General features: G+C 69.0%; 54 protein-coding genes and 2 pseudogenes (1 of these 56 only partly in view). 28 read left to right on the top strand and 28 right to left on the bottom strand.

The annotated features are described in order from the left end of the window. A protein-coding gene (locus DIE21_RS28795) for a DUF4382 domain-containing protein (protein WP_124500854.1) crosses the window boundary here: on the bottom strand, positions 1 to 754 show its 5' portion. It extends 407 nt beyond the left edge of the window; only the first 754 of its 1,161 coding nucleotides appear in the window; the start codon lies at positions 752 to 754; the stop codon falls past the left edge of the window. A 358-nt stretch (positions 755 to 1,112) separates the two neighbouring features. Between DIE21_RS28795 and DIE21_RS28790 the strand changes: the two genes are divergently transcribed. Then, positions 1,113 to 1,325 carry a hypothetical protein gene (locus DIE21_RS28790; RefSeq protein ID WP_124500853.1) on the top strand — a complete coding sequence of 71 codons (213 nt, stop codon included), beginning with the start codon at positions 1,113 to 1,115 and terminating at the stop codon, positions 1,323 to 1,325. A gap of 42 nt (positions 1,326 to 1,367) precedes the next feature. Here DIE21_RS28790 and DIE21_RS28785 read toward each other — a convergent pair whose 3' ends face one another. The 3 genes and pseudogenes from DIE21_RS28785 to DIE21_RS28775 form a co-directional block, all read right to left on the bottom strand. After that, a complete protein-coding gene (locus DIE21_RS28785; protein ID WP_124500852.1) occupies positions 1,368 to 1,670 on the bottom strand; it encodes a hydrogenase maturation factor in 303 nt (100 codons plus the stop codon). An 86-nt stretch (positions 1,671 to 1,756) separates the two neighbouring features. Beyond that, a pseudogene (locus tag DIE21_RS28780) lies at positions 1,757 to 2,187 on the bottom strand (NUDIX hydrolase). A 98-nt stretch (positions 2,188 to 2,285) separates the two neighbouring features. Then, positions 2,286 to 3,674 (bottom strand): nucleobase:cation symporter-2 family protein, encoded by a 1,389-nt coding sequence (locus DIE21_RS28775; RefSeq protein ID WP_124500851.1) that lies wholly within the window; start codon positions 3,672 to 3,674, stop codon positions 2,286 to 2,288. Positions 3,675 to 3,989: 315 nt separating this feature from the next. Here DIE21_RS28775 and DIE21_RS28765 point away from each other — a divergent pair, with 315 nt between their 5' ends. The 3 genes from DIE21_RS28765 (at position 3,990) to DIE21_RS28755 (ending at position 6,219) form a co-directional block, all read left to right on the top strand. After that, a complete protein-coding gene (locus tag DIE21_RS28765) occupies positions 3,990 to 4,325 on the top strand; it encodes a putative quinol monooxygenase (RefSeq protein WP_124500849.1) in 336 nt (111 codons plus the stop codon). After that, positions 4,322 to 5,479: an iron-containing alcohol dehydrogenase gene (locus tag DIE21_RS28760; protein WP_124500848.1), complete on the top strand. Its 1,158-nt coding sequence runs from the start codon at positions 4,322 to 4,324 to the stop codon at positions 5,477 to 5,479. Before DIE21_RS28765 ends, DIE21_RS28760 begins: the two co-directional genes overlap by 4 nt. A 155-nt stretch (positions 5,480 to 5,634) precedes the next feature. Beyond that, positions 5,635 to 6,219 (top strand): putative glycolipid-binding domain-containing protein, encoded by a 585-nt coding sequence (locus tag DIE21_RS28755; protein ID WP_124500847.1) that lies wholly within the window; start codon positions 5,635 to 5,637, stop codon positions 6,217 to 6,219. 21 nt (positions 6,220 to 6,240) lie between these two features. On the opposite strand, the gene DIE21_RS28750 is transcribed toward DIE21_RS28755, so the two are convergent. Then, complete coding sequence (locus tag DIE21_RS28750) at positions 6,241 to 7,233, bottom strand: sulfonate ABC transporter substrate-binding protein (protein ID WP_124500846.1); 993 nt, start codon at positions 7,231 to 7,233, stop codon at positions 6,241 to 6,243. Between the two features lie 210 nt (positions 7,234 to 7,443). Continuing rightward, positions 7,444 to 7,851 (bottom strand): DUF427 domain-containing protein, encoded by a 408-nt coding sequence (locus DIE21_RS28745; protein ID WP_124500845.1) that lies wholly within the window; start codon positions 7,849 to 7,851, stop codon positions 7,444 to 7,446. Positions 7,852 to 8,212: 361 nt separating this feature from the next. Between DIE21_RS28745 and DIE21_RS28740 the strand changes: the two genes are divergently transcribed. Beyond that, complete coding sequence (locus DIE21_RS28740; RefSeq protein WP_124500844.1) at positions 8,213 to 9,874, top strand: ABC transporter substrate-binding protein; 1,662 nt, start codon at positions 8,213 to 8,215, stop codon at positions 9,872 to 9,874. 43 nt (positions 9,875 to 9,917) lie between these two features. Here DIE21_RS28740 and DIE21_RS28735 read toward each other — a convergent pair whose 3' ends face one another. From DIE21_RS28735 to DIE21_RS28710, 6 genes are all read right to left on the bottom strand, one after another. After that, on the bottom strand, positions 9,918 to 10,865 hold the full coding sequence (locus DIE21_RS28735; RefSeq protein WP_124500843.1) for a TauD/TfdA family dioxygenase: 948 nt from the start codon (positions 10,863 to 10,865) through the stop codon (positions 9,918 to 9,920). A gap of 165 nt (positions 10,866 to 11,030) precedes the next feature. Continuing rightward, complete coding sequence (locus DIE21_RS28730; RefSeq protein WP_124500842.1) at positions 11,031 to 11,987, bottom strand: TauD/TfdA family dioxygenase; 957 nt, start codon at positions 11,985 to 11,987, stop codon at positions 11,031 to 11,033. Between the two features lie 170 nt (positions 11,988 to 12,157). Then, positions 12,158 to 13,003 carry an ABC transporter ATP-binding protein gene (locus tag DIE21_RS28725; RefSeq protein ID WP_124500841.1) on the bottom strand — a complete coding sequence of 282 codons (846 nt, stop codon included), beginning with the start codon at positions 13,001 to 13,003 and terminating at the stop codon, positions 12,158 to 12,160. A 35-nt stretch (positions 13,004 to 13,038) separates the two neighbouring features. Beyond that, complete coding sequence (locus DIE21_RS28720) at positions 13,039 to 13,863, bottom strand: ABC transporter permease (RefSeq protein ID WP_124500840.1); 825 nt, start codon at positions 13,861 to 13,863, stop codon at positions 13,039 to 13,041. A 22-nt stretch (positions 13,864 to 13,885) separates the two neighbouring features. Next, entirely contained in the window at positions 13,886 to 14,725 is an 840-nt protein-coding gene (locus DIE21_RS28715) for an ABC transporter permease (RefSeq protein ID WP_124500839.1), read from the bottom strand. A gap of 15 nt (positions 14,726 to 14,740) precedes the next feature. After that, a complete protein-coding gene (locus DIE21_RS28710) occupies positions 14,741 to 15,823 on the bottom strand; it encodes an ABC transporter substrate-binding protein (protein WP_124500838.1) in 1,083 nt (360 codons plus the stop codon). An 810-nt stretch (positions 15,824 to 16,633) separates the two neighbouring features. Between DIE21_RS28710 and DIE21_RS28705 the strand changes: the two genes are divergently transcribed. From DIE21_RS28705 to DIE21_RS28650, 12 genes are all read left to right on the top strand, one after another. After that, positions 16,634 to 16,816 (top strand): Flp family type IVb pilin, encoded by a 183-nt coding sequence (locus DIE21_RS28705; protein ID WP_124500837.1) that lies wholly within the window; start codon positions 16,634 to 16,636, stop codon positions 16,814 to 16,816. An 89-nt stretch (positions 16,817 to 16,905) separates the two neighbouring features. Further along, positions 16,906 to 17,385: a prepilin peptidase gene (locus DIE21_RS28700; protein WP_124500836.1), complete on the top strand. Its 480-nt coding sequence runs from the start codon at positions 16,906 to 16,908 to the stop codon at positions 17,383 to 17,385. Positions 17,386 to 17,404: 19 nt separating this feature from the next. Continuing rightward, positions 17,405 to 18,415: a Flp pilus assembly protein CpaB gene (gene cpaB / locus DIE21_RS28695; RefSeq protein WP_124500835.1), complete on the top strand. Its 1,011-nt coding sequence runs from the start codon at positions 17,405 to 17,407 to the stop codon at positions 18,413 to 18,415. A 70-nt stretch (positions 18,416 to 18,485) separates the two neighbouring features. Next, positions 18,486 to 19,865, top strand: a complete 1,380-nt coding sequence (locus tag DIE21_RS28690) for a type II and III secretion system protein family protein (protein ID WP_124500834.1) — start codon at positions 18,486 to 18,488, stop codon at positions 19,863 to 19,865. Positions 19,866 to 19,879: 14 nt separating this feature from the next. Beyond that, positions 19,880 to 20,263: a CpaD family pilus assembly lipoprotein gene (locus tag DIE21_RS28685; protein ID WP_124500833.1), complete on the top strand. Its 384-nt coding sequence runs from the start codon at positions 19,880 to 19,882 to the stop codon at positions 20,261 to 20,263. A 21-nt stretch (positions 20,264 to 20,284) separates the two neighbouring features. Continuing rightward, positions 20,285 to 21,508 carry an AAA family ATPase gene (locus DIE21_RS28680; protein ID WP_124500832.1) on the top strand — a complete coding sequence of 408 codons (1,224 nt, stop codon included), beginning with the start codon at positions 20,285 to 20,287 and terminating at the stop codon, positions 21,506 to 21,508. Beyond that, positions 21,505 to 22,917, top strand: coding sequence for a CpaF family protein (locus tag DIE21_RS28675; protein WP_124500831.1), 1,413 nt, complete (start codon positions 21,505 to 21,507; stop codon positions 22,915 to 22,917). The genes DIE21_RS28680 and DIE21_RS28675 overlap by 4 nt, the downstream gene beginning before the upstream one ends. Continuing rightward, the gene (locus DIE21_RS28670; RefSeq protein ID WP_124500830.1) at positions 22,914 to 23,891 is read left to right on the top strand and encodes a type II secretion system F family protein; all 978 of its coding nucleotides are present in this window, start codon (positions 22,914 to 22,916) and stop codon (positions 23,889 to 23,891) included. The genes DIE21_RS28675 and DIE21_RS28670 overlap by 4 nt, the downstream gene beginning before the upstream one ends. After that, positions 23,888 to 24,832, top strand: coding sequence for a type II secretion system F family protein (locus DIE21_RS28665; RefSeq protein WP_124500829.1), 945 nt, complete (start codon positions 23,888 to 23,890; stop codon positions 24,830 to 24,832). The genes DIE21_RS28670 and DIE21_RS28665 overlap by 4 nt, the downstream gene beginning before the upstream one ends. After that, complete coding sequence (locus DIE21_RS28660; protein WP_124500828.1) at positions 24,829 to 25,686, top strand: lipopolysaccharide assembly protein LapB; 858 nt, start codon at positions 24,829 to 24,831, stop codon at positions 25,684 to 25,686. The genes DIE21_RS28665 and DIE21_RS28660 overlap by 4 nt, the downstream gene beginning before the upstream one ends. Next, the gene (locus DIE21_RS28655) at positions 25,683 to 26,111 is read left to right on the top strand and encodes a TadE/TadG family type IV pilus assembly protein (protein ID WP_124500827.1); all 429 of its coding nucleotides are present in this window, start codon (positions 25,683 to 25,685) and stop codon (positions 26,109 to 26,111) included. The genes DIE21_RS28660 and DIE21_RS28655 overlap by 4 nt, the downstream gene beginning before the upstream one ends. Further along, positions 26,104 to 27,144 (top strand): TadG family pilus assembly protein, encoded by a 1,041-nt coding sequence (locus DIE21_RS28650; protein ID WP_124500826.1) that lies wholly within the window; start codon positions 26,104 to 26,106, stop codon positions 27,142 to 27,144. The genes DIE21_RS28655 and DIE21_RS28650 overlap by 8 nt, the downstream gene beginning before the upstream one ends. Here DIE21_RS28650 and DIE21_RS28645 read toward each other — a convergent pair. Together DIE21_RS28645 and DIE21_RS28640 are read right to left on the bottom strand one after the other, a co-directional pair. Further along, the gene (locus tag DIE21_RS28645; RefSeq protein WP_260426667.1) at positions 27,108 to 28,370 is read right to left on the bottom strand and encodes a glycosyltransferase family 87 protein; all 1,263 of its coding nucleotides are present in this window, start codon (positions 28,368 to 28,370) and stop codon (positions 27,108 to 27,110) included. The genes DIE21_RS28650 and DIE21_RS28645 overlap by 37 nt on opposite strands. Positions 28,371 to 28,386: 16 nt before the next feature. Continuing rightward, entirely contained in the window at positions 28,387 to 29,463 is a 1,077-nt protein-coding gene (locus tag DIE21_RS28640) for a glycosyltransferase family 2 protein (RefSeq protein WP_124500825.1), read from the bottom strand. Positions 29,464 to 29,750: 287 nt separating this feature from the next. Here DIE21_RS28640 and DIE21_RS28635 point away from each other — a divergent pair, with 287 nt between their 5' ends. Continuing rightward, positions 29,751 to 30,125, top strand: coding sequence for a phage protein NinX family protein (locus DIE21_RS28635; protein WP_124500824.1), 375 nt, complete (start codon positions 29,751 to 29,753; stop codon positions 30,123 to 30,125). Between the two features lie 17 nt (positions 30,126 to 30,142). Here the strand turns inward: DIE21_RS28635 and DIE21_RS28630 are convergent, their stop codons facing one another. Continuing rightward, positions 30,143 to 31,132, bottom strand: a complete 990-nt coding sequence (locus DIE21_RS28630; protein WP_124500823.1) for an ABC transporter substrate-binding protein — start codon at positions 31,130 to 31,132, stop codon at positions 30,143 to 30,145. A 172-nt stretch (positions 31,133 to 31,304) separates the two neighbouring features. After that, on the bottom strand, positions 31,305 to 32,183 hold the full coding sequence (locus DIE21_RS28625) for a LysR family transcriptional regulator (protein ID WP_124500822.1): 879 nt from the start codon (positions 32,181 to 32,183) through the stop codon (positions 31,305 to 31,307). A gap of 100 nt (positions 32,184 to 32,283) precedes the next feature. Between DIE21_RS28625 and DIE21_RS28620 the strand changes: the two genes are divergently transcribed. Continuing rightward, complete coding sequence (locus DIE21_RS28620; RefSeq protein ID WP_124500821.1) at positions 32,284 to 33,852, top strand: MFS transporter; 1,569 nt, start codon at positions 32,284 to 32,286, stop codon at positions 33,850 to 33,852. Between the two features lie 77 nt (positions 33,853 to 33,929). Then, the gene (locus tag DIE21_RS28615; protein ID WP_409364656.1) at positions 33,930 to 34,151 is read left to right on the top strand and encodes a hypothetical protein; all 222 of its coding nucleotides are present in this window, start codon (positions 33,930 to 33,932) and stop codon (positions 34,149 to 34,151) included. Positions 34,152 to 34,206: 55 nt separating this feature from the next. On the opposite strand, the gene DIE21_RS28610 is transcribed toward DIE21_RS28615, so the two are convergent. The 4 genes from DIE21_RS28610 to DIE21_RS37365 form a co-directional block, all read right to left on the bottom strand. Continuing rightward, positions 34,207 to 35,373 (bottom strand): LysR family transcriptional regulator, encoded by a 1,167-nt coding sequence (locus DIE21_RS28610; RefSeq protein WP_124500820.1) that lies wholly within the window; start codon positions 35,371 to 35,373, stop codon positions 34,207 to 34,209. 24 nt (positions 35,374 to 35,397) lie between these two features. After that, a complete protein-coding gene (locus DIE21_RS28605) occupies positions 35,398 to 36,126 on the bottom strand; it encodes an aspartate/glutamate racemase family protein (protein WP_124500819.1) in 729 nt (242 codons plus the stop codon). A 22-nt stretch (positions 36,127 to 36,148) separates the two neighbouring features. Beyond that, a complete protein-coding gene (locus DIE21_RS28600; RefSeq protein WP_124500818.1) occupies positions 36,149 to 37,681 on the bottom strand; it encodes an NCS1 family nucleobase:cation symporter-1 in 1,533 nt (510 codons plus the stop codon). A 331-nt stretch (positions 37,682 to 38,012) separates the two neighbouring features. Further along, positions 38,013 to 38,315: a hypothetical protein gene (locus DIE21_RS37365; RefSeq protein ID WP_185642861.1), complete on the bottom strand. Its 303-nt coding sequence runs from the start codon at positions 38,313 to 38,315 to the stop codon at positions 38,013 to 38,015. A 74-nt stretch (positions 38,316 to 38,389) separates the two neighbouring features. On the opposite strand from DIE21_RS37365, the gene DIE21_RS28585 reads away from it, so the two are divergent. Continuing rightward, positions 38,390 to 38,938 carry a DUF3005 domain-containing protein gene (locus tag DIE21_RS28585; RefSeq protein ID WP_124500816.1) on the top strand — a complete coding sequence of 183 codons (549 nt, stop codon included), beginning with the start codon at positions 38,390 to 38,392 and terminating at the stop codon, positions 38,936 to 38,938. 51 nt (positions 38,939 to 38,989) lie between these two features. Here the strand turns inward: DIE21_RS28585 and DIE21_RS28580 are convergent, their stop codons facing one another. Next, the gene (locus DIE21_RS28580) at positions 38,990 to 39,751 is read right to left on the bottom strand and encodes a DUF4397 domain-containing protein (RefSeq protein ID WP_124500878.1); all 762 of its coding nucleotides are present in this window, start codon (positions 39,749 to 39,751) and stop codon (positions 38,990 to 38,992) included. Between the two features lie 389 nt (positions 39,752 to 40,140). On the opposite strand from DIE21_RS28580, the gene DIE21_RS28570 reads away from it, so the two are divergent. Next, positions 40,141 to 40,473, top strand: a complete 333-nt coding sequence (locus DIE21_RS28570; RefSeq protein ID WP_124500815.1) for a hypothetical protein — start codon at positions 40,141 to 40,143, stop codon at positions 40,471 to 40,473. An 86-nt stretch (positions 40,474 to 40,559) separates the two neighbouring features. Here DIE21_RS28570 and mmsB read toward each other — a convergent pair whose 3' ends face one another. The 3 genes from mmsB to DIE21_RS28555 form a co-directional block, all read right to left on the bottom strand. Beyond that, positions 40,560 to 41,450 carry a 3-hydroxyisobutyrate dehydrogenase gene (gene mmsB / locus DIE21_RS28565; protein ID WP_124500814.1) on the bottom strand — a complete coding sequence of 297 codons (891 nt, stop codon included), beginning with the start codon at positions 41,448 to 41,450 and terminating at the stop codon, positions 40,560 to 40,562. A 14-nt stretch (positions 41,451 to 41,464) separates the two neighbouring features. Further along, positions 41,465 to 42,991, bottom strand: coding sequence for a CoA-acylating methylmalonate-semialdehyde dehydrogenase (locus DIE21_RS28560; protein ID WP_124500813.1), 1,527 nt, complete (start codon positions 42,989 to 42,991; stop codon positions 41,465 to 41,467). Between the two features lie 114 nt (positions 42,992 to 43,105). Beyond that, positions 43,106 to 44,434, bottom strand: a complete 1,329-nt coding sequence (locus tag DIE21_RS28555; RefSeq protein ID WP_124500812.1) for an MFS transporter — start codon at positions 44,432 to 44,434, stop codon at positions 43,106 to 43,108. A 155-nt stretch (positions 44,435 to 44,589) separates the two neighbouring features. Here DIE21_RS28555 and DIE21_RS28550 point away from each other — a divergent pair, with 155 nt between their 5' ends. Continuing rightward, a complete protein-coding gene (locus DIE21_RS28550; protein ID WP_124500811.1) occupies positions 44,590 to 45,561 on the top strand; it encodes a LysR family transcriptional regulator in 972 nt (323 codons plus the stop codon). 167 nt (positions 45,562 to 45,728) lie between these two features. On the opposite strand, the gene DIE21_RS28545 is transcribed toward DIE21_RS28550, so the two are convergent. Continuing rightward, positions 45,729 to 46,451 carry a haloacid dehalogenase type II gene (locus tag DIE21_RS28545; RefSeq protein WP_124500810.1) on the bottom strand — a complete coding sequence of 241 codons (723 nt, stop codon included), beginning with the start codon at positions 46,449 to 46,451 and terminating at the stop codon, positions 45,729 to 45,731. A gap of 408 nt (positions 46,452 to 46,859) precedes the next feature. Between DIE21_RS28545 and DIE21_RS28540 the strand changes: the two genes are divergently transcribed. After that, positions 46,860 to 49,109 carry a bifunctional diguanylate cyclase/phosphodiesterase gene (locus DIE21_RS28540; RefSeq protein WP_124500809.1) on the top strand — a complete coding sequence of 750 codons (2,250 nt, stop codon included), beginning with the start codon at positions 46,860 to 46,862 and terminating at the stop codon, positions 49,107 to 49,109. 4 nt (positions 49,110 to 49,113) lie between these two features. On the opposite strand, the gene DIE21_RS28535 is transcribed toward DIE21_RS28540, so the two are convergent. Continuing rightward, on the bottom strand, positions 49,114 to 50,214 hold the full coding sequence (locus DIE21_RS28535) for a diguanylate cyclase (protein WP_124500808.1): 1,101 nt from the start codon (positions 50,212 to 50,214) through the stop codon (positions 49,114 to 49,116). 83 nt (positions 50,215 to 50,297) lie between these two features. Here DIE21_RS28535 and DIE21_RS28530 point away from each other — a divergent pair. Beyond that, positions 50,298 to 50,732, top strand: a pseudogene (locus DIE21_RS28530) (zinc ribbon domain-containing protein); the annotation flags it as partial. Positions 50,733 to 50,747: 15 nt separating this feature from the next. Here the strand turns inward: DIE21_RS28530 and DIE21_RS28525 are convergent. After that, positions 50,748 to 51,752, bottom strand: coding sequence for a chemotaxis response regulator protein-glutamate methylesterase (locus DIE21_RS28525; protein WP_124500807.1), 1,005 nt, complete (start codon positions 51,750 to 51,752; stop codon positions 50,748 to 50,750). A 384-nt stretch (positions 51,753 to 52,136) separates the two neighbouring features. Beyond that, positions 52,137 to 52,361, bottom strand: coding sequence for a hypothetical protein (locus DIE21_RS28520; RefSeq protein WP_124500806.1), 225 nt, complete (start codon positions 52,359 to 52,361; stop codon positions 52,137 to 52,139). Between the two features lie 337 nt (positions 52,362 to 52,698). On the opposite strand from DIE21_RS28520, the gene DIE21_RS28515 reads away from it, so the two are divergent. Genes DIE21_RS28515 through DIE21_RS28505 form a run of 3 tightly spaced genes read left to right on the top strand, consistent with a single transcriptional unit; the run spans position 52,699 to position 55,368 of the window. After that, positions 52,699 to 53,388 (top strand): DUF969 domain-containing protein, encoded by a 690-nt coding sequence (locus DIE21_RS28515; protein WP_124500805.1) that lies wholly within the window; start codon positions 52,699 to 52,701, stop codon positions 53,386 to 53,388. Then, positions 53,385 to 54,335 carry a DUF979 domain-containing protein gene (locus tag DIE21_RS28510; protein WP_124500804.1) on the top strand — a complete coding sequence of 317 codons (951 nt, stop codon included), beginning with the start codon at positions 53,385 to 53,387 and terminating at the stop codon, positions 54,333 to 54,335. Before DIE21_RS28515 ends, DIE21_RS28510 begins: the two co-directional genes overlap by 4 nt. A 10-nt stretch (positions 54,336 to 54,345) precedes the next feature. Next, complete coding sequence (locus DIE21_RS28505) at positions 54,346 to 55,368, top strand: DUF2891 domain-containing protein (RefSeq protein WP_124500803.1); 1,023 nt, start codon at positions 54,346 to 54,348, stop codon at positions 55,366 to 55,368. Positions 55,369 to 55,812 lie beyond the last annotated feature (444 nt).

Genomic DNA, 55,812 nt, shown 5'->3' with positions numbered 1-55,812 from the left:
TGTTCTGCACGATCACGACATCATAGTTGCCTTGCGTCGAGCTCTGGATCAGCGGCGACAGCACGAACTTGCCCGAACTGTCGGCCACCGTGCCGCGAACCACCTTGCCGCCTTGTTCCGCATACACGGTCGCGCCGGCTTCGGCCGATGCGACATAGCCGGAGATCGCGCCGCTCACGACGGTCGGGATCGCGGTGACGACCGGCTTCAGCGCATACGAGCCGTTGCCGCGCTGGACGATCGACTTGCACGCGTTGAAGTCGAGCACGAGGTCGACGAGCGTGTTCGGTTGCACCGTGAACGGCCGGATGATCTTGTAGCCGCTTTGCGTTGCGCTCGGCGTCACGAGCGCCTGTTCCGTGCCGCCGGTCGGGACGACCGAGTTCGCGAGGGTGTTGCCCTGGTTCTGCGCGAGCACGAGACGGATCTGCTGATACTGGCCGGCCGGCAGCGCGGTCTGTCCGATATCGGCGAGCACGCCGTTGGTGAGCGACAGCAGGTCGATCTTCTGCGGTGTCGCCAGCGTGATCGTCGACCAGCCGGCATCGTTATCGGAAGCATTCGCATTCGCATTGACGCGGACCTGCGAGACGGTCACGTAGACATGATCGAATCCGCATGACGGCGCGTCCGTCATCGCGACATGCAAGGTGCCTGTCTGCACGCTGCCGCCATCGTCACCGCCGCCACAGCCGGTCAGCGCAAACGGCACCATGGCCGCACAGAGTGCGGCCTTCCAGAAATTGTTCTTCATTGTTTTATCCCCCTCCGATGTGATTGTGGGTGCAACGAAGCATAGCGGCCGGGAGTGCACATGGTGTGGGCAGCTTTGAAACGAACCGTAAATTGTGCGTCGGAGCGTAAGGGCTGTTGCCGGTCGATTGCGATTGGCGATGCGACGGCCGGGAAAGCTGCTTGCGGCGACCGAATATCCTCCATTCATCTGATGAATCCTGGCGCGCGCGACGCCGCGCGATTGCGGCCGCAAAAAACTTGATCGGTAAAAGCACCGAATCCGTTTCATTTGTTTCCTCGCTATAGTCGAAGCTCGGGCGGTAGATGCGGCGCCATGCGCCGACACCGTTCAGGCAACGACTGTAGACGGGTGCTGTATGAAAAACACAAATGAAAAGACCACCGGACCGGTCTGGGGTGTGGCGGCAGGCTTGCTCCTCGCTGCCGCAGGACTGAGCCTCGGCATCTTCCCGAAAGCGCTGCACGGCGCGGGGACCGCAAACGACTTCATGGCATCGGGTGTCGCGATGCTCGGTATCTTCCTCGTCGTCTATTCCACGCACGAACTACGAAGAAGGCGCGCGCACTGAGCGCCGATGATCCGGGCAGAACGTTCCGGGCCGACCGACGGCTCAGGAATGCGCTCGCCCTTCGGGCGGACCCGCATCGACCAATAGATCGTCGACGATGATTTCGCCGGCCGCCTGGCCTGCGCGCAACGCGTCGAGGGTGTCGTCGAACAGGCGGCCGCCATCGTCCGCGAGACGGACCGGTGCAAGCAGACGCGGCGCGCGGCCGGCCGTGCGCACCTGCACGACCGCGACGAACCCGAACCGCAGCGTGTCGGGTGGCGGCACATGGCCGTGCGGCGGATCGAGCCGGAATTCGCAGCGGACGTCGATGGTGTATCCGCGGTAGGTGTACGCACTGTTCATCTGCAGCTCGCTCGGAAGGGAACGCGGCGACGGACCGTGGGCGCATCATATCGGCCCGTGCGAGCCGGTGGGGGTGGGGTGTCTACCTACTTGAGGCGTTCGTGCCGGTAGACGAGCTCGACGATGCGTTTCGTCGGGATGCTCGCGCGCAGTTCATCGACGCTGTCGATGCGAAACCACGTGCACTTCGCGATCTCGTTGCTCGCTTGCGGCGTCTAGGTGTTTAGTCCGGGCCGACTTCGGCGAAGAACACGTGATGCACCTTTGCAAGCCCGGTGAACTGCATCGAATAGACGAGATGCTGGCCGGTGATGCCGGTCTCTTCCTGCAGTTCCCGGTGCGCGGCCTCGAGCGGCGCTTCGCCGCGCTTGATCGTGCCGCCGGGCAGCGCCCAGCGCGACGATGCGCGCGCAACGAGCGAGACCTGTTCTTCGCGGTGGCAGACGACGGTTGCCCGTTCCTTGATGGGGACGGCATTGGCTTCCGGCGTATTCGTGGAGACGGGGGCTTGAGGCATGACCCGATTCCAGCGAGTGTCGGGTGCCCGGCCAAGTCGGGGGCGTCGAGCGCGACGCGGCCCGCGGGCCGGATCGCGTCGTCATGGAGTCCGTAGCGTTACTTCTGTTCCGGCAAGAACCAGTTCATCACGAGCGCGCAGATGCCGCCCGTCGCGACGCCCGATTCCAGCACGTTCTTCAGTGCATGCGGCAGGCTGTTCAGGATGTCCGGCACCTGCGACACGCCGAGGCCGAGCGCGAGCGACACCGCGATGATCAGCAGCGCGCGGCGATCGAGCTGGATGCCGGACAGGATGTTGATGCCCGATGCGGCCACCGCGCCGAACATCACCATGGCCGCACCGCCGAGCACGGGCTCCGGCACGGCCTGCAGCGCGCCGGCGACCACCGGGAACAGGCCGAGCACCACGAGCATGCCCGCGATCCAGATGCCGACGTAGCGGCTCGCGACGCCGGTGATCTGGATCACGCCGTTGTTCTGCGCGAACACGGAGCTCGGGAACGTGTTGAACACGCCGGCCAGCAGCGAGTTCGCGCCGTTCACGAGCACGCCGCCCTTGATCCGCTGCATCCACACCGGCCCTTCGACCGGCTCCTTCGAGATCTTGCTGGTGGCCGTGACGTCGCCGATCGCTTCGAGCGACGTGACGAGGTAGATGATCAGCATCGGCACGAACAGCGACCACGAGAAGCCGATGCCGAAGTGCAGCGGCGTCGGGACCTGGAACAGCGCGGCCTGGTGCACGCCGGTGAAGTCGAGGCGGCCGAGCACCGCGGCCGCGGCATAGCCGATCACGAGCGCGATCACGAGCGCGGTGCTGCGCACCCACACGATCGGCACGCGGTTCAGCAGGATGATCGTGCCGAGCACGAGGCACGACAGCGTCAGGTTCTGCGCGCTCGCGAACGTGCCGTTGGCCATCGCGCCGTAGCCGCCACCCATGCTGATGAGGCCGACCTTGATCAGCGTGAGGCCGATCAGCAGCACGACGATGCCGGTGACGAGCGGCGTGATCAGGCGCTTCACGAACGGCAGGATGCGCGACACGCCCATCTCGACGAACGAGCCGGCGATCACGACACCGAAGATCGCCGCCATCACGGTCTCGACCGGCGTGCCCTGCTTGACCATCACGCTGCCGCCGGCGATCAGCGGGCCGACGAAGTTGAAGCTGGTGCCCTGCACGATCAGGAGGCCGGCGCCGAGCGGGCCGAAGCGCTTGCACTGCACGAAGGTCGCGATGCCGGAGATCACCAGCGACATCGACACGATCAGCGTCGTGTCCCGGCTCGATACACCGAGCGCCTGGCAGATCAGCAGGCCGGGCGTGACGATCGGCACGATGATCGCCAGCAGGTGCTGCAGCGCGGCGACGAAGGCGACCATCGGCGCGGGCCGGTCATTGGGGCCATAGACGAGGTCGTGCGACGAATCTGCGTCGTGAGCGCCGTGGGAGGCGGATCGGGCGGGGGAGGCGGGTTGCATGGCGAGCGGGCCGGACAAGGTGGAAAGTGCGGCATTTTAGCCGAAGGCCCCGCCGGCGCTGCCCGGGCGCGACGCGATAGGCGGGATTCGGGAAAGCGCTGCCGGATCGGGGCGCCGAACGCGCGGCGCCGCACCGGTTCGTCAGCGCGCGCGGCGCGCTGCGCACGCCGCGCCGATTCAATACAATGCGACGTCGAGGTGTCGGCGCCGTGTCGGGCAGCCAACCGCCACGTTCGATGAGCGGTATCGACAGCGACCGTGCATCATGGAATGACGACCCGCCTGGACGGGCCACCGGCGAATACGGAGCGCAGCATGAACGAACCTTACCTGCAGGTCATCGCGCATTACTTCGCGACACACGGCAACGGCGACCGCGTGATCGAACTGCTCGCGGAACTCGCGCCGGCCACGCGCGCCGAGCCGAAGAACCTCGACTACGCGTACTTCCGGTCGCCGGTCGACCCCGACCACATCGTGATCCTCGAGCGCTACCGCGATGCCGACGGCCTCGACGCGCATCGGGAAACGCCGCATTTCCAGCGGATCGGTGTCGGCGCGATCATTCCGTTGCTCGATCGCCGCGACGTGACGCGCTACATGGTGCAGCCGGACACCGGCACGGCGACGCCACCGGGAGGCACCCGATGAACCCGTTTCAATTCCGTACCGTTCCGACGCAGATCGTCGAATTCGGCGCCGCGCGCCGGCTCGGCGCGATGTTGCGCGAACGCTTTCCGGCGCTCGCGCGGCTGTGTGTCGTCACCGACGCGTTCCTGCATCGCAGCGGCGTGCTCGCGCCCGCGCTGGAGAGCCTCGCCGCGCACGGCTGGCAGGTGACCGTGATCGACGACGTCGTCGCCGATCCACCCGAGCATGTGGTGCTCGACGCGACCGCGCGGGCCGTGGCGGCCGACGCCGAACTCGTGCTCGGCCTCGGCGGCGGTTCGTCGATGGACGTCGCGAAGCTGATCGCGGTGCTCGCGCCGGGGCGCCAGGCGCTGGCCGACATGTACGGCGTCGACAAGGTGACAACGTCGCGGTTGCCGCTCGTGCAGATGCCGACGACGGCCGGCACCGGCTCCGAAGTGACGGCCGTGTCGATCGTCACGGTCGGCGAGGCGCGCAAGATGGGTGTCGTGTCGCCGCATCTGTTCGCGGACGTCGCGATCCTCGACGCCGAACTGACGCTCGGGCTGCCGCGCGCGGCAACGGCCGCGACGGGCATCGACGCGATGGTGCATGCGATCGAGGCCTATACGTCGGCGCGGCTGAAGAATCCGGTGTCCGACATGCTGGCCGTGCAGGCATTGACGCTGCTGTCGCGCAACCTGCTGAAGGCATGCGACGACGGCACCGATCGCCACGCGCGCGAGGCGATGCTGGTCGGCGCGATGTTCGCCGGCCAGGCATTCGCGAATGCGCCGGTCGCGGCCGTGCATGCGCTGGCCTATCCGGTCGGCGGGATTTTCCACGTGCCGCACGGGTTGTCCAATGCGCTCGTGCTGCCGCATGTGTTGCGCTTCAACGCGCCGGCCGCCGCACCGCTATATGCGGAGCTCGCGGCCATCGTCGCGCCGTCGGCGACGGGCAGCGACGAAGCGCGGGCGCAGGCGCTGATCGACGAGATCGATCGCCTGATCGTAGCGACGGGTATTCCACGCACGTTGCGCGAGGTCGGCATCGGCGAGGGCGACCTGCCGAGGATGGCGTCGGATGCGATGTTGCAGACGCGCCTGCTCGTGAACAATCCGCGTGAGGTGACGGAAGGCGACGCGCTGGCGATCTATCGCCGCGCATGGTGACGCGGCGCGCGTGACCGTGCAACGGTCAACGGTGTGCCGTAACCGGCCGCTGCTGTTTCGGATCGCAATCCTTGCAGGTCGATTCGGGTTCGCCGTCGAAGTACCGATACCGGTGCACGAGCAACGAGTTGCCGCCGACCTCGACAGGAGACGACATGACGCAACGGGACGAAGCGGCGCGCGCGCGATGCGTCGCATGGCAGATCGTGCAAACCTGGCAGGCAGCCGAATGGTGCCGGCTCGTCGAGACGCGCGCGGGCATCGACCTGTCGGGGACGGTCGCGGGCGCGATCGACGGCACGCCGTTTCGCGTCGACTATGCGATCGCGTGCGGCACCGACTGGCTGACGCGCTCGGTGCGCGTGACGCACTGGCTCGGCGCGGCGCCGCCCCGGCAACTCGCGATCGAACGCGACGCGGGACGCTGGACGGTCGACGGCGTCGACGCGCCGGCCCTTGCGGGTGCGACCGACATCGATCTCGGCTTCAGTCCGTCGACCAATACGTTGCCGATCCGGCGTCTCGGGCTTGAAGTCGGCGCGTCGGCCGTCATCCACACCGCCTGGCTGCGTTTCCCGGCGTTCGAGCTCGTGCGCGGCGAGCAGCGCTATGCGCGCACGGCGGAGCGCGTGTACCGCTACGAGAGCGGCACGTATGCGGCCGATATCGCGCTCGACGATGCGGGCCTCGTCACCGATTACGACGAGTGGCAGCGGATCGGTGCGACGGGTTCGCCGTAACGGTGCCGCATCGGCGGCATGTCAGCGCGCGTCGGCGACCGTCACCTTGCCGGGAATCAGCTTCAGCGTGCTGAACGCGTCGGCGATGTTCTGCTGATACGCGAGCGTCGCATCGGTGATCGGCTGCACGCCGTAGCCGGTCCGCTTGAGCGCGACTTCGAGCGTCGGCGCGTCGAGGCCGACGAGCGGCGACAGTTGCGCGGCGACTTCCGGAACATGGTCGCGTCCCCAGCGATCGACCGCGTCGACTTCGTCGAGCAGCGCGCGCAGCACCTGCGGCTGCGCGGCCGCATACTTGCGCGCGGCGAGGTAGTACTGCGTGTTGCGCACGAGCCCGTCGCCGTTCGCGACCACGCGCGCGCCGAGTTGCCGTTCGGCGGCCGCCAGGTACGGATCCCAGATCACCCACGCATCGACGCTGCGCTGCACGAACGCGGCGCGCGCATCGGCGGGCGTCAGGTAGATCGGCTGGATGTCGGCATACGTGAGCCCCGCATGTTCGAGCGCCTTCACGAGCAGGTAGTGGACGTTCGAACCCTTGTTGAGCGCGACCTTCTTGCCGCGCAGCTGCGCGACGGTGCGGATCGGTGAATCGGGCAGCACGACGATCGCCTCGCCGTGCGGCGCGGGCGGTTCGTTGCCGATATAGACGAAATCGACGCCCGCGGCCTGCGCGAAGATCGGCGGGGTCTCGCCGACCGTGCCGACGTCGATTGCGCCGGCGTTCAGCCCCTCGAGCAATTGCGGGCCGGCCGGGAACTCGAGCCATTGCACCGTCACGCCCTGGCTCGCGAGCCGCTTCTCGAGCGTGCCGCGCGCCTTGAGCACGACGAAATTGCCGTACTTCTGGAAGCCGATGCGCAGTCGCTTGTCGCTGCCCTGGGCCAGCGCGGGCAGGCCCGCGAGCGGGCCGAGCGCGAGCCCGGCCAGTCCGGCGGCCGCGCCGTGCAGCCACTGGCGGCGGCGCGGGTTTGCCGGGGTCGTTTCAAGGTCTGCGTGCGGTGTGTCGTTCATCGAGGCGTCCTGCTGGCGGGTTCACGGGGCGCGCGGGCTTGCGGCGCGATCGGCGCAGGACGCAGCCGGATGCGGGCGACGCGCGCGGCCGGCCCGCGCCGGATTCACGACGATACGGCCGCGCGGGCCGGCGGCCAACCAACGAATCCGCATATGCAAATCAGCGGCCGGGCGATACGCGAACGACGGGGCGGCAGGGTGCCGCCGCGCTCAATCGGTGCCGAGCGGGCTTTCGTCGATCGAGTCGACGCGGTCCGGATAGAACGCGAGGTGCGCGCGAATCGATTCGACGGCCAGGTTCGGATGCTCGTACGTCCACACCGCGTTGGTCGAGCGTGCGCCGCCGGCGGCGATCGAGTAGTACGCGCAATCGCCCTTGTACGGGCAGTACGTCGCATGGTCGGTGCGTTGCAGCAGCGACATGTCGGCGTCTTCGCGCGGAATGTAGAACACGGCCGGATAGCTGGCCTCGCGCAGCGCCAGCGCGCGGCGCGTATCGGCGACGGTCTTGCCGGCCACCTTCACCACGACGCGCGACGGGTGCGGTTCGATCGTGATCGGATGATCGGGGCCCGGCGACTTCACCGGACGAGAGGGTGTATCGGGGCTGATCGACATCGTGGGTCCTCCAGGAAGGGGCAGCGCGCCGGCAGGCGCGCGGTGCCGGTGCGTGCGCGCCGGGCGGATCCCGCGCACCGGTGCCGGCGTCGGCCAACCGATACGATGCGCCAATTCCGGAGGACCTGCAGGGGGCCGGAAGGCGACGCGCGGCGGTGGGCGTCGATGCGCGATGCAGGGCGGGCCGCCGCGGCGGTGTTCGCCGGCATGTCCCCGCTGCTCGCATGGACATTTCGATGCGACGGCAGCGGGATGCATCGGCCGCGATAAGCAACGCGGAATTAATTGGTAAGCGATCGGCGGGCGGCGCGCGAAGATCGGCGGTCGTCATTCGCATCACAGTCCTTTCCTGACCGCCACCATGAAGATTCCACTTGTCTCATCCGCCGCGCATCGTGCGCGGCGCACTTCCGTCGGCGTCGTGGCGTTGCGCGGCATGGCCGCGTCGCTGCTGCTCGCCGGCGCGCTCACGCACGCGTTCGCCGCGCCGGCCGGCAAGACGCTCGTGTACTGCAGCGAAGGCAGCCCGGCCGGCTTCGATCCGGGCCAGCATACGACCAGCACCGATTTCGATGCGAGCACGTACACGATCTACAACGGGCTCGTGCAGTTCAGGCGCGGCACGCTCGATCTCGTTCCGTCGCTCGCGACGAGCTGGGACGTGTCGTCCGACCAGCGCGTCCATACGTTCCACCTGCGGCGCGGCGTGAAGTTCCAGACGACCGCGTGGTTCAAGCCGACGCGCCCGTTCCAGGCGGACGACGTCGTCTTTACGTTCCGCCGGATGCTCGATCCCGACGACCCGTTCCGCAAGGCCTATCCGGTCAGCTTCCCGTACTTCAGCGATCTCGGTTTCGACCGCAACATCGAGCGTATCGAAAAGGTCGACGACGACACCGTGCGCTTCGTGCTGAAGTCGCCCGACGTCGTGTTCGTGCGCAATCTCGCGATGGCGTTCGCGTCGATCCTGTCGGCCGAATATGCGTCGCAGCTGGCGGCACGCCATCGCGAGGCCGACATCAATCAGCTCCCGGTCGGCACGGGGCCGTTCCAGCTGCGTGCGTACCAGAAGGACGCGGTGATCCGCTATGACGCGAACCCCGACTACTGGAAGCCGGACGACGCGAAGCTCGCGCATCTCGTGTTCGCGATCACGCCCGATCCGGCCGCGCGCCTGCAGAAGCTCACGGCCGGCGAGTGCCAGGTGTCGGTGTTCCCGCGGCCGGCCGATCTCGAGACGGTGCGGCGCGATCCGAAGCTGACGCTGTTTTCGGCGACGGGCTTCAACGTCGGCTTCGTCGCGTACAACACGCAGCATCCGCCGCTCGATCGCGTCGACGTGCGGCGCGCGCTCGATATCGCGATCGACAAGACGGCGATCATCAAGACCGTGTTCAACGGCGACGCGACGCTCGCGACGAACCCGATGCCGCCCGCGCAATGGTCGTACAACCCGCGCCTGAAGGACTCGCCGCGCGATCCGGCCGCCGCGAAGGCGCTGCTGGCGCGCGCGGGATTCCCGAACGGTTTCGACCTGACGCTGTGGGCGATGCCGGTGCAGCGCCCGTACAACCCGAACGCGCAACTGATGGCGCAACTGATCCAGCAGGACTGGGCGAAGATCGGCGTGCGCGCGAAGATCGTCAGCTACGAGTGGGGCGAGTACAACCGCCGCGCGAAGCATGACGGGCAGCACGACGCGATCCTGTACGGCTGGTCGGGCGACAACGGCGACCCCGACAACTGGCTCGGCACGCTGCTCGGCTGCGATGCGGTGCACGGCAGCAATCTCGCGAAGTGGTGCAACGCGGATTTCGAGCGGCTCGTCAGTGCGGCGCGCACGAACGCGGACGTCGCGAAACGCACGTCGCTTTACGAGCAGGCGCAGGTCGTGTTCAAGGATCAGGTGCCGTTCACGCCGATCGCGACCTCGATCGTGTCGCTGCCCGTCTCGAAGCGCGTGCACGGGCTGGCGTTCTCCCCGCTCGGTGGACACCGGTTCGACGGCGTGTGGCTGGACTGAAGCAGGGAAGCCGGCGCGCGCGCGCCGGCTGTCGAGGCCGCGGTCAGTTCAGTGCGGCCGCGGCCGCTGCCTCGACCGGCGAGCCGTCGAGCGCGACGGATGGCCGTCCGTCGGGGCCGACCGGCACGTCGCCGGCGAGCGTCGTGCGGTAGAGCTGGCGATCGAAGTCGAGATCGAAGATATCGACGGGCGCGAGATGCGCGGTTGCGCGATTGTCCCAGAACGCGATGCTGCGCGGCTCCCACTTGAAGCGGATCGTGAATTCCGGCCGCGTCGCGTGCTCCCACAGCAGTTCGAGCAGGGCCTGGCTCTCGCGCGGCGTCAGCCCGACGATCGACTTCAGGAAACTCGGGCTCACGTACAGCGCGCGTTCGCCGGTTTCCGGATGCACGCGCACCAGCGGATGCTCGGTCACGAGCGGGCGGCGCTCGACCGCTTCGTCGAACGCGCCGGTCGCGCGCGCACCGGCCGGCGGCGTGAAGCGATGGACGCCGCGCAAGCCGTCGACGAAGCCGCGCAGCGGCGCGGACAGCGTCTCGTAGGCACGTACGAGGTTGGTCCAGTGCGTGTCGCCGCCGTACGGCGGGATCGTCACGCCGCGCAGGATCGACGCCCACGGCGGATTCACGGCGGCGGTCACGTCGGTGTGCCAGCCCGTCCACGGCCGGCGCACCGGCTCGCCTTCGAAACGCGTCGCCTTGCGATGCTTCGCGATCGAATAGACGGCCGGATGACCGTCGACGTGGCCGAACACCGGATGGCCGACGGTCGGTTCGCCGAACTGCGCGGAGAACGCGACATGCTGCTCGTGCGTGAGGAACTGCTCGCGGAAGAAAATCACGCGCCATTTCAGCAGCGCGGCGCGAATCGCGGCGATCTGCGGCGTGGTCAACGGCTGGGTAAGGTCGATGCCGCGGATCTCCGCGCCGATGTGGGCGGACAGCGGGATCACGTCGACCGGCTGGGCGGCGGGCTCGGGTAGGGCGCTCATGCGACGCTCCTGGCGGAAGTGAACGGGGCGGCCGGCCGGCGACATCGTTGCGCGTGCACGCGTCGGCCCGGTGGCGGGAAGGTCATGGTCGGATCCTCCGGTCGGGAATGCAGGGATGGCGCCGCGCACGGTGGTGGCGTCAACCGCCACCGTGCGTGGCGAACGTCATTGCAGCGTCGCGCCCGGACCTTTCAGTACGACGCTGCGGCGGCCATCGATACCGACCGGCACGTCGCCATGAACGGTCGCGCGACGCACGACGCGGCGCGCATCGCCGTAGTCGTTGATCGCGTAGTGCTGCGTCGCGCGGTTGTCCCAGATCGCGACGTCGCCTTGCTGCCAGCTCCAGCGCACGGTGTTCTCGAGGCGCGTCACGTGCTCGTGGAAGACCTGCAGCAGATGCGCGGAATCCTGCGACGACAACCCCTTCAGCTTCTGCACGAAGTGCCCGAGCACGAGCGTGCGCTCGCCGGTCTCCGGATGCACGCGCACGACCGGGTGTTCGGTCTCGTAGACGGTCGACGTGAACACTTCGCGATAGCGTTTCAGTTGCGTGTCGTCGGCATGCACGTGCGTCGACGCGTAGTCGTAGGCGTTCGTGTGCACCGCCCACAGCGTGTCGGCGAGCGCGCGCAGCGATTCAGGCAGGTGCGTGTAGGCGGCCGCCGTGTTGGCCCACACGGTGTCGCCGCCGACCGGCGGGATCACGACGGCGCGCAGGATCGACACCTTGGGGTACGCATCGACGAACGTCACGTCGGTGTGCCACGAATTGGCGCGCGCGCCGTGCGCGGAATCGAGTTCGAGCAGGTGCGCGCTGCCGTCGACGGACGGCACGGTCGGGTGCGCGACAGTCTCGCCGAAGCGGCGCGCGAATGCTTCCTGCGCGGTGTCGTCGAGATGACCCTGGTTGCGGAAGAACAGCACCTTGTGGCGCAGCAGCGCGGCGTGGATTGCGTCGAACGTCGCGTCGTCGAGCGTGCCCGACAGCCGGACGCCGGCGATCTCGGCACCGATCCGGCCGGCGACCTGGCGAAGCTGAAGCGGGACGGCGGCCGCGCGCGGTGCGGCGGCGTGCGAAGCATGCGATGACGGGTGAGCGGCGTGCTGGACTTCGGACATCGGGAGTCTCCTGGGTCGGATCGGTCGAGTCTCCATTCAAGCAGGGACCGCGCGAAACCGGAACCGATGAATCGTCACAACCTTAGCGCGCGCCGCGATGATCGATATGTGTCGTCATGCTGAACGATTCGTGCGTGGTATCGGGCCATCCGCATTACCGCGTTACCGCATTACCACGCGAGCCGCCATGCGCCGATCCGGTGCGCATCGGAAGCAGCGGTGCGTTTCGTGCCGCCGCCGCCGTCGGCGGGCGGCTCGCGATCGTCGAAATCGGCGAGCACCGTGTCGCGCAGCCGCGCGAATTCAGGCGAGTCGCGCCGGCGCGGCCGCGGCAATGCGACGTCGACGATGCGCGCGATGCGCCCCGGGCGCGGCGCCATCGTGACGACGCGATCGCCGAGATAGACGGCTTCGTCGACATCGTGCGTGACGAGCACCATCGTGATGCCCTCCTGCTCCCAGATGTGCAGCAGTTCGTTCTGCATGCGCGCGCGGGTTTGCGCATCGAGTGCGCCGAACGGTTCGTCGAGCAGCAGCACGCGCGGGCGGTTCACGAGGCCGCGCGCGATCGCGACGCGCTGCGCCATCCCGCCCGACAACTGGTTCGGGTAGGCATGCTCGAAGCCGTTCAGCCCGACGAGCGCGATGTGCCCGGCCACCGCGCGCCGCTTGGCGGCCGCGTCGAGCGGCGCGTTGCGCAGCGCGGCCTCGACATTCTGCGCAACCGTCAGCCACGGGAACAGCCGGTGATCCTGGAACACGATCCCGCGCTGCAGCGACGTGTCGCGCACCCGTTCATCTCCGGCGCGGATCTCGCCCGCGTAGTCGGTATCGAGCCCGGCGATCAGCCGCAGCAGCGTCGACTTGCCGCAGCCGCTCGCGCCGACGATCGTGACGAACTCGCCGGCACGCACGTGCAGCGACACGTCGTCGAGCACGGCGAGCGATGTGCCGCGTTGCGCGTAGCGCTTGCTCACGTGAAGGATATCGAGCGAATCGGAAGCGAGGGTCGTCATGACGGAGAAGGAAGCGACAGGAAGGAGGAGGGCGATCAGCGGCGCAGGTCGCCGCGCCGGGCGAGCACCTTGCGTTCGATCGCACGGGCGACCGCGTTCAGTGCCCAGCCGGTCGTGCCGACGACGATGATGCCGAACAGCACGAGATCCATCCGGAACTGCTCGCTGCCGTCGATCAGCGTGTTGCCGATCCCGCTGCCCGCGACGAGCAGGTATTCGGCGCCGAGCGTCGCGAGCCACGAGTAGATGAGGCCGAGATACAGCCCGGTGAAGATCGACGGCAGCGCGGCGGGCAGGATCACGTAGCGCACGAGCTGAAGCCGCGAATAGCGCAGCGCGCGGGCCACGTCGACATACGCGCGCGGCACCGCATGGATGCCGTCGCACGTATGCGCGGCGACCGGCAGCAGCGCGGCGAGCGACAGGAACACGACCTTGGCGACGTCGCCGAGGCCGAACCATACGGAAATCAGCGGAATCCACGCGAACAGCGAGATCTGCTTGAACGTGTCGAAGCTCGGGCCGACCACGCGCGCGGCGATGCGCGACAGCCCGAGCGCGGCGCCGAGCAGCAGGCCGCCGGTCGCGCCGATCGCGAAGCCGCACGCTTCGCGTGCGAGCGATGCCGACAGCGCACGCGCCAGCGCGCCGCTGGCCGCCTGGGTCCACGCGGTGTGCAGCACGTCGGCGGGGCCGACCAGCAGTCCGCTTTTGACGAGGTGTGCGGACGAGACGGCCCACCAGAGCGCGAACGCGGAGAGCGGCAGGACGAATCCGCGCCAGTCGGGCACGGGAATGCGACGGGCGATCGCGGCGGCGGGCGCCGCGGTGTCCGGCGTCGACGTGGAGGCAGGTGGCACGGAAGGGATCCTTGAGTCGGACTCAGCCGCGAAACGCGGACGGCACGCCGCGGCGCAGCCGTGCTTCGAGCGCGTCGAGCAGCCGGTTGATCACGAGGCCGACCACGCCGACGACGATCACCGCCGCCATTACGAGATCGAGCTGGAACAGCTGGCGGCCGTACACGATCAGGTAGCCGAGCCCTTCCGACGACGCGACGAGTTCGACGACGACCAGTGCGAGCCACGATTTCGTGAACGCGAGCCGCACGCCGGTCGCGAGCGTCGGGATCGCGGCCGGCAGTACGACGCGGACGATGCGCTGGCGGCGCGTATAGCCGAACACGCGCGCGACTTCATCGAGCGCGGGCGGCGTCTGGCGGAACCCCTGGAGCGTGCTCATCGTCACGGGGACGAGCGCCGCATGCGCGATCAGCAGGTACTTGAGCGGCTCGCCGACGCCGACGAGCAGCAGCAGGAACGGCAGCCAGCCGAGCACCGGAATCTGCACGAGCGCGTTGAAGCCGGGCAGCACGTAGGCCTCCAGCGTGCGCGACAGGCCGAGCGCGGCGCCGGTCGTGAAACCGAGCAGCGTACCGGCCGCGAAGCCGACCAGCACGCGCTGCAAGCTGATCAGCGTGTGGCGCGCGAGATCGCCGCTGGCCGCGAGTTCCGCGAGCGAGTCCGCCACCTGTCCGGGCGGCGGCAGGATCTGCGGTGCGATCCAGCCGCGCGCGCTGCCGACGGTCCACAGTGCGAACAGCAGCGCGGGCAGCGCCCACGGCGCGAGCCGCCACGCCACGCGCTTCACGCTCGCCGCGCGGGACGGCGCTGCGAGCGCATGCGGGTCGGACGACGGAATCGGGATCGCGGTGTCGCTCATCGGGGCGGGTCCGGGTCAGGAAAGGGGCTGGCCGGCCGCGTCGTAACGCGGCCAGTAGTGTTCGAGCTTTTGCGTGCGCAACGCGTTGTCGAGATACTTCGGCTCGAACCAGCCGTCGACGTCGACCGCCTGGCGGATCAGTTTCAGCTTCAGCGCATCCTGCGCGACGGCCTTGTAGCGCGCGATCACGAACGGATCGATCAGCGGCGACAGGCGGTCCTTCAGGCGCTGGTTCGCATAATCGGCCTGCCATGACGCATACGGCACGCCGCTTTTTGCCCACAGCTTGAACAACGCGTCGCGGTTCGCCTCGTCGGACGACCATTGCGCCCCCTTCACGAATGCGTTGACGACGCGCTGCACGAGGTCCGGATGCGCGCGCTCGAAGTCGTCGAGCACGAGCAGGTGGGTCTGGCGCGTGAGCTGCGGGCCGTCGTTCTGCGATTCGTAGATGATCTTCGCGAGGCCCGCGTCGCGCAGCTTGTACAGCTGATAGTCGCCGACCGATGCGTCGATGCCCTTCGACGCGAGCGCGGCGAGCGCACTCGCGGCGTCGAGGTTGATCACGCGCAGGTCGCGTTCGCTCAGGCTGTTCTTCGCGAGCGCGTTGTCGGCGACGAGCTGCAGGTTGGTGCCGCGGAAGATCGACACGCGGCGGCCCTTCAGGTCCGTGATCGAGCGGATATCGGAGTCGGGCGGCACCGCGATCTTGACGCCCGAGCGCACGCTGGCGGCGAGCAGCAGATGCGTCTTGATCCCGTTCGCGCGCGCGAGCACCGCCGGCAGGTCGCCCTGGTACGCGAAGTCGAGCGCCTTGTCGGCGATCGCCTCGTTGACGGCCGGGCCCGCGCCCTTGAAGAACAGCCACTGCACCTTGATGCCGTCGGCCGCGAATTCCTTTTCGACGAGCTGCTGGAGCTGCACGGTCGCCGCGCTCGATCCGCCGAAGGTCGGCGGATCGCCGGCGCCCTGCTGGGCGACGCCGATGCGGATCGTCGCGGGCTTGTCGGCGTGCGCGGCGGCGGCGGGCAACGCGACGAGGGACGCGATCAGCAGCGATCGCAGCAGGCGCAGTGGAGACGGGAATCGGTCGATCATGGAGCGTCGGATGGCGAGGAGTGGAAATCGGGCCGGAGGGTGTCGAACCATTCTGGAGGACGCGTCGGGCGCGGGACAAGCAACGATTTGAACTATGCTTATCGCCGCGTTTCGGGTTGGCAAATCACGCGTGTCGCCGATTGGAAATGGTGACGCGAGCGAGCGCGGCGTGCGGGTCCCGCATGCCGATCGACGGCGAATCGATCGTCGATGATGGCGGCGCCGATCCGGATCGGGCAATGCGATCGGCGCGCGCAATATTTTCCGGGCCATGCCGGCTCGATCGAAAAAAGTTACCGGCCAACGCGTGTGCGAGTTCGTTTCAAATTGGCAAATGCGAATCACGCGGCATATCGAAAAGCTGAATAAAAATCATCGAGTGGCGCAGCGGCAGAAATGATGCGTCCAGGCGTTAACATTCTTACTGCAAGCCGCGACAAGCCTTCTGAATGACGATGAAAAAGCGGTAAATGATCTGCGTGTATTTCATCGTTGAAGGCCGTTGCCCATAAATGCACTCCGACGCCAAATAATTTGAATTCGCCAAAAAAATTGTCTATACCCTAGACGAATCAGCGTGATCAGCATCGTGCCAATGCGGCTATGCAACAGACGCGCGAACGTAGCGGCAGACGCCATTGCCGTACGCCGCGCGTGGCAGCGATCGAATGGATTCCGGGGGATGCGAACGGCCCGATGCCGGGGCTGCCGCATGAGTCATGAATGGGCTAACGCCGTGCGCGCCACCGAAGCAACACAGCGTCTTTACATTCAACGGTCGATCACCGACCCCGTCACACGGAGGTTGTCATGCTGCAATACGTCAAGACCTTGCTGCGCGATGAACGTGGCGTCAGCTCGCTCGAATACGCGGTCCTGGGCGGCATCGTCGTGGTTGCACTGGCGGCGGTGGGCGTAATCTTGAGCAGCACCTCCGGCGGCTTGCCGGCCGTGTTCACGGCGCTGATCAACAAGGTCACCGCGCTGATCTGATCCCCTGAACCCGCGCGCCGCCGACGAACACACGGATCCGCAGCGGTACGACGTATCCAGCCGGGGCGCGCCGACGGACGGCATCTCCGATGCTCTATCTCGTACAGTCGGCGGCGACGCTCGTGCTGGTGTCGCTCGCGACGCAAGACCTGCGCGCGCGGCGCCTGTCCAATCGCGCGGTGCTGGCGTTCGCGCTGCTGTATTTCGTCGCGGCGGCGCTGGCCCGCGAAGGGCTCGCGCAACTCGCCGGTCACGTTGCGACCGCCGCGGCGATGCTGCTGCTGTTCGGCGGCCTGCGTCACGCCGGCTGGATCGGCGGCGGCGACGTGAAACTGGCGGCGGCCGTATTCCTGTGGGCAGGTCCGACGCTGGCGCTCCCGGTGCTGACGATCATCGGGGCGAGCGGCGCCGCGTACGGCGTCGCCGTGCTGGTGGCCGTTGCGCGGCAGCGTCGCATCGCACCGGCCGGCGCGATCGCGACGCGCGGCGTACCGTACGGTGTCGCGCTGGCGCTCGGCGGTGCCCTTGCCGTCTGGGTGCCGTTTCCCCACGCGGTTTCGCTCACCTAGCCGGGGAACGCACGCTGCCATGCCCAAACCCCTGAGAATGGCCGTGCTGATCATCGCTGCCGGCATCGGCGCGTTCCTCCTGCGGCAACTGTACGTCGCCGCGTCGACGCCGTCGGCACCCGGCGAAGTGGCCGAGGTACGCGTGCGTGTCGCGGCGGCCGACCTGCCCGAAGGGCTGCTGCTGCGCGACAACGATCTTGCGTGGAAGCGCATGCCGCGCGCGCAGGTGCCGGCCGGTGCGTTCGTCGAATCCCAACCGGGCGCGGAGCTCAAAGGCGCGCTGCTGCGCAACCGCGTCGACGCCGGGGCGCCGATCCGCACGGACAACGTGATTCCGGCCGGCGCGCCGGATTTTCTCGCGGCTGCGCTGCAGCCCGGCATGCGCGCGATCTCGGTGCCGGTCGACGACGTGTCGGGCAACGCGGGGCTGATCCAGCCGGGCGACTTCGTCGACGTGGTGCTCACGCAGCAGATCGGCGGTTCCGCGACGACGCCCGGCACGTTCGAAGCGGAGACGGTCGTGCGGCGCGCGCGCGTGCTCGCGGTCGGCTCGGAATTCCAGCGCGCGAAGGCGCCCGCGAGCGCGGTGGACGCGCCGGTCCGCGCGCGCACGGTCACGCTCGAAGTCGCGCCGCGCACCGCGCAGGTCGTGCTGGTCGCGACGCGCCTCGGCTCGCTGTCGCTGGCGCTGCGCAGCTTCGCGACCAGCGATCGCCGTCAGGCGGCAGGCAGTGACGAAGCGGAGCCCGATACGCCGCCGGTGTGGGCCGGCGACGTGTCGCGCGCGGCGCGGGTGCCGTCCGCGCGGACGGACGCCGGCACGCGGCCGGCGTCGCCGGGCAACACGGTCGTGATCTATCGCGGCTCGTCGGTCGACGATGGATCGCACGGCACGGGCACCGGCATGCCGGGCGTGCCGCCGCTACCGGCCGGTTGGCCGGGCATGCCGGTTGCGCCGGCCGGGCCCGCGGGCGGCAACGCAGCCGCGGACGCGACGGCGCAAGCGCCGCGGCCGGCGGCGCCGCAGTGACGCGGCGACACGGCGACACGGTGACGAATGGGGCCGGCCGTTCGGCGGCAGGCATTTGACGGGAAGACGCATGGTGCGCATGGTTCGATGGATCGCTTTCTGGTGCCTGGCCTGCATCGTCGCGCCGGGCGTCGCGCTCGCGCAGCGCGCGCAGGCGGCGGATGCCGGTGCGGCGCTGTCGATCGCGACCGGCAAGGGCGAGATGCTGTCGCTGCCCGAACCCGCGACCGCGATGTTCGTCGCGGACCCGAGCATCGCGGACATCCAGGTGCCGTCGCCGCGCACCGTGTTCGTGTTCGGCAAGAAGGCCGGCACCACCACGCTGATCGCGCTTGGCGCGAACCATCGGCCGATCCTGCGCCGGACGGTGATCGTGCAGGTCGACACCGCGTCGCTGCAGGCGGTGCTCGACAGCCGCTTTCCGCAACTGAAGCTGTCGGTGTCCGGCGCGCCGGGCTCGCTGATGGTGTCGGGCAAGGTGCCGAGCGCGGCCGACGCGGACGCCGTGATGCAGTCGCTCGCGCCGTACCTGCGCGACAAGGAAAAGATCGTCAACCGGCTCACGCTGTCGCGCCCGATCCAGGTGAACCTGCGCGTGCGGGTGACCGAGGTGAGCCGCAACGTCACGCAGCAGCTCGGCATCAACTGGAGCTCGCTTGGCAGCGCCGGCAACTTCGTCGGCGGGCTGTTCAACGGGCGCACGCTGTTCGATCCGACGAACGGCCTGTTCAACCTGTCGCCGACGGGCGCATTCTCGGTGCTCGGCGGGTTCCGCGCGGGGCGCTGGTCGATCGACGTCGTGCTCGATGCGCTCGACCAGGAGGGCCTGATCACGATGCTCGCCGAACCGAACCTCACCGCGATGTCCGGCGAGACCGCGAGCTTCCTCGCGGGCGGCGAGATTCCGGTTCCCGTTGCGCAGGCCGGCAACACGGGGGTGATCACGGTCGATTACAAGCCGTTCGGCGTGTCGCTCGACTTCACGCCGACCGTGCTCGCCGACAACCGCATCAGCCTCAAGGTGCGCCCGGAAGTCAGTGAGGTCGATGCGAGCAACAGCGTGACGACGGGCAGCATCAAGGTGCCGGCACTCACCGTGCGGCGCGTCGAGACGACGGTCGAGCTGTCGAGCGGGCAGAGCTTCGCGATCGGCGGGCTGCTGCAAAGCCAGACTGCCGATACCGTGTCGCAGATCCCGGGGCTCGGCCGGCTGCCGATCATCGGCCGGCTGTTTTCGTCGAAGAACTTCCAGGACAACAAGACCGAGGTCGTCGTGATCGTGACGCCGTACATCGTGCAGCCGACCGGCCCCGGCCAGCTCGAGCAGGCGCTCGACACCGTCGCGCGGCCGAGCAGCGATCTCGAGTTCGCGATACAGCGCAACCTCGGGCTCGACCTGTTGTCGGGCGACACGCCGCGCCTCGTCGGCGCCGCGGGCTTCGTGTACTGAACGGAGGAGCGCGCATGCGAGTTCGAACCATCGTCTCGGCCCTGCTGTCGCCGGCGCTCGCAGGCTGCCTGTCGGCGCCGCCGCCGATCAACCTGCCGGATGCACGCGCGATCGGCTTCGACGGCGTGCACGCGGTGCCGCCCGACTGCGCGAAGCTGATGCAGCCGTCGCATCTCGTCGATGCCGGGTTCGGGCGGCCCGGCGTGCCGTTCGGCTGCGCGACCTACACGAATCTCGCGACCATGCTCGCGCGGCCGGAAGATCTCGTCGCGCCCGTGCCGTACGGCGGCGCGGACGCGCAGGTCGCGGCCGACGCGGTGCGCCGCTACGTCGAGGATCGCGTGAAGCAGCCGACACCCGGGAAGACGCTGACGACGACCGGCTCGCCCGGCCATTGACCCGCTCCCGATGCCATCACGATGCCGCCCATGAACGTCCTCGATCGCCAGAACGCCAAGCGTGCCGCTTCCGCCGGAGCGGCGGATCTCGTCGCGGTCGTGTCGGACGCGGGCAGCGAGGACGTGATTCGCCGCGTCGCGCAGGACCTGTCGATCACGCGTGCCCACGTGCAGCCGGGCGACTGCGACGACGCGATCCGGCTGCTGCAGCACAACGAGCGTTCGCCGCGCCAGCTGATCGTTGACGTGTCGGATTCGGTGCTGCCGGTGTCGGACCTGATGCGGCTCTCGGAGGTGTGCGACCCGTCGGTGCGGGTCGTCGCGGTCGGCACGCAGAACGACGTCGGGCTGTTCCGCAACCTGCTCGGCATCGGCGTGCAGGACTACATCGTGAAGCCGCTGACCGTCGAGTTGATGCGGCGCGCGCTGACCGCGACGGAATCGGTCGTGCAGGCGCGCACCGGCAAGGTCGTCAGCTTCGTCGGCGCGCGCGGCGGCATCGGCGCGACGACGATCGCGGTGAGCCTTGCCCGCTGCCTCGCGGGGGAGAAGCGCCGCCGCGTCGCGTACGTCGACCTGAACCTGCATGGCGGGGGCGCGAACTCGATGCTCGGGCTGTCGAGCAACAACGGGCTGATCGAACTGCTGAACATGGAACAGCGTCCCGACGACGCGTTGTTCGACCGCATGTTCGTCACGAAGGGCGACCGCCTGCATGTGCTGTCGGCCGAACTGGCGTACGGCGAAGACGCGCCGCTGCGCGACGATGCGATCGCGCTGCTCGTCGGCATGCTGCAGGACCGCTTCCATTACGTGCTGTTCGACGTGGGCACCCGCGCCGGCAAGCTGTTCGAGGGTGCACTGGAAGCGTCCGATCTCGTCTATGTCGTCGCCGACCGCTCGGTACATGCCGCGTACGAAGCCGCACGGCTTGCGCGCTTCGTGAGGGAGCTGCCGGGCGAGCGGCTGTTGTCGATGGTGCTGAACAATCCGCTCGAGCCGGTCAAGGGGCGCGTCGCGCAGACCGACTTCGAGGACGCATTCGGCGGCGTGAGGCTGCGCGAGCTGCCGCACGAGCCGCAGTCGCTCGCGACCGCCGAGAACCTCGGCGAGCCGATCGAAGGCGCGAAGCGCCATGGTTTCCTGGACGAGATCCGGCGGCTCGCGAACGGCATCACCGGGGAATCGATGGCCGTCGCCGAGCCGTGGTATGCGCGCTTCGTCAGATGGAGGAAAGGATCGTGACGTTCGGCACCCGCAAAGAGCCGACGCCGGACGCTGCACCGGTGGGCACGCCTGCCGCGCCGCGCGGCGACGCACCGGCGCCGGGGCCGGTCGCGAGCCCGGCTCCCGCGCCTGCCCGCGGGCCCGCGGCGGCCGATACCCAGGAGGCGCTGATCCGCTCCGGCAAGTTCGACGCGATTCGCACCGCGGTGTTCACGTCGATGAACATGTCGGCGGCGCTGATGAAGACGCGCGACGAAGTGCGTGCGGGCATCGAGCAGGTGGCCGCGCACACGGTCGAGCGCGAGCGCCTGAAGATCACGGCGGGCGAGCAGGTGCTGATCGTCGATGCGATCCTGAACGACATGTTCGGCGTCGGGCCGATCGAGCCGCTGCTCGCCGACGACACCGTCTCCGACATCCTCGTGAACGGCCCCGACCAGGTGTACGTCGAGCGCGCGGGCCGGCTCGAACTCACGTCGCTGAAGTTTCGCGACAACGCGCACGTGACGAGCGTCGCGCAGCGGATCGCGGCGGCGGTCGGGCGCCGCGTCGACGAGAGCAGCCCGATGGTCGATGCGCGTCTCGCCGACGGCAGCCGCGTGAACGTCGTGCTGCCGCCGATCGCGATGCGCGGCGCGTCGATCTCGATCCGCAAGTTCGCGAAGCGAGACATCACGCTCGCGCGGATGGCACATCAGGGCAACATCTCGCACGGGATGCTGCAGGTGCTGAAGATCGCCTGCGCGTGCCGGCTGAACATCGTGATCTCGGGCGGTACCGGCTCGGGCAAGACGACCTTGCTCAACGCGCTGTCGCAACACATCGAGGAGCACGAGCGGATCGTCACGATCGAGGATGCGGCCGAGCTGCAACTGCTGCAGCCGCACGTCGTCAGTCTCGAGACGCGGCCGGAGAATACCGAAGGGCTCGGCGGGATTTCGCAGCGCGACCTCGTGCGCAACGCGCTGCGGATGCGGCCGGACCGCATCATCCTCGGCGAAATCCGCGGTGCCGAGGCGTTCGACGTGCTGCAGGCGATGAACACGGGTCACGACGGCTCGATGACGACGATCCATGCGAACTCGCCGCGCGACGCGATCAGCCGGCTCGAAAGCATGGTCATGATGGCGAACGCGAACCTGCAGCTGCTGTCGATCCGGCGCCAGATCGCGAGCGCCGTGCACCTGTTCGTGCAGGTCGAGCGGATGCGCGACGGCGTGCGCCGTGTGACCCGGATCACGGAGATCGTCGGGATGGAAGGCGAGGTGGTGATCACGCAGGACCTGTTCGCGTTCCGCCAGGAGGGCGACACGACGCGCGAGGTGGTGAAGGGCGTGTTCGAGGCATCGTCGCTGCGGCCCGCGTTCGCGCCGCGCGCCGCGTACTACGGTGTCGAGGACGCGCTCTCCGAGGTATTCCGGCAATGAGGGCCGCGGACCTCGTCGCGCTCGGCGCATTCGTCGTGATCCTCGCGCTGGGCCTCGTGCTGTCCGCGCTGCTGGATCGTGCGGGCCGCACGCCGGAGCAGCGCATTCGCGCGCGGATGCAGCACCTTGCACCGTCGCTGGCGGGCCGGAAGGCCGGTGCGGATGCCGTGCCCGGCGTCGCGCTGTTCAACCTGCCGCGCCGGCAAAGCCGCGCGCGCGCGTGGCTGCAGCGCTACGTGACGCGCGTGCGCGCGGTCGGCGGCGAACGCGGGATGCGGATCGTCGTCGCCAGCACGATCGCCGGCGCGATCGCGGCCATCGTCACGATGCAGTTCGTCGCACTCCCGCGCATCCTGCATCCGCTGATCTACGTGGGGCTGCCGCTGGTGGCGATGCGCGCCAGCTACCGTGCACTGGTCGAGCGTTTCCGGCTGCGTTTCCTCGAAGCATTCCCGGACGCGATCGACCTGATCGTGCGTGCGGTGCGCGCAGGCATTCCGGTCACGCAGGCGATCAGCACGGTGGGCGACAGCGCGGCCGAGCCGGTGCGCTCGACGTTCCGCACGATGGGCGACAGCCTGCGCGTCGGCGCCGACCTGAAGGACGTGCTGACGTACGCGGCAGACCGGCTGATGATCGCGGACTTCTCGTTCTTCACCGTCTACCTGCTGCTGCAGCGCGAGACCGGCGGCAGCCTCGGCGAGACGCTCGACGAGTTGTCGAGCATCATCCGCACGCGTCGCGACATTCGCCTGAAGACACGCGCGTTGACCGCCGAGGGGCGGATCACGACGAAGATCATTTCGGCGGTGCCGTTCGTGATGATCGGCGCATTGTTCGTCGTGAACCGCGCATACGTGATGCTGCTGTTCGACACGCACGCCGGACGCGTGCTGCTGACGATCGCCGCCGTGCTGCTGACGATCGGACTGCTGACGATCCACAAGATCTCGAAACTGGATACCGCGCGATGACCCTGTCGATACTGGCCGCCCGCGGCCTCGAACTGTTGCTGTTGCTCGCGTGTGTCGCGGCGGCGCTTGCGACGCCCGGCGGCGGCACGCGCCGGCGGATCGCCGCGCGCGTGCAGCAGGCGGCCGGGCAGCGCCCGCAGTCGCTGGTGCCGGGGCGGCTGCAGCCGGGCGAGGTGCGTCAGGACCTGACGCGGCGGCTCGCACAGCTCGGCGAGCGGCTGCCCGTGCTCGATCCGATGCAGCGTGCGAAGCTCGGGCTGCAGCTGACCCGGGCGGGTTTTCGCGAGCGCCGCGCGGTGTCGTCGATGATCGGCATCAAGCTGAGCTGCGGCGTGCTGTTCGCGGGTATCGCGATCGTGTTCAGCCCGACCATTCCGCGTTTCGGCGAATACTTCGTGATCCGCGCGGTGGCGATGGTCGCCGCGTTCGTGATCGGCGTGATCGTGCCGGAATACGTGCTCGGCGCGATGATCCGGCGGCGCCGGCGGATCATCGCCGCGTGCTTTCCGGATGCGCTCGACCTGCTGGTGATCTGCACGATGGCCGGCAACAGCCTCGCATCGGGCGTGCGGCGCGTCGCGCGCGAACTCGAGCGCATCTGCCCGCCGCTCGCCGACGAACTGACGGTATGCGCGGACGAATTGACGCTGAGCGGCAACGTATCCGAGGTGCTGACGCATTTCGCGCTGCGCGTCGACTTTGCGTCGGCACGCTCGCTTGCCACGACGCTCACGCAATCGCAGCGATTCGGCACACCGGTCACGCAGGCGCTGCGCACGCTGTCGCGCAGCGAGCGCACCGAGCAGATCGTCGCGCTCGAGGAAAAGGCCGCGAAGCTCGCGCCGAAGATCACGCTGCCGATGATGCTGTTCATCCTGCCGACGGTCGGCCTGATCGCGGCGGGCCCGGCGGCGATCCGCCTGCTCGAGGTGTTCAAATGACACGATCCGTCATCTGTGCGCTCGCATTCGCGGCCCTGCTGCCGGTGCTGGCCGGCGGCTGCGCGCCGGGCATCCAGACGAGGCCGGCGTTGTCGCACAAGAGCGACGACCCGCAGGCCGAACTGCGCATTGCCGACAGCGCGCTCGCCGGCGGCAACGTCGATCTCGCGTCGACGCTGTACGAGAAGGTGCTCGCCCGGCATCCCGATTCGCTCACGGCGCGCCTGGGGCTCGGCGACGTCCACTACCGCAGCGGCGATCTGGAGCGTGCGCGGATTCTCTATGAGCAGGCACGGCAGCAGGCACCTGCGGAACTCGGGCCGCAGGTCGGGCTCGCGCGCGTCGCGTTGCGGCAGCGTCGGCTCGATGAGGCCGCCCAGCGCTACCGCGACCTGCTGGCCGCGCAGCCGAACCTTCCGCTCGCGGCCGAAGGGCTCGGCACGGTGCTCGACCTGCAGGGCCGCCACGAGGACGCGCAGGCCGTGTACCGGGATGCGCTGCGCGCGCATCCGGACGCGCAGGGACTGCGCGTCGACCTCGGGCTGTCGCTCGTGCTGAGCAACCGGCCGCGCGAGGGCGTGAACGTGCTGCTCGACGTGGCCGGGCTGCCCGACGCGCCGTGGCAGGCGCGCCAGAACCTCGCGTTCGCGTATGGCGTGCTCGGCAACACCGATTCGGCGAAGAAGCTGCTGTCAGCGGATCTGCCCGCATCGGCGGTGGCCGACAATCTGCGCGTCTACCAGGCAGTGCGTGCGCAGTTGGCGTCGCGCCCGGCGCCCGCCGCCGCGCGACCGTTGAAGGGTGCCGCGCTCGAGCCGCGCGCCGTGCCGCCCGCTGCGGGGGCCGCAAAATGACACGCCGGGCGATGGGCGCCCGCCACGCGCGCGGCGTCGTATCCCTCGAATTCGTGCTGATGCTGCCGTTCCTGCTGATGGTGCTGATCGGCATCATCGACACGAGCCTGCTGCTGTGCGACAAGGCCGTCATCACGAACGCGAGCCGCGAGGCCGCGCGTGCCGGCGTCGTGCTGCGCGTGCCGATGCTGACCCCGACGCAGATCGCCAACGTCGCGCTGAGCTATACGCAGAACAGCCTGATCACCGGCGGCACCGCGACGACGCCGAACGTGACCGTGACGCAGGCGAACGGCACGACGGCGGGCACCGCGCTGACGGTCACGGTGACCTACACGTATTCCGGGCTGGTGCTGGGTTCGGCGTTCAGCGCGCTGACCGGCCCGGTGACGATTTCGGCCAGTTCGGTGATGCTCTATGAATGACGCAGCCGGCACGCGACGCATCGGCCCCGCGCGCGCGCGCGGCTCCGTCGCGCTGTTCTTCCTGATGTTCCTGATTCCGCTGCTGTCGTTCGGCGCGCTGGCGATCGACATCGCGTGGGTGGCCACGGTGCGCAATCAGCTGCAGAACGCCGCCGACGCGGCCGCGCTCGCGGCGGCCGATGCGATGATGTCGCCGACGGGCGGCGCGCTGAACTGGTCGCAGGCCGCGCCGGCCGCGAACGGTGTGATCGCGCAGAATTCGGCGGCCGGCGCACCGCTGGCGACGGGCACGGTGACGACCGGCTACTGGAACGTGACGCGTACCCCCGCATCGATGCAGTCGACCACCATCACGCCCGGCGCGTACGACGTGCCGGCGGTGCAGGTCACGGTATCGCGCGCGCCGGGCGTGAACGGCGGCTCGATTCCGCTGCTGCTCGGCGGTCTGCTGGGCATCCCCGGCGCGTCCGGCAGCGCGACCGCGATCGCGGTGCTCGCCGCGCCGGGCGGGGTGGCGGCGGGCGGCCTCTTTCCGATCGCGATCGACCAGTGCGTGTACAACCAGTACTGGAATGCGCAGACCAACCAGCCGCTGATCAATCCGCTGACGGGCTTGCCGTACGAATTCTCGATCACGAACGGCCAGACCTACGGCGCGCTGTGCATGGGCGGCCAGTGGACGTCGTTCCAGTCGACCGCGACCGACACGACGACGATGGGCGGCCTGATGGTGACCGGCAACCCGACGACGCTCAATATCGGCGACAGCATCTATCTCGCGACCGGCGTCAAGGCGACGCTCTACACGTCGGTGCCGATCGGCACGACGGTCGTGCTGCCGGTCGTCACGCAGACGTCGAGCAGCACCTACGTGCCGATCGTCGCGTTTGCCGCGTTCCACATCGACGTGTCGCTCGGCGGCACCTACAAGTACATCCAGGGGCACTTCGTCGCCGGCGTGAAGATGACCGGTGTCGCGACGGGCGTCGGGCCGTATTACGGCGTGTACGTGCCGCCGCGGCTCGCGTTGTGAGCGTCGTGCCGCGCGCGGCGCAGCAGCACCAGCAGCGCGAAGAGCGTCACGGCGGGGCCGATCTGCGGTAGCTGCAGCCACGGGTTCAGGTATTCGGCGACCGGCAGCGCCCACATCAGCGCGATCGCGCTCTGTTCGCCGCGCAGCCAGCCGTCGCGCCAGCCGATCGCCAGCATGCAGGCGATCGCGATGGCGAGCCACGCGAGTTCGTAGTGCCACACATAAGGGTTCGCCGTGAGCGTCGCGACCGTCAGCACGGCCGCGCGCAAGCGGGTATCGCGCGACTGCGCCCACACGATGCAGGCGGCTGCGATCGCAATCGCGGCGATACACGCATGCGCGGCATACGCGGCGCCGAGCGGCACGCCCGCAAGCCGGAGCGTCGCGAACGGTGTCGGCGATACGAGCCAGAACACCACACCCTGTTCGAGGACGATCGAGCGCGCGAGTCCCGTGCTGGCGACGAACAGGCGCAGCGACTCGAGGCCGCAGATCAGCACGCTCAGCGCGACGAACGTGCCGGTGGCAAGCGCGGCCCACGCGATCGTGCGCCATGCGCGCGCCGCAACCAGCACGAACGGGAACAGCAGCGCCATCTGCGGCTTGACCGACAGCAGGCCGATGCAGAAGCCGGCCCACATCGGCCGCCGGCCGGCCCAATGGACGGCCAGCGCCGCGCACGATGCCGTCAGGAACGCGTTTTGCCCGAGCGTCGCGGTGACGAACACGCAGGGCGCGGCGGCCAGCGCGAGCGTACCGGAGCGCCATGCGCCGGGAATCGTGCCAAGGCCGGATACGCGCCACGCGGCGAGGCCGAGCACGACGACCCCGAACGCGACGAACAGCGGATAACCGAGCGCGAAGGGCAGCAGCGCCAGCGGGGTCACGAGCAGCAGATAGGTGGGCGGGTACAGCCACGGGGCGAAGGCGTCGCGGCGAAGGTTCGCGAACAGCTCGGCCGATAGCCGCGAGAACGCGGAGAAATCGTACGCCTGCGATGGCGAGCCGTGCAGCATGACGTACGATGCCGACCAGAATATCGAGAAGTCGGCGCCGGCGCGCGACAGGAGCGTTCCGTGCGCATGACGAATGACGGTTGCCCAGATCGCGATGAACAGCACGTAGAACACGAGCATCAGCGCGCTGTACAGGGCGAGGCGTCGCGGTGTCAGCCACGCGGCGACCGGCCGCTTCGCCGAGCGCATCGATTGCTGCGGAATGTCCAATTGCCGCGCCCCCGTTCTACTTGAACGATGACTTGCGGGCGGCGATGCCGGCGCCTGCCGGTATCGCGGTGCGGCGGCGGGCCGCGTGCGCGCGCTTCAGGGGGAACTGCAGCAGCTTCGACGCTGGCTGCGCGGCGGCGTCCCGCTCGGCACGGTAGCGGCGCCTGACGAGATAGACGGGGCGCTGCTTGGACTCGTGATAGATCCGGCCGAGGTATTCGCCGATCACACCGATGCCGATCAGCTGGATGCCGCCGACGAACAGCACGACGGAAATCAGCGACGGGTAGCCGTGCACCGGATTGCCGAACAGCAGCGTCCGCACCACGATGAAGGCGCCATACACGAGTGACAGCATCGCGAACGTGAGGCCGACGTAGGTCCACACGCGCAGCGGCACCGTACTGAAGCTCGTGATGCCCTCGAGTGCGAAATTCCAGCGCCGCCATCCGGAAAACTTCGAGCGGCCGCCGCTGCGCGGCGCACGCGTGTATTCGACGATCACGGTGCGAAAGCCGACCCACGCGAACAGCCCTTTCATGAACCGTCGCCGCTCCGGCAGCGCGCGCAGCGCATCGACGACTTCGCGATCCATCAGGCGGAAATCGCCGACGTTTTCCGGCATTTCCACCTCGGACAGCGCATTGTGCACGCGATAGTAGAGCGCCGCCGCCGCGCGCTGCAGGTAGGGATCGCACATCCGGTCGGTGCGTTTCGCGGCGACGACCTCGGCGCCCCCGCGCCAGTGTTCGATCATCGCGGGAATCAGCGCGGGAGGGTCCTGCAGGTCGGCGTCGATCAGGATCACGGCGGCGCCGGCCGCCTCGTCCAGGCCAGCGGTGAGCGCCGCCTCCTTGCCGAAGCGGCGCGTGAGATCCACGACGTGCACGCGCGCGTCGCCGGCGGCGACCGCGAGCAGCCGGTCGAGCGTGCGATCGCGGCTGCCGTCGTTGATGCAGACGATCTCGAAGCGGACGCCGTCGACCGATTCGAGAATGGGCAGCGTTTCGGCAAAGAACGCGTCGATCGCTTCCTCTTCGTCATGAAACGGCACGACGAGCGATATCAGCGGCTTCCTGGCGTGCGTGGACATGCTGCGGCTCCCCGAGAGATCCGGCCTGCGCTGCACCGTATGGTTCCGGTTGTCGTGTGCCGAACGGGCCCGGCCCGGTTCGGCGCGAATTCGGTTCCGGCCTGCGTGTCCACCGCCGGCCGGACGACGGGTGTTGCGTTCATTGTAGGCAGGAATCGGCGATTCGTAACACGTATCGATCGATTTGCACGCCGGACCGCTCACCGGGGAAAACACCGGTCGGCGGTTGTCGGCGTGCCGCGCGCGGCGGCGCTAGGATGGCGTTTTCAATGCCGAAGGAGAGTGCGATGCACGTTCAGGATCTGGCTGGCGCGCCGCTCGATTTCTGGGTGGCGATGGCGGAAGATCTCGGCACGCCGCGCGTCGGCGCCGCGGGGTGCACGGTCATTCGCGAACCGGGCGGCGCGCCGGTGCCGTACGCGCCGTCGTCGGCGTGGGCGGACGGCGGCCCGCTCGTCGAGCGCTTGCCGTTCGGCGCGTTCGAACGCGACGGCGGGCACGGCGCGTGGCGCGCCGTGCTGCACCGGGCGGTGCCGGCGGCGGGCGAGCGCTGCACTTTCAACCAGTCGGGGCCGACGCTGCTGGTCGCCGCGATGCGCACGCTGGTCGCGTCGACGTTCGGCGACGACGTGCCGGATCTCGACATGTCGAAGCCGCGCTGAGCGCTTGCGAACGCCGGTTACGCGGCCGACAGGTTGCGCACCGCGATCGATGCGACGTCGACGCGTCTCGGCAGGATCGCGTCCGCGGCCGCACGATCGGCGACACGCTGCAGCACGTCGATGTCCGCGCCGGTGACGCCGCGCTGCGCGAGTGCCGCGCGGCGGGCGATATCGGCGGCGGCATCGCGCGGCAGGCGCGTGAGCGACGCATAGACGCTCGCGTAGTCGGCCGGATGCGCGAGCGCCCACTGCCCGGCGCGGGTGAGCCGCGCAAGCACGTCCGACAGCGCCGCGCGCTTCGATCGATCGTCGAGCGTGTCGACCGGCGACGTGAGGAAGGCAAGCCCCGAATTGATCCCGCTGCCGTCGCGCACGATGCGCGCGCCGCGCCGCACCACGTTTCCATAATATGGATCGAAGGTCGCCCAGATGCCGATCTGCTTCGCCTCGAACGCGGCGAACGCATCGACCGGCAGCACGAAGCGCACGTCGACGTCGCCCGGTGCGAGGCCGTGTTCGCGCAGCGCGCCGTACAACTGGTATTGCGAGATGCTGCCGCGCGCCGACGACACGACGACGGTGCGCCCCTTCAGGTCGGCGACCGTGCGCACCGGGGAATCGGGCTGCACGACGATGCCGAGCGATGCCGGCGAGCCGACGCGCGTCGCGACGATCCGCAGCGCCGGATCGCCGAGCGCGGCCGTCAGCACGGGCAGGTCGCCGGCCGGCGCGAGATCGATCGCGCCCGCGCGCTGCGCTTCGAACAGCGGCGCGGCGCCCTGGAAATTCGCCCAGCGAAACCGGTACGGCACGCCGTCGAGCACGCGCGCGGCCTCGGCCAGCGCGCGCAGGCCGCCGGCCTGGTCGCCGAGCACCAGCGTGACGTTCGACAGGTCGGTGCCGGCCGCGCGGGCGGGCAGTGCGGCGGCGCCCGCAAGCGGTGCGGCAGCCAGGGCGGCCACACGCAGCAGTGCGCGGCGGCGGGCCGGGGCGGGGGGCGAAGTCATCGGCGGCGGGTCCTCGGTGATCCGCGCGCAGGCCGCGCGGCTGCCGGGCAGATTACGGAATCGGTCGGGCGCCGGCAAACATCGAATCGCGAAATGCTTATTCGCGTACAGGCGGTGCATGGTGGTGGGGAAAGCAACGGCCGGGCGCCCCGGCGAACACCCGGCAGCGGCCCTAGCCTGCCGCGGCGACGGTGCGCAGGAACGCGCGCACCGCGGGCGCCTTCTCGAAGCGCCGGTGCGCGAGCGCGAGTTCGGACATGATCGGCTTGCCGGCGATCGGCCGGTACACGACGCCCGGCAACGACACGCAGCCGGCGAGCGCGTCCGGAATCACGGCGACCCAGCCGTTCACCGACACGCAAGCGAGCACCGCGAGCAACCCGCCCGGCCGCGCAGCGATCACCGGCGCGAAGCGGCCGCGGCGTGCGACTTCAAGCGTGCCGCGTTCCTGTTCGGGCACCGCGAAGCGTGCGTCGGCGAGATCGGCGGCCCGCACGGCAGTCATCGACGCGTAGCGCGAATCGGCCGGCACCGCGGCGACGAACACGTCGCGCTGCAGCGTGACGATCCGCAGCCCGCCCGGCAGCGGCAACGGCGGGCGGACGTAGGCGAGATCCAGCCGGCCTGCGTCGAGCTGCTTCGCGACGTCGTCCATCGGCACTTCCCGCAGGTTCAGCTCGATGCGCGGATGCGCGGCGCGAAACGCGCCGACCGTGCGCTGCAGCGTACCCGAATAGACGGCCGACGACACGTAGCCGATTTCGATGCGGCCGAGTTCGCCGCGCTCGGCCAGCGTCGCGAGTTCGCGACCGCGCTGCAGATGCCCGAGCGCGGCAGTTGCCTCGGCGAGAAACGCTTCGCCCGCCGCCGTCAGCGTGACCGCGCGGCGCGACCGCTGGAACAGCCGCACGCCGAGCAGCCGCTCGGCTTCCTGGATCTGCCGCGTGAGCGCGGGCGGCGCCATCTCGAGCGCGTCGGCCGCGCGGGCGAAATGCAGGTGCTGCGCGACGCTCAGGAACGCGCGTACATGACGGAATTCGAGCGGATTCATGATTGCAATTTTCGTCAATAAAACTGCATGGATATATCAATGACGGGCAATACCGGCCAAGCCTAGCATACGGCTCGTTCCTCTTGCTCCGGAGCCGCCGATGTCCCAGCCTTCCCCCGCCCCGCGCGCAGGCGCGCCTGCCGCCGCGCGCGCGGGCACCCGCCTGCCGGCCGCCGCGACGCTCGCGGTCGCGTCGGCGACGTGCTCGCTGATCGTGCTCGACACGAACGTCGTCGCCGTGTCGCTGCCGAGCATCGCGCGCGGCTTCCATGCGAGCTTCGCCGACATCGAATGGGTCGTGAGCGCCTACATGACCGCGTTCGCCGCCTGCCTGCTGCCGGCCGGCGGGCTCGCGGACCGCTTCGGGCGCAAGCGCATGCTCGGCGCGGGGCTCGCGCTCTTTGCGCTCGCGTCGCTCGGGTGCGGGATCGCGCCGTCGGCCGGCTGGCTGATCGCCGCGCGCGCGGTGAAGGGCGGCGGGGCCGCGCTGCTGCTGACGGCCGCGCTCGCGGTGATCGCAAACCGCTTTCCGGACGGGCGCGAACGGGCCCGCGCGTGGGCGATCTGGGGGATGTGCATGGGGATCGCGACGGCCGTCGCGCCGCTTGTCGGCGGGGCGATCACGCAGTGGATCGGCTGGCGCTGGGTGTTCCTGATGAACCTGCCGGCGTGTGCGCTGCTCGCGGCCGGCGCGCGCGTCGCGATCGACGAGTCGCGCGATCCGCACGCGAAACGGGTGGACGCCGCCGGCAGCGTGCTGTTCGGCGCGGCGCTCGCGTGCGCGATCGCGGCGCTGATCGGCGCGCCGTCGCACGGCTGGCTGTCGGCCGCGACGCTCGGCCGGTTCGCGCTCGCCGCCGCGCTGCTGGCCGCGTTCATCGGCGCGGAGCGCTGGCAGGCGCGCCCGATGATCGATCTCGCGCTGTTCCGCCAGCCGCGCTTCGTCGGCGCCGTGCTCGCGATGTTCGGCTATGCGGCGTGCGCGCAGGTGATGATGACGTTCCTGCCGCTGTACCTGCAGAACGCGTTCGGCATGTCGGCGATCGACGCGGGGCTCGGGATGCTGCCGTTCGCGGTCGCGATGATCGCCGGGCCGTCACTCGGCGGCATGCTCGCCGCGCGCGTGTCGTCCGGCGGCGTGCTGGCGGGCGGGCTCGCACTGATCGGCGCGGGCGATCTCGCGACCGCGGCGCTGACGGCCGCCGGCGACTATCGGCTCGTCGCGCTCGGCATGTTCGTGACGGGCTGCGGCGCCGGCATCATGAACGGCGACACGCAGAAGGCGATCATGGCGTGCGTGCCGCCGAACCGTACCGGGATGGCGTCGGGCATCAGCACGACCACCCGCTTCTCGGCGATCGTGACGGCCGTCGGCGTGCTCGGCGCGGTGCTGGCCGCCAGCACGCACGCGCAACTCGAGCGGCTGCTGTCCGCCGCGCCGGGCGTGCGGGCATTCGCCGATGCGCGGTTCATGTCGAGCCTGCTGGCCGGCGATCTCGCGCAGGCGCTCGCGCACGTGCCGCCGTCGGCCGCACGCACGCTCGCGGATGCGGCGCCCGCGGCTTTTGCGGGCGGATTCGCCGTCGCGCTGACGGTGAGCGGCGTGCTCGCGCTCGCGGCCGCCGTCGTTGCATGCAAGTTGCTTGCGCAACCGATGCGTGACGCGTGATGCGTGCGCCGTCCATTTCGTGCGAAGACACGTGGCCGTTACGCTTGCGCGTTCCGGTTTCGCGCGGCGTGTTCAGGATGCCGTCATCGATCTGGATTCTGTTGCCCGTGTACGCGATGCCGCCGATGCTCGCGCAGATCGCGGTCGTGCTCGCCGCGCTTCCGACCGGCACGGGGCCGTACACGCTGGCCGAGTTCCATGAGCGTGAAGCGCACGTGACGTCGCGCACGATTCTCCTGTCGACGCTCGGGGCGGTCGTGTCGCCACCGGTGCTGTTCGCGATCGCACGGCACGTGTGACGTTGCGCGCGGCGCGGCGCGCGACTCGGCGTGATTCAGGGCGAGTCGGTGCGGTTCAGTGCGGCTTCGTCGCGATGCGATGGCTGCGCGCCGCACGCGCGACGCGCGGCTGCTGCGATGTGCCGCAACGCGTTGCCTGCCGGCGGCGGGTGCGTCGCGCGGGTTCGGGCGGGTCGTTGGCGACCGGCACCGGCGTCCGCGCGTTTGCATTTGCGGCAACCGCCGCGACGGCCGGTTGCGCGGCCTCCGCGTCGAGCCAGCTGCGTGTCGCTTCGGCGATCAGCGCGCGCAGCCAGCGCACGCCGTCGACGCACGAACCCGACTCGTTCCACGTCATCCGGTACACGATGTCGGGCGGCTCGGCCGGCAGCGCGACCGCGCCGAGCGGCAGCAGCTTCGCGTAGTGGCGCGCGAGCCGGTAGGTGGTGGTCAGGATCAGGTCGGAGCGCACGAGCGTATGCGCGGCGAGTTCGAAATGCGGCAGCGTGACGACGATCCGCCGCTGCAGGCCGACGCGTTCGAGCTGCCGGTCGATCGCACCTGATGCTTCGAGCCACGACGGCGTCGGGCACAGTTGCACTGCCTGCGCGAATTCGGCGGCCGTCATCGCGCCGCGCCGCGCGAGCGGATGCGTCGCGCGCATCAGGCACACGACGCGGTCGTCGAACAGGTCGTCCTGCCGGAACCGCGACGAACGGGCGGGGCGATTGTCGATCACGACGTCGAGTTCGCCGTCGGCGAGCGCGCGTTCGTCGTCGAAGCCGTCGCCGAGCGGATGGAACACGAGTTGCGCGTTCGGCGCGCGTTCGCGGAACAGCGCGACGAGCTTCGGCACGAACAGCACGTTCAGGTAGTCGGGGCAGCCGATCCGGTAGGTGCGCACGGAGGTGCGCGCGTCGAAGGTCGGCTGCTGGATGCGGATGAAGTCGATCACGCGCAGCGCATTGCGCAGCGGGTCGATCAGCCGCGCGCCGAACTCGGTCGGCACCATCCCGTAGCGGCTGCGCACCAGCAGCGGGTCGCCGAGCAGCGTGCGCAGGCGCTTGAGCGCGGCGCTCGTCGCCGGCTGCGACATGTTCAGCCGCACGGCCGCGCGCGACACGGTGCGCTCGGTGAGCAGCACGAGCAGGATGCGCATCAGCCGCGCGTCCAGTACGTCGAGCGCGCCCGTTGCGTCGGACGCGTCGAGGGGAAGGCCGTTCGGCTCCGGTGCGTCCCGCATGTCGCTACGCGTTCCCGCGGCCCGTCATTTGACGAAGGTGCCCGGCCAGCCGACGATCCGCTTCGGACGTGGCGGCGCATAGGTGCGGATCTTCGACGTCTTCAGCTTCAGGCGCACCAGCGATTCGGCGAGCGCGACCGCGGCCGAGACGCCGTCGACGACGGGCACGCCCGTGCATTCCTCGATCTGCCGGTCGAGGCCGGCCATCCCGCCGCAGCCGAGGCAGATCACTTCCGCGTGATCGTCCTTCACCGCGCGCTGCGCCTGGCCGACGATCGACTCGATCGCGCGGGCCGGGTCCGCCTCGAGTTCGAGCACCGCGAGGCCGCTCGCGCGCACCGACGCGCAGCGCGCATCGAGCCCGGCGAGCTTCAGGCGATCCTCGATCAGCGGCACCGTGCGGTCCAGCGTCGTGACGACCGAGTAGCGGTGGCCGAGCAGCATCGCGACGCTCGCGGCCGCTTCGGTGATGTCGACGACGGGCACCGTCAGCAGTTCCTGCAGCCCTTCGCGGCCGTGTTCGCCGTAGCCGGCCTGGATCACCGCGTCGTACGGCTCGTCGTAGCTCAGCACGCGGTCCATCACGGCGATCGCCGCGAGGTAGCTCTCGAAGTTGCCTTCGACCGACTCCGCGCCGAAGCGCGGCGTCAGCCCGACGATCTCCGTGCCCGGCGACGCGGCGGCCTGCGCCTGCGCGGCGATGGCGTCGGTGATCGACTCGGTCGTGTTGACGTTGACTACCAGGATTCTCATGGGTGCACTCCGTATGCTGCGTTCAGTGTTCGGCGCAGGCGACCGCGATGTGTTCGCCCGAGCGCGCCTCGTATTGCCGTTTGCGATCGGCCGTCAGCCAGTACACGCTGCCCGCGATGGCCGCGCCGAGCAGCCAGGAGAACGGCGTCATCGCGCTGAAGGCCGGCACGACGGCGAGCGTGATCGAGATCAGCGCGGACGGCACGAGCGCCGCGAGCGCCTTGCGGTTCACGCCGCGCGTATAGAAATAGGCGCCGGTGGGCGCTTCGGTGTAGAGATCCGGCACGTTCACGCGCTGCTTGCGCACGAGCCAGTAGTCGACCGTGATGATCCCGTACAACGGGCCGAGCAGCGCGCCGAGGCCGGACAGGAAGTAGACGATCACGATCGGGCTGTTGTACAGGTTCCATGGCAGGATCAGCACCGCGACCGTCGCGCTGATCAGGCCCGCGCGGCGGAACGTCAGGCGGTGCGGCGCGAGGCTCGTCAGCACGAAGGCCGGCGCGACGAAGTTCGCCATGATGTTCACCGCGACCGTCACGATCAGGAACGCGAGGCAGCCGAGCACGAGGAACAACTTGTTCGGCACCGTCGCGATGATCTCGGTCGGGCTGTGGATGATCTGGCCGTTCAGCTTGAACTGCGCGCCCGCGAGCACGAAGCTGATCGTCGCGAACACGAGGATGTTCACGGGCAGGCCCCAGAAGTTGCCGACCCGCACCGTCTTCGCGCTCGGCGACGAGCGTGCGAAATCGCAGAAGTTGAGCACCAGCGTGCCGTAGATCGCGAGCCACAGCGCGCCGCCCGCGAACACCTCGGTCCACATCTTCAGTCCGGTCATCGGCTTGCCGATCGACATCGCGAGATGGCCGCCGGTGCGGCTGAACATCCACGCGGCGAGCGACAGCGTCGTGACGAGGATGACCGGGCCGGCGAGCCCCTCGTACTTGCGGACCATCTCCATCCCGTAGGTGAGGATGCCGATCTGCACGAGCCAGATCGCGACGAACGTGATCCAGCCGAGCGTCGACAGCCCGAGGATCGCGTTCTGGTCGAACGCGGCGAGGCCCGGCCACACCGCGGTGAGCAGCACGCGCAGCACGACCGACGCGAGATAGGTCTGGATCCCGAACCAGGCGATCGCGATCACCGCGCGGATCATGGCGGGCAGCAGCGCGCCGTAGATGCCGAAGCTCATCCGGCTGATCACCGGGAACGGCACGCCGGTCTTCTGGCCCATGTAGCCGGTGAGGTTCATGCAGCAGTACACGAGCACGGCGCCGATCGCGAGCGATGCGAGCATCTGCCACCCCGACAGGCCGAGCGCGAACAGGCCGATCGCGAACGAATAGTTCGCGATGTTGTGCACGTCGTTGGTCCACAACGCAAAGATGCTGTAGCGGCCCCAGGTCCTGCCCTCGGCCTTGGTCGGCGCGAGGTCGGGATTGTGCAGCCGCGGGCTCGGCGCGGGATCGCGCGCGGCCGTACCGGTTCGATGCAATGCGTCGTCCGCGTCGAGCACGATGCCCGCGCGGTGGGTGGCTTCCAGTTGCACGCCTTGTCTCCTTCCATGTTTGGGGCGCGAACCGGCAGCGTGTGCACGCAGCGCGGGCCCGGCCGCCGTGGACGTTATGTCTCGGATTTGTTCGCGAGTATGGGTGGCCGCCGCGGCGATGGGAAATTAAATATTCGGCTGGGCGTCATTTGAAAAATGAATGGGATGCGATCGCTGGCGGCGACGGCGCGAGGCACGCGAATTGCTGGTCAGAGGGCTCCATCCACGTCGACATCAGCGGAGGTGTCATGCAGCGATATTCCATTCGTCACGTATCGCGAGCCGTCTTCGCCGGCATCCTGATCGCCGGCCTGGCGGCGGGTGCGGGCTGTCAGAAGAAGAGCGAGACCGACACCGGCGGCACCGGTGCGAGTTCGAGCGCCACGGGCGGCATGGCGCCGGCGCCGTCCACCGCGCCGTCGGGCATGCCGGGCAGCGGCACGACAGGCGGCGCGGCGAGCATGCCGGGCGCGGCATCCGCGCCGGCAGGCGCGAGCGGCGGCTGACGGCGGGAGCGGGCGGCGCCCGCCGCGTAGGCGAGCGCGCCGCCCGGTGCTGCCGTGGTGACATGCCGGTGCGGCACGTGCGTCGCAGGGCGCACGTGTGCGATGCCCTGCGCGTGAAAGATGTGCAAGGACCGTTGTAGCGATTCCCGGACCGGCGCCGGCTGCATCACGCCGGCGCATGCCGTCCGGAACAGGAGGTGCGATGCAGAACGCGGAATCGAACCCCACCCCGAAACAGCAGCAGGAACAGATCGGGAAGAGCCCGGTGAAGACGCCGGCGGTCGGCGACATGCCCGATGCGGCGACCCAGGCCGCGGAAGTCGCGAAGCGGCCGCTGACGCCGGAGGCGGTCGCGGCGAAAACGCCGACCGGCCTGCCGCCGATCGACGTCGACGCGTATGCGGTCGACAGCGGCGACCCCGTGCGTCGTGCCGGGAGCCGGATCGTCACGCTCGACAACGCGAACATGGCGATGACCGACAACACGGTCGACGTGGACGGCAAGGGCATGGAGGCGCGCACCGGCGCGACCGAGTGGCACGACAACGTGATCTACTCGAATGCGTCGCTCGACGACGCGGTGGACACGTCCGACGAAGGGCTCGGCGGCATCGAGAGCCGGCCGGGCGGCAATGTACCGCAGATCGCGACGCGGCCGGGCTGGCGTGTCCGGCATGTCGGCGATGTCGATGTCGAGCACGGCGACGGCACGCGGGTCGAGCACGTGATCCGCCTCGAGCGGACCGACTGACGTAGCGAGGGTTGCCGGGCGGACCGCCGGCCGGCGGTCCGCCGACGGCCGTTACTGCGGGCCGAGTTCCAGTGCGGACGTGTCCGTGTCGTTGCCCTGCGCGACGAGCACGTGGATGTCGTTCGGCGTCACGTCGCCGATGCCGCCGGACGGAATCGTCACCAGCAACCAGTCGGCGTTGTTGTTGAGGGCGACCGGCGCGGTCTTCAGGATCGGCGCCTTGCTGCCGGCCGTCGTGACGACCACCTGGTAGCTGCCGCCGTTCAGGTAGACGGAATCCTGGCCCGAGGCCGGTACCGCGTTCTGGTACGCCGTGCCGGCCAGTGTCGGGCTTTGCGTGTTGATGTCGGTGCCGGGAGGCACGACGTATACGTCGACGTTCTGCGCGTTCGGCGACGCGTTGAAGCCGCGCACGCGCGCCTTGTCGGACAGCAGCTGCTTGGCGAACGGATCGTCGATCACCGAAATCGCCGACGACGTGCTCGGCAACGCGATCGTCGTGTAGTGGTGGCCGTTCACCGCGCCGAACGATTGCGACGCGATGGTCGCGGTCGTGCCCGAGACGTTGTAGCTCGCGGTCTGCGTGCCGGAGTCGATGTCGTGATAGCGGGTCACGCCCTTGTACGCGACGCCCGACGCGTCCACCTTCGCATTCAGGTAGTAGTCGAGATTCGGGCCGGCCGGCACTGCGTTGATGAAGCGCGCCTGCGGTTTCGAGATGCCGAGTTCGGTGCCGACGTCGTTGCCACCGCCGCACGCCGCGAGTACGGAAATGACCGAGCACAGGGCCACTATCGTTCGAATGGATTTCATCGTCGTCCTCTCGTTCAGGGAACCTGCTTGCGATGCGGTCTCGCCGCGCGAGGCGTCGCGCGGTGCGCAGCGCCGGTTGAGGGAAGGATGGTCGTCCGCCGGGGCGGCGGGCGCATGGATGTCGCAAGCGATGTGCCCGCGTGGTGTGGAATGCCGTGACACCCGTGTGCCGGCGGGCGCGCCGGCCGGAAGCCGCGCGGTAACCGGGAAAAGCAACCTGCCGGGCGACGTCACGCGCAACGCCGGCCGTAAATCTTGCCGGCATCGCCCCATCGTTTAACCATTCGAAACAATGTGTTCACCGAAAAGGGCATGATCTCCGGCGATCGGGCAGGCATACTGTCGCCTATGTTGCTCAATGCCGTCGACTCGACGTGCGCTTGCCCCCCATGTCCATCCCTGTACCTTTTCGATCCCTGCGATGGTTGACCATCGCGGCGGCTGCATGCTTGCTCGCCGCGTGTTCAACCGCTTCCGACGTGACCGCGACGTCGAACCCGAACGTCTTCACCGTGACGACGCGCACGCTCGGCGTGTCGACGACGTGGGCCGATGCCCATGAGAAGGCCGTCAGCGAAGCGACCAGCTATTGCACGCAGCGCGGCATGCGCGCGAGCCTGAAGCAGGAGTCGGTGACCGGCGGCCGCCGCGTCGACGCGCGCTCCGAACTCGCTTTCGAGTGCCATCCGACCTTCGAGACCGCGTTGCCCGCGCGGTCGTAGCCTCCGCGCCCGCGTTGCTCCGGATGTGAAACGACCCGCGATGCCGTTGACGGGCATCGCGGGTCGGCGCACGTCCGTCGAGCGCGTTACACGGGCTGCGCCTCGTACAGCTTCACGCACGCGGAGAAGTCGAGCGTGCCGAGCCCCTGCTGGCTCATCGACTGATAGAGCTGTTGCGCGAGCGCGCCCATCCACACCGGCTGCCGTGCGCTGCGCGCGGCTTCGGTCGCGAGCCCGAGATCCTTCAGCATCAGGTTCGCGGCGAAACCGCCCGCATAGCCGCGCGCGGCGGGCGCCGCGTCGTTCACGCCCGGGTACGGGTTGTACGTGTCCGAGCTCCAGCAGCGGCCGGTCGACGTGTTGATGATGCCGGCCAGCACGGCCGGATCGATGCCGAGCGCGGCGCCGAGCGCCATCGCTTCGGACACGCCCATCATCGAGATCCCGAGCAGCAGGTTGTTGCAGATCTTCGCGATCTGCCCGGTGCCCGTGCCGCCGCAGTGCGCGACGTTCTTGCCCATGTCGAGCAGCACGGGGCGGATGCGCTCGAACAGCGCGGCGTCCGCGCCGACCATGAAGGTCAGCGTGCCGGCCTGCGCGCCGCCGGTGCCGCCCGACACCGGCGCGTCGGCGAGCGGGAAGTCGCGCTGCGCGGCGGCGTCGGCCACCGCGCGCACGGTGCCCGGATCGATCGTGCTGCAGTCGACGAAGATTGCGCCGGCGCGCGCGCCGGCCAGCACGCCGTCGTCGCCGAGGTAGACGGCGCGCACGTGTTGCGCGGCCGGCAGCATCGTGATCACCAGCGACGCGCGGGCGGCCGCGTCACGCGGCGACGCGGCCGCCGCCGCGCCCGCGCGCACCGCGGCGTCGACCGCGTTCGCGTCGAGGTCGAACACCGTCAGCGCGTGGCCGGCCTCGAGCAGGTTGGCGGCCATGGGACCGCCCATGTTGCCGAGTCCGATGAATGCGATGTCCATGTGCAGGCTCCCCCTCAGCGCAGCGCGATCGTGGTGTTCACGCCGCCGGCCGTCGCGTCGTCGTCGAACCAGCGCGCGGTGACCGTCTTGGTCTGCGTGTAGAACTGCACGACCTGCTTGCCGTACGGGCCGAGATCGCCGAGCTTCGAGCCGCGCGAGCCGGTGAAGCTGAAGTAGGGGACCGGCACGGGAATCGGGATGTTGATGCCGACCTGGCCGACGTCGATCTCGCTCTGGAACTTGCGCGCGGCCGCGCCGCTCTGCGTGAACAGGCCGACGCCGTTGCCCATCGGGTTCGCGTTGACGAGCGCGATCGCGTCGTCGAGCGTGTCGGCCTCGAGCACGACCACCACCGGCCCGAAGATTTCTTCCTTGTAGATCGACATGTCGGTCGTCACGCCCGAGAAGATCGTCGGGCCGACGAAGTTGCCCTGCTCGTAGCCGGGCACCTTCACGTCGCGGCCGTCGAGCAGCAGCGTCGCGCCTTCCTTCACGCCGGCGTCGATCAGCGACAGGATGCGCGCCTTCGCCGCCTGCGACACGACCGGCCCGACGTCGGTGCCGGCTTCGGCGCCGGCGTTGACCTTCAGCGTCTTCGCCTTCTCGACCAGATCGGGCAGCCAGTCGCGCGCACGGCCGACCAGCACGACGACCGAGGTCGCCATGCAGCGCTGGCCCGCCGCGCCGAAGCCCGCGCCGACCAGCGCGTTGATCGACTGCTCGCGGTGCGCATCGGGCAGCACCACCGCGTGGTTCTTCGCGCCCATCATCGACTGCACGCGCTTGCCGTGCTGGCTGCCGAGGTTGTACACGTGCGTGCCGACGCGCGTCGAGCCGACGAACGAGATCGCCTTGATGTCCGGGTGCGTGCAGAGACGGTCGACGACGGTCTTGCCGCCGTGCACGACGTTCAGCACGCCCTGCGGCACGCCCGCCTCGATCGCGAGCTCGACGAGCTGCATCGTCGACAGCGGGTCCTGTTCGGACGGCTTCAGCACGAACGTGTTGCCGCACACGATCGCCATCGGGAACATCCACAGCGGGATCATCCCGGGGAAGTTGAACGGCGTGATGCCCGCGCACACGCCGATCGGCTGGCGCAGCGTGTAGGTGTCGACGCCGCCCGCGACGTTCTCCGCGAATTCGCCCTGCTGCAGCGTGCCGATCGAGCATGCGTGCTCGACCACTTCGAGGCCGCGGAAGATGTCGCCCTGCGCGTCGGGCAGCGTCTTGCCTTGCTCGGCCGTCAGCGTATGCGCGATCCGTTCGAGATTGCGGCGCACCAGGTCCTGGAACTTCAGCATGATGCGCAGCCGCGCGCCGATCGGCGTCGTCTTCCAGGTCTGGAACGCGCGCTGCGCGGATGCGATCGCGGCGTCGACCTCGTCGAGCGTCGCGTATGGCACGCGGCCGATCACTTTCTGCGTCGCGGGGTTGACGATGTCGCCCCATTCGGCGCTTTGCGATTCGACGAACGCGCCGTCGATCAGCAGCTTGGCGGTGGGCAGGGCGAGGGTGGTCTGGGGAACTGCGGCGTTCATTGAACTCTCCGGGAAACGGTGATGCGAAGAAAAAGGGCGGGCTGCCTCCGTCGCGCGTGCAGCCACGGCGGACGGCAGGTCAAACAGGAATCGGGTCAATGCAGGCCGGTGCGCTCAGGTGCGCTCAGTACGCGCCGGACGCATCAGTGCGGTACACGCGAGGGCGAACACGCCGAAGCCGACGAGGTACGCGATCACGTAGTGCGGCTGGCCGCCGCCGGCCTTGAGCAGCGACGTCGCGATCATCGGCGCGAAGCCGCCGCCGATCACGCCGGCGAGCTGCACCGACAGCGAGATGCCGCTGTAGCGGATTTCCGCCGGGAACTGCTGCGCGAACAGCAGCGACTCCGGCGCATAGAGAATCGGGAACACGACGCCGAGGCCGAGCACGATTGCCCACCATGCGGTCGACGTCTGCTGCGTGCCGAGCATCAAGAAGAAGGGCGCGGCGAACGCGCACATCAGCACGAGGCCGATCGCGAACATCCGGCGCTGGCCGATGCGGTCGCTGAGATGCCCGCACAGCGGCATCGTGACGAGCGACAGCGCTGCACCGGCCGTGATCGCGTGCAGCATCTCGGCCTTCGGCAGATGCAGTTGCTGCGTCGCATAGGCGAGCGCGAACGTGACGACCATGTAGAACCAGGTGTTCTCGGCGGCGCGCGCGCCGACGATCGTCAGCACTTCGCGCGGATGGCGGCGCAGCGCGGCCGTCACCGGCGACTTCTCGGCCTTGCCCTGGCGCTGCATCTTCTCGAAGTCCGGCGACTCCGGCACCTTCGCGCGGATGAACCAGCCGAGGCCGACCAGCGCGATGCTCGCGAGGAACGGCACGCGCCAGCCCCACGACAGCATGTCGGCGTCCGGCAGCGCGGCCACCGCGGCCATCGCGACCGACGACAGGATCAGGCCGAGTCCGACGCCCGTCTGCGGCAGGCTGCCGAACAGCCCCTTGCGGCCCTTCGGCGCATGCTCGACGGCCATCAGCACCGCGCCGCCCCATTCGCCGCCGACCGCCATCCCTTGCAGGAAGCGCATCGCGATCAGCAGCGCGGCGGCCCAGTAGCCGATCCGGTCGTACGACGGGATCAGCCCGATGATCATGCTCGGCACGCCCATCAGCAGCAGCGTGATCATCAGCATCGACTTGCGGCCGATGCGGTCGCCGAAGTGGCCGAACACGATGCCGCCCATCGGCCGGCCGATGAAGCCGACCGCGAACGTGCCGAACGCGGCGAGCGTGCCGACGACGGGGTCCAGCGACGGGAAGAAGATGCGGTTGAATACGAGCGCGGCGGCGGTGCCGTAGAGGAAGAAGTCGTACCACTCGATCGTCGTGCCGGCCATGCTGGCCCAGCCGGCCAGCAGGTAGTGCTTCGCGGTGCGCTCGGGCGCTGGCGCCGCGATGGTTGCATGCTCATCGAGGGTGGATCGCGTCTGCATGGTGTCTCCGTATTGATTGCCTGCAGCTCATGGTCCGCAGGTCACGGTCGAGTATAGTTATGCGCGGATCCATGATGTACCGACAAGAAAACCGGTTGGATGTGCATTTATGCATATCGACACCCGGCCCTGAGACGCCTGCCCCTTTTTTGCCGATGCGACACGCCACCGAGCCGGTTTCCGGCAACCTGAACTGGGACGACCTGCGCTTTTTCCTCGAAGTCGCACGCACGCAGCGCGCGAGCGGCGCGGCGAAGCGGCTCGGCGTCGACTACACGACCGTCGCGCGGCGCATTCGCGCGCTCGAGGCCGCGATGGGCACGCTGCTGTTCGACAAGTCGCGCTCAGGCGGCTTCACGCTGACGGCCGAGGGGCAGCGGCTCGTCGCGTATGCGGATGCGATGGAGACGACCGTGCAATCCGCGTGCGACCAGGTCGCGAATACCGGCGAGGCACTGTCGGGCCACGTGCGGATCGGGTCGACCGAAGGGTTCGGCTGCTTTTTCCTCGCGCCGCAACTTGCGCGGTTTCGCGTCGCGCATCCGCACGTGACGGTCGACCTGCTGCCGGTCCCGCATTTCGTCAACCTGCCGAAGCGCGAGGCCGACCTGGCGATCACGCTCGAGCGGCCCGAACGCGGGCCTTACGTGGTCACGAAGCTGTGCGACTACCAGTTGCGGCTCTATGCGACGCGCGACTATCTGGCGAATCATCCGCCGATCACCTGCACGGACGATCTCGCGCGGCATGCGTTCATCAGCTACGTCGACGATCTCGCGTTCAGCAGCGAGCTGCTGTACCTGGAGCGCGCGGTGCCGGGCGCGACGGCCGGGCTGCGCACGACCAGCGTGATCGCGCAGGTATTCGCGGCGCTGCAGGGCGGCGCGCTCGCGATCCTGCCGTGCTTCATGGCGGCCACGCAGCCGGCGCTGGTGCCGGTGCTGCCGGACGACGTGGTGGTCACGCGGTGCTTCTGGCTGACCTGTCGCGAGGATCTGCGCAAGCTGCGGCGCGTGACGGCGCTGTGGGATTACCTACGTGCGGCGGCCGACGCGAATCGGCCGTTGTTGATGGGGGAGTCGGGGACGTTGTGTTTCGTCGAGGAGCGCGCGGGCGGCGCGACGTGAGCGAAGCGGTGCGTCACGGGCGATCCGTCACGTGTCGATCGATGGATTTCGTGCCGCGTACCGGTTTGACATAGTGGCTTCGCGGGGCGGGCGCACAGGTGGCGGCCCGGCCGCGGTGACGACCTGCACGTTCACGTCGTGACCTCCATCCGGGCACGCGGTCGGCGTCAACGCACGCAACCGAGCCGATCCGCGAGTTCGTTCAGGTCCGTGACGTCGAAGTCCCACGCATCGTCGGCTTTCAGGTCCGTCGTCTGGCTGGGCCCGTGTTCGGTCGGCCGCGGCACGAACGCGGTCGCCAGCCCGAGTTGCCGCGCGGCGGCCAGGTCGCCGTTGTGCGCGGCAACCAGACACAGCTCGGCCGGCGCGACGCCGAGAATGTCGACCGCTTCGGTATAGACCTTCGGCGACGGCTTGTACGCGTGCGCGACTTCCGCGCCGAGGATCGCGTCCCACGGCAGGCCGCCGTGCTTCGCGACGTCGACCATCAGCCGGATGTTGCCGTTCGACAGCGGCGCGATCACGTAGCGCTGCTTCAGCCGCTGCAGCGCCGCGACGGAATCGGGCCACGGATCGAGCCGGTGCCACGCGAGGTTGAGCGCGTCGATCTCTTCATCGGGCGTGCCGTCGATCCCGTAGCGATCGAGGGTGCGCACGAGGTTCTCGCGATGCAGCACGTCGAGCCGCACGTAGCGCCTGCGCCCGCTGCGGATTTCCTCCATCGAAGGCGAGTATTCGCGGCGCCACGTATCGGCGAATTCGAACGGATCGAGATCCGGCGCATGGCGTGCCAGGAACGTGGCGGCTTCGCGCGCGACGCCGGTTCTCCAGTCGACGATCGTTCCGAACACGTCGAAAACGAGCGCCTTGATGTCGGCAGGGTTCGTCATGGGATTCCGTGAAGGTCGGTCGAGGGGAACGCGCTGCGCTGCGCTGCGTGGCGGCCAGCGCGCGACGCCGGTTCGAACCACATTGAAGCACGTATCCGCGAACGCGGCTGGCCGCGTCGGCGCGATCGACGCGCTGAAGGCCGTCGCACGCGAGCCGCCTCGGCGCGGTCGGCAGCAATTGTCTGACAAATGGGGATTCGACGTGCATGCCGCGACCGCGCGTAAGCCCTGATGCGTGCGGATGTACGGGGCTGCACGGATTGGTGTTAAATGTATTTTGGTGCGCGTTGCGGCGCGCGCGCATGGGGACGCACCGGGTTCACGTAAACCCGGAGCGATAAACGGCACGACGGACCGCTAACGAATCGGGCGCATCAGAACCCGGTCGAGCTGACGGCAGGATTCATCTTGAATACCGAACCGCAAAGTTCTCGCTACAGCCTCGGCCTTGCAGCGGAAGTCCTCGCGTCCGAGCAAAGCGTGCTGAGGCTGATCACGCGCAACACACCGCTGCCGGAGCTGCTCGTCGAGGTATGCCGGCGCGCCGAGGCGCTGCTCGGCGACGGTGCGTCGTGCACCATCCTGCTGCTCGACGCGGACGGCGTGCATGTGCACGTCGGCGCCGCGCCGTCGCTGCCCGCGCAGTACAGCGTCGCGATCGAAGGCGCATCGATCGGGCCCGCCGCGGGCTCGTGCGGCACGGCGATGTACGAGCGCCGGATGGTCGCCGTCGAAGACATCGAAACCGATCCGCTATGGGCCGACTATCGTGCGTTCGCGCTACCGCTCGGCCTGCGCGCGTGCTGGTCGGTGCCGTTCCTGGACGACGCGGGCACCGTGCTCGGCGCGTTCGCCGTCTATCACCGTGCGTCGCGGCGACCGAGCGACGTGGAAACCGACCTGCTGCGCGATATCGGCAACAGCGTCGGCCTCGCGGTGCACCAGGACTCGATTTCGCGGCAGCTCGCGCGCAGCGAGGCGCATCACCGCCAGGTCGTCAACAGCCTGAACGAGGGGATCGTCGTCGTGTCGCCCGACGGCGTGGTGATCGCGAGCAACCCGAGCGCGAACCGGATGATGCGCGTGAAGGGCGACCTCGTCGGACGCCGGCTGTCGACGGTGATCCTGTACAAGCTGCACGAGGACGGCACGCCGATCGCGCCCGACGATTGGCCGAGCCGGCGCGCGTTCGTCACGGCCGCGCCGCTGCTCGACTACTCGGTCGGCTTCGGGCTCGCGGACGGCGACATCATCTGGGTACGCGGCAACGCGGTGCCGATCGTGAAGCCGGGCGAGACACAGCCCGAGTCGGTGCTCGTGTCGTTTCACGACATCGGCCCCGTGCGCGAAGCGCAGCAGCAACTGCGCTACCTGGCGACGCGCGACGCGCTGACGGGCCTCTACAACCGGCGCTGGCTCTCCGACCGGATGCGCGAGCTGTTCGGCGCGCGCGATGCGGCGGCCGGGCCCGCGCGCGTCGCGATCCTGTTCATCGATCTCGTCGGCTTCAAGAAGGTCAACGACACGGCCGGCCACGACGCCGGCGACGCGCTGCTGCGCAGCGTCGCGGCGCGCCTCGCGGCCTGCGCGGGCGGACGCCACGCGCTCACGCGCGTCGGCGGCGACGAGTTCGTGATCCTCGTCGACCACTGCGACGATCCCGACGAGCTGGCCGTGCTCGCGCGCGAGGTGATCGACACGATCGGCAAGCCGTTCGCGATCGCGGACAACGAGTACTGGCTCGGCGTGTCGATCGGGATCAGCGTCGCGCCGCGCGACGGCGACGATGCGGTCACGCTGATGCGCAACGCCGACTCCGCGATGTACGACGCGAAGCAGCGCGGCCGCAACCACTTCACGTTCTTCACCGCGCAGCTGAACCTGCGGCTGCAGCGCCGCTTCGCGATCGAGCAGTCACTGCGGCGCGCGCTGTCGTCGGACATGCTGCGGCTCGCGTACCAGCCGGTCGTCGACGCGCGCAGCGGCCGCACGGTCGGCGCCGAAGCGCTGCTGCGCTGGACGAGCCCGGAGCTCGGGCCGATGTCGCCGGCGGAATTCATTCCGGTTGCTGAAGATACGGGGCTCATCGTCGCGATCGGCCAGTGGGTGCTCGAAACGGCCTGCCGGCAGGCTGCCGAATGGCGCCGCACGATCGCGCCCGACCTGATGCTGGCGGTCAACCTGTCGCCGCGGCAGTTCCACGAGGGACTCGTCGAGTCGGTCGACCGCTGCCTCGCGCAGACGCAGCTCGATCCGGGCGCGCTCGAACTGGAGATTACCGAGGGCCTGTTGATGAACGACACGGACACCGTGCTGCCGATGCTCGAGGCGCTCACGGACATGAACGTGCGGATCTCGGTCGACGATTTCGGCACCGGCTATTCGTCGCTCGCCTACCTGAAGCGGTTTCCGCTGCACAACCTGAAGGTCGACCGTTCGTTCGTGTCGGGCGTGCCAGATCATCACGACTCGGTCGCGATCACGCAGGCCGTCGTCGCGATGGCGCATTCGCTCGGGATGAAAGTCACCGCGGAAGGCGTCGAGACCCAGGCGCAGTCGTGGTTCCTGCAGCAGATCGGCTGCGACATGCAGCAGGGCTACCTGTTCGGCCGGCCGCTCGATCCGATCGACTACGCGCGCCGGCTCGTCACCGTGTAGGCCCTCAACCGGCATCGCCGGCGCCCGGCGGGACGGGCGGAACCGAGGGTGCGGGCGGCGCATCGATCTCGACGCGATTCTTGCCGTCGTGCTTCGCGCGATACAGCGCGCGGTCGGCCGCCTCGATCAGCGACGTCGTCGGCAGGCCGGGGGCCGGCACGATGCTCGCGCCGCCGATGCTGATCGTCACGTAGCGGCCCGTCGACGAGTGCATGTGCTCGAGCCGCAGCGACTCGATCGCGAGGCGGATCTTCTCGCCGAGCAGCCGCGCGGCGCCCGGCGACGTGGTCGGCATCACGACGGCGAACTCCTCGCCGCCGAACCGCGCGGCGAGATCGCCGGACTGCCCGAGACAGCGCTCGATGGTCGCCGCGACCTGCTTGAGCACGCCGTCGCCCGACACGTGGCCGTACGTGTCGTTGTACAGCTTGAAGTTGTCGACGTCGATCATCAGCAGCGACAGCTCGCTGCGCTCGCGCGTGCCGCGCCGCCACTCGGCGGCCAGGTATTCGTCGAGATAGCGCCGGTTCGACAGCCCGGTCAGGCCGTCCGAATGCGTGAGGCGCCGCAGTTCGAGATTGGCCTCGAGCAGTTGCTGCTGCGATTGCCGCAGCGCGCGATAGGCCTCGTCACGCTGCAGCAGGTTCATGTACGAGCGCGAGTGATAGCGGATCCGCGCGACCAGCTCGATGCGGTCGGGCAGCTTCACGAGGTAGTCGTTCGCGCCGGCCGCGAACGCGGCGCTCTTGACCAACGGCTCTTCCTGCGTCGACAGCACGATGATCGGCACGTCGCGCGTCGCCGGATTCGCGCGATACGCCTTCACGAGGCTGAGCCCGTCGGTGCCGGGCATCACGAGATCCTGCAGGATCACCGTCGGCCGTGTCTCGATCGCGGTGGCCAGCGCGTCGTCCGAGCGCGGGCAGTAGTGGAAGTCGATGCCGTCCTCGTCGACGAGCGCGCGCCGGATGGCTTCCGCGACGATCGTCTGGTCGTCGACCAGCAAAACCATCGCAGGGGCGTCGGCGTGCGGCGCGGGCCGGAGGTGCACGGCGTCGAACGCCGCATGCAGGCCGCCGGGCGGGCGGGTGAGGTCGCTAGTCATGATTGATGCCAGGTTGCGCCATGGCTGCGAGGGGTGTAACGGGGTTTCACCACGAATCTCTCCGAGAAACCCCGCCATTGATGGCGGGAAAGCACAAGCGGCATAGTGCGACGCCGCACGCCAAGGTTGCAAACGCCCGCGCGGATTTCCGGCACACGCTCGCGCTCGATCGGGTGCGGCGCTTCGATTACATCGCGGTCGGCAATGTGTCGCCCGCGAAACGTGCCGGAACCAGGCTGGCGAAGCGCGTCCATGACGCATCCAGGTCGTCCTTCCGGGACAAGCGCCGTTACAAGGCGATGGCGCACGGAGTCACGCGCGAGGAGGGTGACGAAAGCGGTTCCCCCCAGTCCTGTTCGGCGTGCGGGTCGAAGGACAGCATGACGCGGCCGAAAGGTATCGCGGGACTGCGGGAAAGAGAGTGGGATTGCAGTAACTGGGGTGTCGCACATGCTCGTGATATCAGCACTGCGCTGAACATTTTCCGCTGCGGACGTGCATCGCCAGGTGTTCATATAAAGACGTCAACGGGCTCAGATCCGCGCGAGCGCCGCCAGTTCGCCCGCGATGCGCTCGAGCGGCAGGATCGCGCGGGCCGCGCCGAGTGTTGCGGCCGCTTTAGGCATCCCGTAGACGGCGCTGGTCGCCTCGTCCTGCGCGATCGTATGGTAGCCCTTCATCCGCAGCGCCTTCAGGCCGATCGCGCCGTCGCGTCCCATGCCGGTCAGCAGCACGCCGATCACGCGGCCCGGCCAGTGCTCGGTCAGGCTGTTGAAGAACACGTCGACCGACGGCCGGTACGGCGTGGCGGCCGGCTCGCGCGTGTATTCGAGCGTGCCGGCGCGCGTGATGCGCAGGTGATCGTCGGTCGCCGCGAGCAGGGCGACGCCCGGCTGCGGGCGGTCGCCTTCGCGCGCGACGCGCACGGTCAGCGGCGTCTGGCCGTCGAGCCATTGCGCCATCCCTTCGGCGAATGCGCGATCGACGTGCTGGACGATCACGATCGGCGCGCTGAAGCCGGCCGGCAGGCTGCCGAGGATCGATGCGAGCGCGCCGGGGCCGCCGGCGGACGCGCCGATCGCGATCAGCGGGCCGCCGTCCGCGCGTGCGGTCGTGCCGGCCGCGCGTACGCCGCCGGGCGCGTCGAGCAGCCGGCCGATCTGGTCGATTTTCGCGAGCAGCAGCCGTGCGGTGTCGCCCGCGGCGCCTTCGCCGAGGCGCGGCGTGTCGACCGCGTCGAGCGCGCCGGCGCCCATCGCTTCGAACACGCGCCACGCGTTCGCACCGATGCAGCTCGTCACGATCAGGATCGCGCACGGGCGGGCGGAGCGCATGATCCGCCGCGTCGCCTCGATCCCGTCGAACTTCGGCATGATCAGGTCCATCAGCACGACGTCGGGCGGTTGCGCGGCGCACAGTTCGACGGCCTGCGCGCCGTCGGTCGCGACCCACAGCACGCGATGCTCGGGCCGGTGCGCGATCGCACGGCGCATCGCCTCGACGGCAAGCGGGAGGTCGTTGACGATGCCGATGTTCACAAGCGGGATACTCCGGTCGGTTCGTAGTGTTGGAGGTGGGCCGGGTTCATGGAAGGCAGTGCCGGGTCGGCGCCGCCGAATGGCATTGGCGGGCGGATGGCACGGAATTCTTTTCGATTGGCGACGCCCGCATGCTGTCATGCGGCGCGAGCGGCGGCAATCAAAAAAATTGCGCATTGCGTCGTTTTCGACCGTTTCCTCCATGGCCGGGCGGCATTTCCTGCCGCCCGGGGCGCCGGGCAGCCATGCGCAAGATCATACGGCAGGGCGGAAACCCGTCGCCGACGCATGCGTTTCGACGGGAAGGCGGCGCGCCCGGCATGGGCACGCGCGCGGGCATCGGCGAGCCGGCGGCGCAGGCCGGCGCACCGCGCCCTCAGTCGTTCAATGGCTGCGTGCGTACCCTTCGATCAGCGCGCGCATCATCCCTTCGACCGTCGCGTCGAGGAGGTCGGATTCCTGCTCCGATTCCTCGACGAGCGCGGCATAGGCGGTCGCGAGCGTCACGCGGTCGACTTCATGGCGTTGTTCCATCAGCGTCACCATCCCGTCCTTCGCCAGATGAGCGGAGAACGCGCGGCTGCCGATGGTCTGGAATACGTCAATCATGGCGGCTCTCCCGAACGTTGCCGATGCTTTCCAGTTTAGTCGGCGCACCGGGGCTCCGCCATCCCAGGCAGGAACGCGGACCGTCCGCGGTTCGCCCGCCGGAATTGTTCACGCCACGCGCGCGTGGCCGCCCGCCGCCCGTTGCCGATCGCTCGGACGAAACACGGCGGACACGCGGCCGGCGCCACGCGGCACCGGTTTCAACGTTTACCCGAAGCTTCAAATTGTCGACTTTTTATCGATAAAGTCTCGTGTTAGATTTTGCGACCTGAACCCGGTCGAAACCGGGCGGGCGGCGCGTCTTCACGACGCCGCGCATCCGACACAAGGAGGGGCAATGCTGGTGCTGATTGGGGTGCCGATCGTCGTGATCGGTTTCGCGCTGCGCTTCAACGCGCTGCTGGTGGTCACGATCGCGGGCCTCGCGACGGGGCTCGCGGGCGGGATGAATCTTGTCGACATCGTCAGCGCGTTCGGCAAGGCGTTCACCGACAACCGCTACATGGGGCTGATCTGGCTGACGCTGCCGGTGATCGCGCTGCTCGAGCGCAACGGGCTCAAGGAACAGGCGAAGCGGATGATCTCGCGCGTGCAGGCGGCGACCACGGGCCGCGTGCTGATGCTGTATTTCGTGCTGCGCCAGGTGAGCGCCGCGCTCGGCCTCACGTCGCTCGGCGGTCACGCGCAGATGGTGCGGCCGCTGATCGCCCCGATGGCCGAGGCCGCCGCCGTCAGCCGGCACGGCGACCTGCCCGAGTCGGTGCGCCAGCAGATCCGTGCGCACGCGTCGGCCGCCGACAACGTCGCCGTGTTCTTCGGCGAGGACATCTTCATCGCGATCCAGTCGATCCTGCTGATCAAGGGCTTTCTCGAACAGAACGGGATCGCGATCGAGCCGCTGCACCTGTCGGTCTGGGCGATCCCGACCGCGATCGCCGCGCTGCTGATCCACTGCACGCGGCTCGCGTTGCTCGACCACCGGCTGTCGCGCGGCTTCGGCGCATTCGGGCGGGAGGGCGCGCGATGATCGGCCTCGAACCGCTGTATACGCTCGCCGGGCTGATGTTCGCCGCGTTCGCGTGCTTCAACCTGACGGACCGCACGAACCCGCGCCGCGTCGTCAATTTCGCGTTCTGGGCGATCTACGCGCTCACGTTCCTGTTCGGCGCGCTGCTGCCGCACTTCGTGACGGGCTGCCTCGCGATCGCGCTCGCGCTGATCGCGGGCTCGGGCAAGCTCGGACGCGGCAAGTCGGACGAAGCAGGCGTTGCGGCGGCCACGCGGCGCGGGGCGAAGGCGCTGCGCTTCGGCAACACGCTGTTCCTGCCGGCGCTGCTGATTCCCGTCGTCACGCTGATCGGCACGTTCGCGCTGAAGCGCGTGCCGTTCGTCGATCCGAAGAGCGTGACGCTGATCTCGCTCGTGCTCGGCACGCTCGTCGCGTTCGCCGTCGCGCTCGCGATGCTGCGCGATTCGCCCGTGCACGCGCTGAAGGAGGCGCGTCACACGATGGACGCGGTCGGCTGGGCCGCGATCCTGCCGCAGATGCTCGCGGCGCTCGGCGCGCTGTTCGCGGTCGCGGGCGTCGGCGGCGTGGTGTCGGGGCTCGTGAAGGACTGGGTGCCGATCGATTCGCCGTTCGCGGTCGTTGCCGCCTATACGGTCGGCATGGCGCTGTTCACGATGATCATGGGCAACGGGTTCGCGGCGTTCCCCGTGATGACGGCCGGCATCGGCCTGCCGCTGATCGTCCATCAATTTCACGGCAACCCGGCGATCCTCGGCGCGATCGGGATGCTGAGCGGCTTCTGCGGTACGCTGATGACGCCGATGGCCGCGAACTTCAACATCGTGCCCGCGGCGCTGCTCGAACTGAAGGACAAGAACGGCGTGATCAAGGCGCAGTGGCCGACCGCCGTGTTGCTGCTGGCCGTGAACACGTTGCTGATGTACGCGTTCGTATTCCGCTTCTGACGAGATGTCCATGACCGACCGACTGACCCCCGAACTCGCATCGAAATTCGCGTCGCTCGCGCTCGCGCACCTGACCCGCGAATATCCGAACAAGCTCACGCATTCGCTCGAGGGCCCGCACGACGTGCAGGGGCCGCGCGCGCTGCACCCGATCTTCTACGGCAGCTACGACTGGCACTCGTGCGTGCACGGCTACTGGCTCGTGCTGCGCGTGCTCGAACGCTATCCGGCGCTGCCGGAGGCCGAGCGGATCATCGCCGTCGTCGACGCGCATTTCACCGACGCGAACGTCGCCGGCGAACGCGCGTATCTCGCGCTGCCGCACAACAGCGGCTTCGAGCGGCCTTATGGCTGGGCGTGGCTGCTGGCGCTGTCCGCGCAGCTGGAGCGGCTCGCGCTGAAGGGCGTGGTGCCGCAGGCTGCCCGCTGGGCGAAGACGATCGCGCCGCTCACCGACCTGTTCGTCGCGCGCTTCGAGACCTTCCTGCCGAAGGCGACCTATCCGCTGCGGGTCGGCACGCACTTCAACACCGCGTTCGCGCTGGCGCTCACGTTCGACTTCGCGCGCGCGACGCAGCGTGACGGGCTCGCGGTGCTGATCGCCGATACGGCGAAACGCTGGCACCTGGACGATGTCGCGTGCCAGGCGTGGGAGCCGTCGGGCGACGAGTTCCTGTCGCCCGCGCTGATGGAGGCGGAGCTGATGCGGCGCGTGCTGCCGGCCGCCGAATTCGACGGCTGGTTCGCGCGTTTCCTGCCGGATCTCGCGCGCGGCGAGCCGGCGACACTGTTCGTGCCGGCGACGGTCAGCGACCGCAGCGACGGCAAGATCGCGCATCTGGATGGCTTGAACCTGAGCCGCGCGTGGTGCCAGCGCTCGCTCGCCGGCGCGCTGCCGGAAGGCGATGCACGGCGCGCGACGCTGCTCGATGCGGCCGACCGGCATCTCGCGAGCGCGCTCGCGCACGTGGCCGGCGACTACATGGGCGAGCACTGGCTTGCGACCTTTGCGTTGCTGGCGATCGACGCGTAACCCATGGCGCGTATGCGGGAGACGGACCAGCAGAAGAGCCCGGAGGATTCGAACGGTCGACTTCTGCTGTCGCCCGCACATGCTGTCAGTTCACCAGGGGACTGTTTGTCATGGGCATCGCTGCAATTCATCAACGCTGAATTTGATGTGTGGTCGGAAGGTAGGGCGACGAAAAAAACCGGCCGAATGGTGTTTTGAGCCCCATTCAGTCGACTCGTACACGAACATTGTTGCTGACTGTCTCCATTCGCTAGCTGCCAATTTTCCTATCTGATATCTCTCCAGCTTCGTCAAACAAGAACGAATGCCGAGAGAACAAGATGGACCAGAAACGAGGCACGCATAACGCATCGGAGCAGTCTCCCCGTCAGCGCCCGATCCCGACGGCCCTCCGGCAAAACGCCGAAGCGCGGCGCGTGATCGTCAGCCCGTTTCCTGCGCCTG

This window comes from Burkholderia sp. Bp9140, from assembly GCF_003853425.1.
In the GTDB taxonomy this organism is placed as follows: domain Bacteria; phylum Pseudomonadota; class Gammaproteobacteria; order Burkholderiales; family Burkholderiaceae; genus Burkholderia.
Note: the sequence above shows the minus strand (reverse complement) of the source record. Positions and strands in the feature narration are given on the sequence as shown.

Coding starts and splice junctions, on each gene's coding strand:
- DIE21_RS28640 (WP_124500825.1), bottom strand. CDS start 29,463: ATGTCCACGCACGCCAGGAAGCCGCTGATATCGCTCGTCGTGCCGTTT.
- DIE21_RS28705 (WP_124500837.1), top strand. CDS start 16,634: ATGCTGCAATACGTCAAGACCTTGCTGCGCGATGAACGTGGCGTCAGC.
- DIE21_RS28520 (WP_124500806.1), bottom strand. CDS start 52,361: ATGATTGACGTATTCCAGACCATCGGCAGCCGCGCGTTCTCCGCTCAT.
- DIE21_RS28755 (WP_124500847.1), top strand. CDS start 5,635: ATGACGCAACGGGACGAAGCGGCGCGCGCGCGATGCGTCGCATGGCAG.
- DIE21_RS28615 (WP_409364656.1), top strand. CDS start 33,930: ATGCCGTCATCGATCTGGATTCTGTTGCCCGTGTACGCGATGCCGCCG.
- cpaB (WP_124500835.1), top strand. CDS start 17,405: ATGCCCAAACCCCTGAGAATGGCCGTGCTGATCATCGCTGCCGGCATC.
- DIE21_RS28765 (WP_124500849.1), top strand. CDS start 3,990: ATGAACGAACCTTACCTGCAGGTCATCGCGCATTACTTCGCGACACAC.
- DIE21_RS28510 (WP_124500804.1), top strand. CDS start 53,385: ATGATCGGCCTCGAACCGCTGTATACGCTCGCCGGGCTGATGTTCGCC.
- DIE21_RS28665 (WP_124500829.1), top strand. CDS start 23,888: ATGACCCTGTCGATACTGGCCGCCCGCGGCCTCGAACTGTTGCTGTTG.
- DIE21_RS28570 (WP_124500815.1), top strand. CDS start 40,141: ATGTCCATCCCTGTACCTTTTCGATCCCTGCGATGGTTGACCATCGCG.
- DIE21_RS28635 (WP_124500824.1), top strand. CDS start 29,751: ATGCACGTTCAGGATCTGGCTGGCGCGCCGCTCGATTTCTGGGTGGCG.
- DIE21_RS28785 (WP_124500852.1), bottom strand. CDS start 1,670: ATGAACAGTGCGTACACCTACCGCGGATACACCATCGACGTCCGCTGC.
- DIE21_RS28580 (WP_124500878.1), bottom strand. CDS start 39,751: ATGAAATCCATTCGAACGATAGTGGCCCTGTGCTCGGTCATTTCCGTA.
- DIE21_RS28550 (WP_124500811.1), top strand. CDS start 44,590: ATGCGACACGCCACCGAGCCGGTTTCCGGCAACCTGAACTGGGACGAC.
- DIE21_RS28680 (WP_124500832.1), top strand. CDS start 20,285: ATGCCGCCCATGAACGTCCTCGATCGCCAGAACGCCAAGCGTGCCGCT.
- DIE21_RS28620 (WP_124500821.1), top strand. CDS start 32,284: ATGTCCCAGCCTTCCCCCGCCCCGCGCGCAGGCGCGCCTGCCGCCGCG.
- DIE21_RS28610 (WP_124500820.1), bottom strand. CDS start 35,373: ATGCGGGACGCACCGGAGCCGAACGGCCTTCCCCTCGACGCGTCCGAC.
- DIE21_RS28670 (WP_124500830.1), top strand. CDS start 22,914: ATGAGGGCCGCGGACCTCGTCGCGCTCGGCGCATTCGTCGTGATCCTC.
- DIE21_RS28750 (WP_124500846.1), bottom strand. CDS start 7,233: ATGAACGACACACCGCACGCAGACCTTGAAACGACCCCGGCAAACCCG.
- DIE21_RS28515 (WP_124500805.1), top strand. CDS start 52,699: ATGCTGGTGCTGATTGGGGTGCCGATCGTCGTGATCGGTTTCGCGCTG.
- DIE21_RS28650 (WP_124500826.1), top strand. CDS start 26,104: ATGAATGACGCAGCCGGCACGCGACGCATCGGCCCCGCGCGCGCGCGC.
- DIE21_RS28690 (WP_124500834.1), top strand. CDS start 18,486: ATGGTGCGCATGGTTCGATGGATCGCTTTCTGGTGCCTGGCCTGCATC.
- DIE21_RS28725 (WP_124500841.1), bottom strand. CDS start 13,003: ATGACGACCCTCGCTTCCGATTCGCTCGATATCCTTCACGTGAGCAAG.
- DIE21_RS28535 (WP_124500808.1), bottom strand. CDS start 50,214: ATGACTAGCGACCTCACCCGCCCGCCCGGCGGCCTGCATGCGGCGTTC.
- DIE21_RS28715 (WP_124500839.1), bottom strand. CDS start 14,725: ATGAGCGACACCGCGATCCCGATTCCGTCGTCCGACCCGCATGCGCTC.
- DIE21_RS28790 (WP_124500853.1), top strand. CDS start 1,113: ATGAAAAACACAAATGAAAAGACCACCGGACCGGTCTGGGGTGTGGCG.
- DIE21_RS28585 (WP_124500816.1), top strand. CDS start 38,390: ATGCAGAACGCGGAATCGAACCCCACCCCGAAACAGCAGCAGGAACAG.
- DIE21_RS28630 (WP_124500823.1), bottom strand. CDS start 31,132: ATGACTTCGCCCCCCGCCCCGGCCCGCCGCCGCGCACTGCTGCGTGTG.
- DIE21_RS28660 (WP_124500828.1), top strand. CDS start 24,829: ATGACACGATCCGTCATCTGTGCGCTCGCATTCGCGGCCCTGCTGCCG.
- DIE21_RS28700 (WP_124500836.1), top strand. CDS start 16,906: ATGCTCTATCTCGTACAGTCGGCGGCGACGCTCGTGCTGGTGTCGCTC.
- DIE21_RS28710 (WP_124500838.1), bottom strand. CDS start 15,823: ATGATCGACCGATTCCCGTCTCCACTGCGCCTGCTGCGATCGCTGCTG.
- DIE21_RS28740 (WP_124500844.1), top strand. CDS start 8,213: ATGAAGATTCCACTTGTCTCATCCGCCGCGCATCGTGCGCGGCGCACT.
- DIE21_RS28745 (WP_124500845.1), bottom strand. CDS start 7,851: ATGTCGATCAGCCCCGATACACCCTCTCGTCCGGTGAAGTCGCCGGGC.
- DIE21_RS28505 (WP_124500803.1), top strand. CDS start 54,346: ATGACCGACCGACTGACCCCCGAACTCGCATCGAAATTCGCGTCGCTC.
- DIE21_RS28760 (WP_124500848.1), top strand. CDS start 4,322: ATGAACCCGTTTCAATTCCGTACCGTTCCGACGCAGATCGTCGAATTC.
- DIE21_RS28545 (WP_124500810.1), bottom strand. CDS start 46,451: ATGACGAACCCTGCCGACATCAAGGCGCTCGTTTTCGACGTGTTCGGA.
- mmsB (WP_124500814.1), bottom strand. CDS start 41,450: ATGGACATCGCATTCATCGGACTCGGCAACATGGGCGGTCCCATGGCC.
- DIE21_RS28555 (WP_124500812.1), bottom strand. CDS start 44,434: ATGCAGACGCGATCCACCCTCGATGAGCATGCAACCATCGCGGCGCCA.
- DIE21_RS28730 (WP_124500842.1), bottom strand. CDS start 11,987: ATGTCCGAAGTCCAGCACGCCGCTCACCCGTCATCGCATGCTTCGCAC.
- DIE21_RS28560 (WP_124500813.1), bottom strand. CDS start 42,991: ATGAACGCCGCAGTTCCCCAGACCACCCTCGCCCTGCCCACCGCCAAG.
- DIE21_RS28775 (WP_124500851.1), bottom strand. CDS start 3,674: ATGCAACCCGCCTCCCCCGCCCGATCCGCCTCCCACGGCGCTCACGAC.
- DIE21_RS28605 (WP_124500819.1), bottom strand. CDS start 36,126: ATGAGAATCCTGGTAGTCAACGTCAACACGACCGAGTCGATCACCGAC.
- DIE21_RS28655 (WP_124500827.1), top strand. CDS start 25,683: ATGACACGCCGGGCGATGGGCGCCCGCCACGCGCGCGGCGTCGTATCC.
- DIE21_RS28625 (WP_124500822.1), bottom strand. CDS start 32,183: ATGAATCCGCTCGAATTCCGTCATGTACGCGCGTTCCTGAGCGTCGCG.
- DIE21_RS28685 (WP_124500833.1), top strand. CDS start 19,880: ATGCGAGTTCGAACCATCGTCTCGGCCCTGCTGTCGCCGGCGCTCGCA.
- DIE21_RS28735 (WP_124500843.1), bottom strand. CDS start 10,865: ATGAGCGCCCTACCCGAGCCCGCCGCCCAGCCGGTCGACGTGATCCCG.